Consider the following 50,330-nt stretch of genomic DNA (forward strand, 5'->3'; position numbering starts at 1 on the left):
CGAGGTCGAGTCCGGGCGGGCAGCCGATGAGCAGTCCGCGTGCGGCCAGGTCGTGCGCGTGGGCGTACGGCTGGTGCACCACGTGCTCCAGGGCGTCGAAGCAGGGCTGTTCGGGCTGCGAGGCGCCGAGGAAGCCGCGCGGTTCGACGGAGTGGGCGGCCAGGACGTCGGCGATCTCCGCCAGGTGCGGTCCCGGCGGCGCGAGCAGCGGGACCGCGAAAGGGGACGCGCCCGGTGCGGTGGGGTCGCCGAGGACCTGCCAGCGGGGGAAGTCGGCGACGACCGCGCACAGGGCCCGGGCCGCGGCCCGGCGCTCCTTCGCCATCTCCGGCTCGCGCGTCAGCTGGACGAGCCCGAACGCCGCCTGAAAGTCCGTCAGCTTGGCGTTGTAGCCGATCCGCAGGTGGATGTAGCGCTCCTCGCTGCCCACCCTGCGTCCGGCCACCGGATAGCGCATGCGTCCGCCGCTGTAGGAGAAGTCGCGGCCGAACGCGCGCAGGCTGCGCAGGAGTTCCGCGTCGTCGGGGTCGTCGCAGGCGACGACCCCGCCCTCGCCCATGGTGAGGTGGTGGCCCGCGTAGAAGCTGAAGGTGGCCATCGACCCGGCGCTGCCCACGCGGGCCTGTCCGGCGTCGAGGGCGCCCAGTGATTCGCAGCAGTCCTCGATGAGGGCGGTGCCGCCGTCCTGGACGAGGTCGCGCAGCCGTGCGGAGTCCAGTGCCTGTCCGAGGGCGTGGGGCAGCAGCGCCGCTTTCGCCCCGTGCCGCTCGATGGCCTCGGCCACCAGGGAGAGGTCGATGTTGACGCCGCCTGGCTCGGTGTCCACGAAGACCGGGACCAGGCCGAGTTGGACCACGGGGGTGATCGCGCTGACGAAGGTGGCGCCGGAGACCACCACCCGGTCGCCGGGGCGCAGCCCGTGGCGTTCGGCCACCGCGGCGAGGGCCAGCAGGTTGGCGGTGCTGCCCGAGGTGACCGCCACGGCGTGGCCGAAGCCGAAGCGCTCGGCGAAGGCGGCCTCGAACTCGGCGGTCGTGCGCCCTGTCGCCAGGTCTCCCGACCGCAGGGCCGCGGTCACGGCGGACACTTCGCGCTCGTCGTGCCGTGGCCGCCCGAAGGGCAGGTCCCAGGCACGGGTGTTGACCTCGACGGGACGTCTGTCGTTCCTCACGGATGAGTTCCTCACGGATGAGGCGTGCCGCTCCAGCGGCTCGCTCATGGTCAGGCTCCCTTCGGCTGACGGAGCAGGTGACTGGCGTGAAGCGGGTACGGGTACGGGTACGGGGGCACCCCTGTTACCGGTGGGGCGTGGCGGGGTGCCGAGAGAGGTCGGAGACCGGGGGAGAGCGCGAAGCCGCCCGCGTCCTTCACGGGATCAGACGCGGCCGTGCACGGGCCCATGGGGCGGCGGCGCGCATTCTTGAGGGCAGAGAGGCGAGTGAGCCCTGTTCACAAGGAGGCCGACTTTGACCAGAGGTGACAATGAAAGACTGACATGCTCACGAGAGACCGGTCAACGAAGTCGTTGGCTATGGAAGCTTTTTGAACCCGTGGAGAAGTCCGCCCATGGGACGTTTGACGCTGGTCGTTCCGGGTAGCTCTTGAGGTCCATCAAGCACTTCAGCCCCGTACGCCACTTCCGTCACACAGACCACAGGCGCGTGGCGTCCCGACGGGCGCAACCTCGTCCTGTTCTCACCCTTCTGTCTGCGGTTTCGCCACGATGAGCGCTCGCATGGCGAGGCGCACCGCCCGGGGCCGGGCGGATGGCCGCCGCCGGGTCTGGTGCGCCTCTCGGGTGCGCTTCTCGGGTGCGCTTCTCAGGTGCGCCTGTCAGCGGCCGAGGGCCCGCTTGAGTTCCTGCTTGTTCATGGACGAGCGGCCTTCGATGTTCTTCCTCCTGGCCTCCTCGTACAGCTGATCGCGCGTGGGCCCCTGAGCTCCGCTGTGCGACCGTTCGCCGCCGCGCTGGGACGCGGACTTCGGGTCACGCGTCGACGTCCGGCTGGCGGTCCTGGACTCGCCCGCACGCGCGCGTTCCTTGTTGACGGTCCGGGCGGCGATCTCCTTCGCGCGCTCGGGCGACTCTCCGCGGCTCAGCGCGCTTTCCTTGATGTGCTCGTACTGACGCTCGCGCTTCTTACTGGATCCGGCGGGCATGCGACGGCCCTCTCGTCCTCGTCGGGTTCGTTTCCTGCGGACGGGTCCCCCCGCGTCGCGCGGCTATCCCAGACCGCCGCCGCCGAAGCTGCTGCCGCGGCCTTTCCTGTGGTCGTCCGGGTTCTGGGAGGGGCTCAGGTGCGTGCTCGTCTGGCCGTACCCCTCTTTGAGCTCGTGCGGTGTGAGCCAGCCGCCGTCATGGGGGACTTCGTCCGGCTCCCGGTACTCCCTGATTTCCCGCACAGGGCCGCCGTCGGGGAGGTGCGGCTGCTCTTCGGGACGTGGCCGACTGGGTTCGCGCTCCTGAACGCGGCGGCCCCAGATGAACGCGCCGATGAGAACGCCGACCACGGCAAGACCGGCGATCCACATCAGCAGCGCGGCGCTGGACGAGACAGCGAGTTCCCACTCCATGGTCTTCATATGAATGTTGTACCCGCCCTTACCCGAAAAATAGCCGGACCCATAAACCTCCCGAATGGCCCGCCGCGGAATTCCTGTGCGTACTAAGCACCTTCGGAATAGATATTCAACCGGGTCCGGCCGGACGCCGTTTCCCGCCGCCTTCCGTGAAAAGCGATCCGGTGGTCGGCATCCTTCCCGGTTACCGGTCAGTTGGCCTCGTGCCACTGGAGCCGGGTGTAGAGCGTGGCGAGGGCCTCCACCTGGACGCGCAGGGCCCAGGGGCTGATCGGTTTGATCAGGAAGCCCGCCGCTCCCAGGCGGAAGGCGCGCTCGACCAGCTCGTCGCTGCGCCCGACCCCGGTGATCAGAATGACGGGAAGCCGCCGCGTCTGGTCGAGGCGGCGCAGGTAGTCGAGCACGTCCAGGCCGCCGAGGCCGGGCATCAGCAGGTCCAGGAGCACCACGGCGACGTTCTCGCGCAGCACGGTGCGCAGGGCCTGTTCCCCGCTGGTGACGCGCAGGACACGGCACCCCAAGGGCATGAGCACCTGCTCCATGGCGAAGAGGTTGTCCGCGTGGTCGTCGACGACCAGCACCCCGTACGGCTCGCGCGGGGTGCGGCCGGAGCCGTCGGGCGCGGGGCACGGGGCGGCGAAGGGGTCCGTGATCGGGGTGTGGCGCGTGGACGGCAGCCTCATGAGCGGCCTTCTCCAGGTGAGGGCGACGAGAGTGGAGCGACGCGGAAGCGGCCGCTGCCTGACCGCCTTCCAGGCCGTCACCCTAGCGTCACCGGCGGTCGCGCACGGTCCGTTCCACAGCTCGTCTCACGATCGGAGGATCGGCACGGGGTCTGACGTCGTCGTGCGGCGCGAGGGGAGGTGCTTCGCGTACGGGGGCCGAGCGCGCCCCGCCGTTGACACACCGCGCCGTCGACGTGCTGCCTCGCGGCGACCGCGGAAGCGTCCGCGAGGCCCGGCGGGGCGCCATCCCCCGTTCCAGTCCCACGTTCCAGGCGGTTTACGTCTCAGCTGGTCAGAAGGTGTTTTCGTGTTCCAGTGTCCCCAACTGCCCGGCATTCGTGGCGGCGGGGGCAGGTCACCGCGCATGCTCGGACCTGCTCGTCCGAGGGATCACCGCGTCCCGCGTCGAGGCCATCAGTGCGTGCGGAGCGGGCCGGGTCCCGGCGCCGCGGCACGGCAGAGCAGCAATGACATGAGGAGTTCTCCAGATGCTTCGCAAGCGTTCACGTCTGATCGCCGCGCCGGTCGCGGCCGTCGCCCTGACCCTGACGGTCGCCGGTTACCAGGCCAGTGCGGCCGGGTCGGCGGGCCCGGGCGGCGCGGAACGGTCCGGCGAGGCCGCGCGGGCGGCGGCCGCGTGTCTGTCCGGCACCACGACGCTGCTCGGCGACCTCGACGGCGACGGCCGCAAGGACAAGATCAGCAACCCCGGTCACACCGGGGCCAAGATGACCGTCCAGTGGGGCAAGGCGGACGGCACGTTCACCGCCAAGCAGACCGTCAGCAAGCTCGTCGGCGCGCGCACCGGAGAGGTCGCGACCGCCGCGGTCGCCGACTTCCAGAACGACGGCAAGCTGGACGTCGTCGTCAACATCGTCAAGCCGGCCGGGGGCGACGACCCCGCGACGCCGCGCGTCGCGGACTACCGTCCCGGCCCCCTCAAGCGCGCCAACCTGAGCTCCGCCCACACCCGCAAGCTGGACCTCGGCCGGTCCGGCGAGGCCAAGCAGATCCGGATCGCCAACTACGGCGACGACGCGTACCCGGACCTCGCGATCCTCAACAACGCCGGTGACGGGGTCCTCGAGCGCAACGTGCGCCTGACGAAGGCCAGCAGCGGCCCCGGGGCGTTCAACGCCGAGCACGAGCGGAAGTACGGCGACTGGGGCACCCCGGCCGAGCCGCCCACCATGCCGACCAGCGGCTGGAAGCACTTCTACAAGCCCTGCTCCTGACCCCCACCGGGCACGTTCAGCCGCGCGTCGCCGCAGTCGCAGAAGTGAGGAACCCCGCTTGTCCAGCCCGCCCCCGGCCCCCGGCGCCCCCGCGGCCCCCGCGACCCCCGCTCCGAAGACCAACCGGGTGCGGATCTCCGTCACCGCCCCCGATCCGATCAGCCGCGAAGGAGTCCTCAGCCAGCTGCGCCGGTACCCGGAGGTCGACCTGTGCGAGGACTCGGGGCCCGCCACGGTCGCCCTGCTCATCGAGGACACCCTCGACGAGGACGCCCTCGCCCGGCTCAGACGGAGCGTGCGCGGCGAGGGCGCGCGCGCCGTGCTGGTCGTGGGCACGGTCCGCGAGCACGAGCTCCTGGACGTCATCGAGTGCGGTGTCAGGGCGATCGTCTGGCGTCGTGAGGCCACCGCGCGCCGCCTGGTGCAGGCCGTCCTGACCACCGCCAAGGGCGGCGGCGATCTGCCCGCCGACCTGTTAGGCCGCCTCATCGGCCAAGTGGGGCGGCTGCAGCGGGGAGGCGCCGACCAGCCGGGGGCCTCCCTCGGTCTCACCCAGCGCGAGGTGGACGTCATGCGCCTTGTCGCCGAGGGCTTCGACACCTCGGCGATCGCCACGAAGCTGTCGTACTCCGAACGCACCGTCAAGAACGTGATGCACGGCCTCACCACACGGCTGCACCTGCGCAACCGGGCGCACGCCGTGGCCTACGCGCTCCGTGAGGGCTACATCTGACCGGACGGGCGGCGCGGGCCGCCCCTTGGGGCAGCGGCGCTGCCCCGCCGTCGTCCCCGCCGTGCCTGCGCGGCGCGGGGCGCGGGGAGCACGATCGGTGGCCGAGCCGAGAAGAGTCGGCGCGAGGTGAGCCGGTAGGGTCCGGCGGCGGGCGGGAGCGCGAGCGTGATTCATGAGGTGGACGAGGTCCTCAAGGGCCTCATCGGCGGCGGGACGCTGGCCGGTTCCGGCATCGACGTCTCCTTCGACGTGCCCACCCGCGACTGGGCGGCCCGCCGCAACGCGCCCGTGGTCAACGTCTACTTGTACGACGTCCGGGAGGACGCCGCCCGGCGCCAGCGCGGCCGGGCGCCGCTGCGGGACGACCGGGACGTCGTCGTGCGCCACCGCAGGCCCCCGCGCTGGTTCCGCCTCTCCTACCTGGTGACGGCGTGGACGAAGACGCCGCAGGACGAGCACCGGCTGCTGTCCGCGGTCCTGGCGACGCTGCTCCCCCACGAGCTGGTCCCCGCCGGGGAGCTGCCGGGAGCGCTCGGCCGCCTCGGGCTCGCGGTGCCGGTGACGGTGGGGGTGCTCCCGGCGGAGGACCGCTCCCTCGCCGACCTGTGGTCCGCCCTGGGCGGCGAGCTCAAGCCGTCGCTTGACGTCACGGTGACGGTGCCGTTCCCGGCGTACCCCGACTACGACGCGGGGCCCCCGGTCACGGCGGGCGCGGTGGTGCGGGTGCGCGGCGTGGACGGCGGCCCGCCCCGGTCCGGGGAGCGCGCCCACCGGCCCCACCACCTGGAGGCGGCCCGCGCCGCGCACGAGCGGGAGGCGGCCCGCCGCACGGAGCGGCCGTGAACGCCTCGTCCCTGGACGCCGTCGCATCGCCCGCCCACGCGCGGCCCGCCGGCTCCCCCGCCCGCACGCGGCCCGTCGCCTCCGGTGCCCCGGACCCGGCCCGCTTCCTGCTCGAACGCCTCGACGGGCTGCGGCAGTCGGTCACGGCCCTCGTCGAGCACCGCTCCGCCGAGGACGCCACCGCGCGCGACCCGCTGCGCGGCCTGTACGTGTCCGAGGAGGCGGTCAGCCGGCTCCTGGGCGCCTGGCGGACGGCGGCACCCAACGGGGACGTCCCCCTGGACGGGCCGACAGTGCGGCCCGGCGACCCCGACGACTCCAGTGACCCTGGCGACCCCGACGACCTCCTGGCCCGCGCGGCCGTCCGCCTCGGCCTTACCGAGCTGGACGCCGCCGTGCTGCTCATCGCCCTCGCGCCCGACCTCGACCGCGCCTTCGAGCCGCTCTACGGCTACCTCAACGACGACGTGAGCCGCCGCCGCGCCACCGTGGGTCTCGCCCTCGACCTGTGCGGGGTGCCCGCGCGTCTGCCTGGGGCCCGCGCGCGCTTCCATCCGTCGGCGCCGCTGCGCGCCCGGGGCCTGCTGGCCGTGGAGGACGCCGAACGGCCGCTCCTGACGCGCTCGTTGAGCGTTCCCGACCGGGTCACCGCCCATCTGCTGGGCGACGACACGCCGGACGCCGTGCTCCTCGGGCGGCTGCGCCCGCTGCCGGACGCCCTGGCCTCGGCGGAGCGCGACGAGGTGTTCGTCCGTCGGCTCGCCGACCGGCTCGGCGCCGGGCCGCTCGCCGTGTATCTGCGGGAGCACCGCGAGGGCGACGCCCTGGCCACGCTCGCGGCCGCCCTCGGCGCGGCGGACATCGACGCGCTGTGCTACTCCGGCTCCGTGGACCACGTCCCCGAGTTGCTGCGGGAGGCGCGGCTGTGCGGGCGGGCGGTCGTGGTGTGCGGACTGCCGGAGCGGCCGGGGCCGATGGTGGCCGCGCTCGCCTCGGCCACGGATGTGACCGTGCTCCTTGCCGACCCCCGCCCGTACGACCCGCAGTGGTCCGCGCGGGACCCGCTGGTGCTCCAGGCGCCCCGGGGCGCGGCGGGGGGCACGGCCGCGTGGCGGGCCGCGCTCGGCCCGGACGCCGACGCGTTCGACCTGGCGGGCACCGTGGCCCCGTACCACCTCGGTGGTGAGCGCATCGCCCGTGCCGCGCGCGCGGCGGCGGCGCTCGCCGCCTTCGACGGGGCCCCGCTCACGGCCGCCCACGTCCGGCTCGCCGCGCGGCAGCAGTCGGCGTCGGGCCTCGAACGGCACGCCCGGCGGATCCGCCCCGCGGTGGACTGGGGCGATCTGGTCCTGCCCGAGGGGCCCCTGACCCAGCTGCGGGAGCTCGCCTTGCGCGCCCGCCACCGCGACCGGGTGCTCGGCGACTGGCGGCTCAGCGCGGGCGGCGGGCGCGGCCGGGGGGTCCTCGGGCTCTTCGCGGGCGAGTCGGGCACCGGCAAGACGCTGTCCGCGGAGGTGATCGCCGCCGACCTCGGCGTCGATCTGTACGTGGTCCAGCTGTCCTCGATCGTGGACAAGTACGTCGGTGAGACCGAGAAGAACCTCGAACGGATCTTCTCGGAGGCCGACCGCACGGACGCCGTGCTGCTCTTCGACGAGGCCGACGCGGTCTTCGGCAAGCGCTCGGAGGTCAAGGACTCCCACGACCGGTACGCCAACATGGAGAGCGCCTACCTGTTGCAGCGCCTGGAGTCCTTCGACGGCATCGCCCTGCTCACCACGAACCTGCGGGCCAACATCGACGACGCGTTCACGCGCCGTCTCGACCTGGTGGTCGACTTCCCCTTCCCCGACGCCGGGCAGCGCACGGCGCTGTGGCGGCACGGCCTGGCCCACGTGCCGCGCGCCGACGGCATCGACGTCGCCTCCCTGGCCCGGGAGTTCGACCTCGCGGGCGGTTCGATCCGCAGCGCGGTGGTCACCGCCGCCTACCTCGCCGCCGGGCGGGACGAGCCGCTCGCGGCGGGCGACCTGTGGGAGGGCGCCCGCCGCGAGTACCGCAAGGCGGGCCGCCTCGTGCCGGGCGAGGCGGCCTGGTGACCGCCCCGCCCCGCGGCGGCCTCAGACGGTGAGGCGGATGGCCTCCAGCTGGAGGTCGTCCTCCATCCGGGCGCCGGCGTAACGCCACTGGCCGGGCTCGGTGCACAGCTGCTCGATCCACCCCACGTCCTTCACGTAGGGGCGGAAGCACGTGGAGCCGTCGAAGACCTGGAGGGTGAGGCCCTGCATGGGGTGGTTCGACTCCTTGTCGCCGAGGTACAGGTCCCGCTCGTCCTCGGCCTTCTTCCACGCGTCGCCCTCGCGCCAGTGCTCGACGACGTAGGCGGCGGCCCCGTTGACGCCGCCGGTGCCGGACACCGCGATGTTGAGGGACCGGATCGGCTTGCCCTGGCCGACCGTTCCGGCCTCGGCCCCGTCGCAGACCGGCTTCTGCCAGCCCTCGTCCTGGACGTAGGCGCGGTAGCAGATGTGGCGGCCCTCGCTGCGCTCGGCGAGCTTGCGCACGGCGGTGGCCGCGGTCTGCGGGCACGGCTTCTTCTTGGGCTCCTCGTCCCCGCCGCCACCGCCACTGCCGCCACCGCCGCCGCCCGTGCCCTCGCCGTCCCGCGGCTCGTCCTCGTCGGGCTTGTCGGGGCCGTCTGAGCTGTCATCGGGCTTGTCGTCGGGTGCGGCGGACGGGCTGCTGATCGGGGCGGACGGGCTGGGCGGGGCGATGTTGCCCGCCGCCACGGGCTTCTCGCGGGCCGCGCTCTGCACCTGCGGCCGGTACGAGATCCAGATCATCACGAACGCGATGGCCACCGCGAGGAGCAGCCCGAAGCTGGTGGCCAGCCAGCCCGGCAGGATGCCGCGCTGCACGAAGGTCCCCGGCACCTCCATCGGCTCGGTGCCCGAGCGCCGCAGTGCCAGCGCGTACGGCTGCTCCTGCTTGGACCCGAACCAGGTGAGCTGCCGGGGCCGCAGCGTCACCTTCACGAACGCGGCCCGGCCAGGATCGATCTGCACGTTGCCCGGCTGGAGGTCGTACGAGAGGCGCTCCCCGGTGTCGGCGCCGCTGAGCGAGGCGGTGACCTTGGTGTTGCCGAGGTTGTCCACGGCGAGCCGCGGCCGCCCCCGGAACCGCCCCTTGACCGTGGGCGGCACGACTTCGGCGCGCACCTCGGTGAAGGGGGTGAGGGTGAGGTTGCCCTCGGGGACGACGACGGCGTCCGGGTGTTCGGTCGGCGTGACCCGCACCGCGTACGGGTGCGGGCCCGCGGTCGCGTCCGGGGTGCGCGGCGGGGCGAACGTCAGGTCCACCGTGCCGGTCGTGCCCGGGTAGAGCCGCAGGGTGCGCGGCTCCACCGTGGTCCAGGGGGCGAGGTCGCCGACCGGTTCGACGTGGTACTCGTCGACGATGTCACCGGTGTTGCGCACCCGCAGCCGCACCGTGGTGCTGTCTCCGGGGTCGACGGTCGCGGAAGCGGGTTCCAAAGAGGTCCATAGGCTCACGCCCCGACGCTAGGAAGAGTCATGAGCCTCCGTCAGCAAGCCGCGGGGCAGACCTGGTTGCCCTCGGGGACGCCGCCCGCTGCCCCGTGACCGGCACTCGTGGCCGTTTCGGCGGCGGGGGCGTGCCCGCCAGGGTGAGGGGGTCCCGTCTCGTACCCGAGGAGAGCAGAGCATGCCGTCCTATCTGTCGCCCGGCGTCTACGTCGAGGAGGTGGCCAGCGGTTCGCGCCCGATCGAGGGGGTGGGCACCTCCGTGGCGGCCTTCGTCGGGCTCGCGCCGACCGGGCCGCTGAACGAGCCGACGCTGGTGACGAACTGGACCCAGTACGTCGCCTCCTTCGGCGACTTCACCGACGGGCACTACCTCGCCCACTCGGTGTACGGCTTCTTCAACAACGGCGGTTCCGCCGCGTACGTCGTACGGGTCGGCGGCTCGGCCGGGGCCGTCGACGGCGACGGCGGGGCCCGCGCCGAGGTGACCGGCGCTCCGGCCCCGGCGGCCCTGCCCGCGGCCGAGCCGCGGCAGCTCGGCGCGTTCTGGGTGGCGGCCCTGGCGCGGGGCGCGCACGGCCCGCTGGCCGTCGAGGTCGCCGACCCCGAGGGCGAGGGCCCCGCGGAGCGCTTCAGGCTGATCGTGAGGGACGGCGACAAGCCCGTCGAGACGTTCGACGTCAGCGCCAAGAAGGGCAACCGCTCCTATGTCGTCACCCAGGTCAAGGAGCGCTCCAAGCTCATCACCGTGACGGAGGCGGCGGCCGCCGCGCAGCTCGTCCGCCCGGAGAACCAGACCGTCACCCTGGCGGCGCCGCCCGCCCCGGCCCCGGCGCCCGCCCCCGTGGAGCGGGACGCGACGGCGCACCCCGGGCCCGCCCAGTACCTCGGCGACTCCGCGGACCGTACCGGCTTCGGCGGTCTGGAGGCCATCGACGAGATCTCCATGGTCGCCGTGCCCGACCTCATGGCGGCCTACCAGCGCGGGACGATCGACCTGGAGGCCGTGAAGGCCGTGCAGCTCGGGCTCATCGCCCACTGCGAGCTGATGGGCGACCGGGTCGCGGTCATCGACCCGCCGCCCAGCCTGAATGCCCGTCAGATACGGGTGTGGCGGCAGGAGACGGCGGGCTACGACTCCAAGTACGCGGCCCTGTACTACCCCTGGCTGAAGTCCTTCGACCCGGCCACGGGCCAGACCCGGATGATGCCGCCGAGCGGCCACGTGGCGGGCGTCTGGGCCCGCAACGACTCCGAGCGCGGGGTGCACAAGGCGCCCGCCAACGAGGTCGTGCGCGGCGCCGTCGACCTGGAGCTGCAGATCACCCGGGGCGAGCAGGACCTGCTCAACCCCATCGGCGTCAACTGCATCCGCTCCTTCCCCGGCCGCGGCATCCGCGTCTGGGGCGCGCGCACCCTGTCCTCCGACCCCGAGTGGCGCTATCTGAACATCCGCCGCTACTTCAACTACCTGGAGGAGTCGATCCTCATCGGCACCCAGTGGGTGGTGTTCGAGCCGAACGACCACGCGCTGTGGGCCCGCATCCGCCGCAATATCTCGGCGTTCCTGGTCAACGAGTGGCGCGCGGGCGCGCTGTTCGGCCAGCGGCCCGAGGAGGCGTACTACGTCAAGTGCGACGAGGAGACCAACCCGCCGGAGTCGGTCGACGTCGGCCGGGTGGTGTGCGAGATCGGTGTCGCCCCGGTCAAGCCCGCCGAGTTCGTGATCTTCCGCTTGTCCCAGTTCTCCAGCGGCAGCGGGGAGTTGGAGGAGTAGACCGCCCGTCGGCACCCCTGGCACCCCCCCGGCACCCGCGTCCCACCGTCACGAAGCCTAGAAGGACAGCGAACCCATGAGTCTCATGCAGGGCGACTCCCTCACCTCGCACAATTTCGGTCTGCAGATCGACGGTGTGATGGTCGAGTACCTCTCGGAGGTCAGCGGCCTCAGCATCGAGCAGGACGTCATCGTCAGTCAGCAGAACACCGCGCAAGGCAAGATAGACATCAATCTGCTGCCCGGCGTGCAGAAGAACGGGCAGTGCACCGTGGTGCGCGGCATGACCCAGTCCGCCTCGTTCACCCAGTGGATCAACGATTCCATCAACGGGCGCATGAGCACGGCCCGCAAGAACGCCTCCATCATCATGATGGACTACGAGGACAACCCGGTGAAGCGCTACAACCTGCGCAACGCCTGGTGCAGCAAGATCGACGCCAGCACGCTGAAGGCGGGCGAGGCGTCCGCGCTCAGCGAGACCGTGACGATCGTCTTCGAAGAACTGGTCATCGAGTAATGCGGCGCACGGCTGCCGGTGCGCAGGGCCGGGGCTCGGCCGCCGCGCCACCCGACTCCCAGACGGCGGCGGCGGAAGCGGCGTCCTCCCGTGCGCCCTCCGCCGCCGCCCCGGCCGACGCGACGCCCCGCGACCTGCGCACCGAGTTCCCCTTCCAACTGCCGCGCGGCTACGTCGACGAGGCGGGGACCGTGCACCGCGACGGCGTGATGCGCCTGTCGACGGCGCGGGACGAGCTGGTTCCGCTGCGCGACGTCCGGGTCCAGGAGAACCCCGCCTATCTGTCGGTGGTGCTCCTCGGCCGGGTCATCACCCGCCTGGGCACGCTTGCGATGGTGCACGACGGGACGGTGGAGAGCATGTTCGCCTCCGACCTCGCGTTCCTCCAGGACTTCTACCGTCAGATCAACGCCGAGGGCCACACCCGCGCCGCGGTGGAGTGCCCGCACTGCTCCGAGCCGTTCGAGGTCGAACTCGGCGGGAGCCGCCTGGGGGAATCGTGACGTACGCGACCGACCGACTGCACGAGGAGATCGCGTACGTCGCCTACCACTTCCACTGGGACCTGGAGTCGATCCTGGACCTCGAACACCACGACCGCCGACGCTACGCGGACCAGATCGCGTCCTTCGTGACGCGCGCCGGTACGGAGGGCTGAGCGGTGGGGTTCTGGGACCGGCTGCGGGGCGGGCGCGGGCGCGAGCGCGGCGGCGTTGACGGGGGCAGGGCGGCGGGGCCGCCGAGCGGTGGGGCATCTGGTGCCGAGGGGGCCGGGGCCGGGAGGCGGCGGACCGGGGGCGCCGCCTGGTCGGCGCTGGCGCCGGTTCAGCGCTCCGTGGCCGACGGCGGGACCGGGGTCGCGGACGCCGCGTTCGGCGGGCGCCTGCCGACCTGGCAGGACCCCTCCTTCGCGCGGGCCGCGTCCCGCACCAGGGTCCTGGACGGCGCCACCGGCGGCCTGCTCTCCGCGACGGCACTCACCGGCCCGGGCCGCCCGGTCACCGGCCTCGAACGGTCTTCCGCGTACGTGGCGTTCTGGACGCCTGTGTCGCCGGAACCGGCGGGGTCGGAGGTGCCGGGGGTGCCGGTGGCGTCGTTGCGGGAGGTGGCGGGGGTAGGGGGGACGTCGTTCGTGGCGCCTGGGATGTCGTCGTCTGGGATGCCGTCGCCTGGGATGCCGTCGCCTGGGATGCCGTCGCCTGGGATGCCGTCGCCTGGGATGCCGTCGCCTGGGATGCCGTCGCCTGGGATGTCTGGGGTGCGTGCTTCCTCTAGGGAGAGTGCCGCTTCTGGGGTGGTGGGGACTGTGGAGGGGGCGGGTTCCTTTGGGGGGCCTGCGCTTGACAAGTCGTCTGTGTCGTCCGTGCCTTCTGCGGCGTCCGTGCCGGTCGCGGCGCCCACGTCGGCTGTGTCTTCCCGGTCTTCCCAGTCGTCCCGGCCGTCCCGGCCGTCCCGGCCGTCGTTGACCGCCGCTGCGGGCGCGTTGGGACCCGGTGCTCCGGGTGGTTCTGGCGGCCCAGGTGAGACCCATCGGTTCATGGGGGCCGACGGAGCCTCGGGGCCGGGCGGAACCGCCGGGCGTACCGCGGCCGTGGGTCCCGGCACCCGGCCGGGGCCCACGGTTTCCGCGACGCCGCTCACGGGAGCGGCTGCGCCAGCCGTGCGGGGTCGTGTCGCGCGGAGCCCTGTCGTGGGCGGCGCGGCCGTGCCCGGTGCTGCGGGTCCCGGCCCTGTCGTGCCCGGTGTTGCCACGCCCGGTGTTGCCTCGCCCAGCGCCGTCGCACCGAGTGCCGTCGCATCGAGTCCTGTCGCGCCGACCACCCGGAAGGCGCGCCCCTCGTCCGACGGGCAGCGCGCGGCATCCGCAGCCGCGCCGACCCGTGCGGTCGCGGGCCCGGCCTCCCCGGTCGAGTCGTCCGGCGGATCTCCCGTCGGGCCAGCGTCCGCGCTCCCTGGAGACGTGACGAATACCAACGGCACGGCCCCGTCGTCGTCTTCGGCGCCCGCCGTGGTCCCGGCCCCGGCTCGCGGTGTCCGTGTGGTCTCCGCGCCCGCTGCCGCCACCCGGCCCCGGCCTCTGACCAAGGCGCCGGTCGTGTCGACGGCGGTGCAGCGACGCGTCCTGCCCGTCGCGCGCCGGGAGTCGACGCCCCCGCAGGCAGTGAGCGACGGTCCGCGTGAGGAGGCCGTGTCGGCCGACGGTGACCGAGGGCGACGCGAAGGCTCACCGGTGCGGCCCGACAGCGATACGGCCACCGAGCCGCGTACGGGAGCGTCGTCCGGACCGCAGGGCGCGTCCGCGGCCGTCGGCGACGGGGCGCGTAGCGCGAGCGACCGGACGCGTCCGGCCCGTCACTCCTCGTCCGTCGACAGTCAGCGGCCGGTGCAGCGGGCCGTGCGTCCCGCACAGGGCGACGCCGCCAGGACCCCGTCTCCCGGGCCGGTCGGCGAGCTCGGCGGCCAGGCGGGAGCGTCGGGCGTACGCAAGGGAGGGGGCCCCGGAGCGCCTAGCCCCACCGCAGGTACCCCCGTACCGCCCGTACGAACGGAGGGACTTGCCCCGCTGCCCCCTCACACGAACCCAGCCCCAATCCCGACACCGGCACCGACCCAAACCCCGGCCAGCTCCCACGCGCCCAAGGCATCAGACGCACCACGCACCCCCACGACCGGGCCGAGGACCCCGCGAACCACACCGGCAGCACCGGCAGCACCCGCCGCTCCCGTAGGTCCCGGCCCCCACAAACCTCCCGTCCAGCGGCAGCCCGCCGCACCCCCCTCTGGAGGCACACCGCCCACCCAGCCGCAAGGCACCGGCCCCCGCGCCCCGTCCGCATCGAATCCACCCACCGCCCCGACAGCCCCAGCAGCACCAACAGCCCCACACACACCCGTACGCCCGCCCGCCAGCGAGCCCTCAACCGAAGGAACAGCAACGCCCCCCGCACCGCCGGTCACACGCCCCATTGGCCCGGCGAACACACCAACTCCCTTACAGGGCGCGGCGAAGGACACACGCGACCCCGCCCCCACGGAAGCGCCTGTGCTCGCCGCCCCCACCAACACGGCCCCTGCCGCATCCCCCCGGCCCCCGGTCCAGCGCAGCGTTACGCACCAGGCACCCCGTAAGGCACCCCGTTCCGGCCTCGGCGCCCCCGTCGCGTCCGTTCCCGTGTCACCGGCGCCCGGGCGCACGAACGCTCCCGGCGCTTCCGCTGCCCCGGTGTCACCGCAGCCCTCAAGTCGGCCACCCGCGCCCGCGCCGGGCGGCCGTCAGGTTCAGCGTGCCGTGGCGCCCGCTGCCGCTCCCGAGCGCGAACGACGTACCCCGCTCGGAGCGCCGGTCACCGCCGCGCCGCACGCCAGCGCGCCGCCGGTCGTGGCGCCCCAGGTGGCCGCGCCGCTCACCGGCGCCCCCGCGCCGCCCACCAGCGGGGGCACCGTCGCGCCGACGCCCCCGCGCCGCGCCCCGGTCCCGCCCGGCGCCAGCGTCTCCCGGACGCCCCTGCCCGTGGCGAACCTCGTCTCGCCGCTGGCCCCGGCTCGGCCCGCGACCACCGGTGTCGGTGAGCCCGCGGTGCGGCGGAACCCGGTCCCGGCCGCCGCCGTCACCGGCCCGGAGCAGCGCGCGGAGGGCACCCGGAGTGACGCCGTCGAGGCCGGGGGCGGCGCTTCGGCCTCGGCGGGCGCGGCGGACGACCCGCTCCCCGCCTACACCCCGGTGCCCCCAGGCGCGTTCGACCCGAAGCAGCTCAGCGACTTCCAGGTCGACGCGCTGGTGCACCGGATGGTCGGCCGCATCACCCGGCTGATCCGCACCGAACTCCGTATGGACCGCGAACGGATCGGCAGGCTCCGCGACGACCGCCGCTGATCCGCCCCCGATCCCTTCGCCTCCCTTGGCCGCGCACCTCCTGGTGCGCCCCGGCAGCAACGACAGAAAGGCGCACGCGCGATGCCCCGCCAGGACCCGGGCTCCACTCTTTGGTTCAGCCTCTCCATCGACGGCGAGAGCCTCGGCTACTTCAACGGCTGCGAAGGCCTTTCGTCGCAGGTCGAGGTCGAGCGCCGGCACGAGGGCGGCAACAACGGCTTCGTGTGGCAACTGCCGTCCCGCGTCACGTTCTCCACTATCCGGCTGACCCGTCCGCTCACCCCGGACACCTCGAAGGTCGCCAAGTGGATCTCCTCCGTGCAGACCGGGATCAAGCGGCCCACCGCCGAGATCACGGCGCTGCGCGCGGACGGTTCGGAGGTGGCCCGCTGGGGCCTCATCGACGTGCTGCCGGTCAGCTGGCAGGGCCCCCGGCTCGACCCCGGCAGCCCGGCCGTCGCCACGGAGGTCCTGGAGATCACTCACCACGGGTTCACGGACTGAGGGCCGGAGAAAGGAGCGGGACATGCCCAAGAGCAAGGGCGCGGGCAAGAGCCTCGTACGGGCCAGCCTCGCCGTCCACGAGCCCCCCATCGGCATCAGCACCACGCCCGGGGGCCTGATCAGAACGTTCGAGTTCGACTTCAACCCGGCGCAGCTCACCATCGGCCGCCGCGCGACCTGGACGGTGACCCCGACCGCGAGCAACCGGGACGGCGCGCAGCCGGAGTTCATGGGGTCGCAGGCGCGTGAGATGAGCGTGGAGATCTTCCTGGACTCCTCCGACCAGCCGACGAGCAACTCGGTCATGAAGAAGGTCAAGACGCTGCTCGACTGCTGCGCGGTGACGGCCAGGAGCAAGGACGCCGACCAGCCGTCGCCGCCCTGGGTGGTCTTCCAGTGGGGGTCGTTCGGGACGGCCCGGTTCACCGCCTACGTCGGCTCCGTCGACGCCTCGTACACCCTCTTCGGCACGTCGGGCGTGCCCATCCGGGCCACCTGTCAGCTGCGCCTGTACGAGATCCCGAGCGAAGCGGACGGGCAGAACCCGACCTCCGGGGCGCTCACCGCGCGGCGCGTGCACCGGGTGGTCGCCGGTGACTCGCTGCAGTCGCTCGCCTGGCGCGAGTACGGCGACGCCACGGTGTGGCGGGTCATCGCCGAGGCCAACGGCATCGACGACCCGTCGACCGTCACGTCCGGGACCGAACTCGTGCTGCCCGCGGCTCAGGAGGTGGGCCGCTGATGGCCGACACGGCGTTCTCCAGCATCATGCGGGTGCGGTTCGGCGCGAAGGAACTCCCCGACGCATACGCCCAGATGCTCGTCGACGGCTGGGTCGACCAGGGCGCCGGGGTCCCGGCCGCGTTCCGGCTCACCTTCCGCGACCCGTACCGGCTGCTCCTCAAGGAGCTCAACGTCACGTTCGGCACCCCGGTGGTCCTCACGCCGGTGGCCGACGGGCAGGGCGCCGGTGACCCGCTCCTCACCGGTGAGGTCACGGCCCTGGAGGCCGACTACGACGGCACCGGGTCCTTCACCGTCATCCGCGGCTACGACCTCGGGCACCGCTTCCTGCGCCGGCGCCGCGTGGTCGCGTACACCAACGAGACCGCGTCCTCGATCGTGCGCACGCTGGCCGGGCTCGCGGGCGTGCCCGTCGGCACCATCGAGTCCTCCGGCGCGAGCTATGAGTTCATCAGCCAGGCCAACGTCACCGACTGGGACTTCATCGCCCGCCTCGCGGACGAGAACAAGATGGTGATGTCCCTCGACGCGAAGGGCGAGTTCAACTTCGTCTCGCCCAAGCCGTCCTCGGGCGCGCCCTCGCCGAAGAGCGAGCGCAATCCCCTGGTCCTCAAGTCCGGGAAGGACATCCTGCGCCTGCGCACGTCCGTGACCGCCGCCGACCAGGTGGCGGAGGTGGAGGTGCGCGGCTACGACGTGGCCACCGCGCGCGAGATCGTGGAGACGTCGAGCCGCGCCAACAACCCCGTCTTCTCCCTCGGCACGTCGCCGAGGAAGGCCGCGGGCGCGTTCAAGAAGACCAAGCTCGTCCAGACGTCCCAGCCCTACGACAAACGGCCGGAGGTCAAGCACGCCGCCGACGCCCTCTTCGACGACGTGTCCTCCTCGTTCTCCGAACTGGAGGTGATGGTCCACGGCAACCCCAAGCTGCGTCCCGGCGTGCCGGTGGCGCTCGCCGGGGTCGGCTGGCCCTTCCAGGGCAAGTACACGACGACCTCCGTGCGGCACGTGTTCGGCAACGGGCAGCGCTACGAGTCCTGGGTGACCGTCAGCGGACGCCAGTGGCGTTCCCTGTACGGGCTCACCTCGGGCGGCACCGAGAGCGCGGCGCGGCTGCCGGGCGTGGCCAACGCCGTCGTCACGGACGTCGACGTGAAGGGCGACCAGGCCCGCGTGAAGCTGAAGTTCCCCTGGCTCGACGACACCTACGTCAGCGACTGGACGCGCTGTGTGCAGCTCGGCGGGAAGCGCGGCGGCGGGATCTTCCCGCTGGACGTGGGCGACGAGGTCCTCGTCGGCTTCGACCGGGGCGCGCTCGACCACCCGTTCGTGATCGGCGGGCTCTACAACGGCAGGGACAGGCCGACCCGGAACAGCGCCCCGCTGTACTCCGGGGCCCGCAACCAGGCCAGCCGCCACACCCTCGCCGACCGCGCCGGCAACCGCGTCGACCTGCTCAGCCAGCGCGTGGGCAGCCACCGGGGCGTGCGGATCGCCACGGGCGACGACAGGCTGACCGTCAGCCTGGACCGCGCCAAGACCGAGATCACCGTGGACAGCAAGGGCTCGGTCACCATCAAGGGAAGCCGTGCGGTGTCCGTCCAGGCGGGCACGGACCTCACCCTGAGCGCCAAGCGCAACGTGACCATCCGGGGCGGCGGCATGGTCAGGATCCGGGCCGCGGGCGCCGTCAACGTGAACGCGCCCGCGGGGGCGTTCAGCGTCACCTCGGCCCTCTTCAACGTGAAGTCGGCGGGCGCGGTGAGCGTCAGCGCGGTGGGCGCGGCGAGTATCAACTCCGTCGGCCCCGCCTCGCTCACCTCGGCGGCCATGGCGAGCCTGACCGGCGCCAACCTCGCGTTGACCGGCGTCCTCAGGATCAACGGGAAGCCGGTGCCGTTCTGATGACCCGCCCGAACCCGTGCCGCGCGCGCGGCACAAGAGAGGGGTGACCCGTCGATGGCCGAACAATTCGTCGGCTCCGGCTGGGCGTTCCCGCTGCGCATCGGACCCACCGGCGGCATCGCCCTGGTCAGCGGGGAACGCGAGATCGAGGAGGCCATCCGGCTCGTCCTCGCGACCTCGCCCGGGGAGCGGCCGATGCGCCCGGAGTTCGGCTGCGCCATCCACGACCTGGTGTTCGCCCCGGTCAACGAGCAGACCGCGGGCCGCATCCAGCACGAGGTGCACCTGAGCCTGGACCGCTGGGAGCCGCGCGTGGAGGTCCAGGACGTGGAGGTCAGCGCGGGCACCGACCCGAGCGTGCTCTACATCGACGTCCGCTACGCGATCCGCGGCACCAACAACCCGCGCAGCCTCGTCTTCCCCTTCTACGTCATTCCCTCCCACGAGGAGCCGGGGGCCCCGGAGACGTCCGACGGCCCCGGCGGCTCCCCCGAAAGCGACCGCTGATGCCCCTGCACTCCCCCAACCTCGACGACCGCCGCTTCCAGCAGTTCGTCGACGACGCCAAGCGCTACATACAGCAGCGCGCCCCGGAGTGGACCGACCACAACGTCTCCGACCCCGGCGTCACGCTCGTGGAGACGGTCGCCCACATGGCCGACCAGATCGTCTACCGCCTCAACCGCGTGCCGGAGAAGAACCACCTGGCGTTCCTCGACCTGGTGGGCATCACGCTGTTCCCGCCGACGGCGGCGCGCACCGACGTCACGTTCTGGCTGTCCGCGCCCCGGGAGGAGACCGTGACGGTGCCGGTGGGCACCGAGGTGACCACCTTGCGCTCGGAGGCCGAGGACGCGGTGGTCTTCGCCGCCGAGCGGGAGCTGCGCGTCGTGCCCTGCGCGCTGTCGCACCTGGTGACGCAGCGCCGCGCCGAGCCCGTCGCCGACCGGACCGCCGACCTCGCCGAGGGCGAGGACGTGCTGGCCTTCACCGAGGCGCCGCGGCCCGGTGACTGCCTGCTGTTCGGCCTGACGTCGGCCGTGCCGCACTGCGCGGTCGCCCTCGAACTCGACAGCCGTGTCGACGGCGTGGGCGTCGACCCCCGGCAGCCGCCGCTCGTGTGGGAGGCGTGGACCGCGGACGGCTGGCAGCCGTGCGAGGTCCACCGCGACGGCACCGGCGGCCTCAACCGGCCCGGCGACGTCGTCCTGCACGTGCCCGGCGGCCACGTCCTGTCCCGCACCGCGGGCCACGAGGGCGGCTGGCTGCGCTGCCGCGTCACCGAGGCGCTTCCCGGCCAGCCCTTCTACACCACATCGCCGACGGTGCGCGCCGCGGAGGCCTGCACCATCGGCGGCACCACGCCCGTCGTGCACGCCGAGGCGGTGTACGACGAGGCCCTCGGCGAGGCCACCGGGCTGCCCGGACAGCGGCTGCGCCTCGCCCACGCGCCGGTCGTCGGCGACGACCCGCCGGTGCTCCTTCAGACCGCCGAGCACGACGGCTGGCGGGACTGGCGGGTGGTGCCGCACTTCGCCGAGTCCCGCCCGGACGACCGGCACATCACCCTCGACGCGGCCACCGGCGACATCGCCTTCGGCCCCGCGGTCCGCGAACCCGACGGCTCCCTGCGCCAGTACGGGCACGTCGCCCCCAAGGGCGCGGTCATCCGCGCCCGCCGCTACCGCACCGGCGGCGGCCGCTCCGGCAACGTGGCCCGCGGCGCGATCCGCGTCCTTCGCACCTCCATCCCGTACGTCACCGAGGTCGTGAACCCGGAGGCCGCGCGGGGCGGTGTCGACGGGGAGACCGTCGAGGAGGCCAAGCTGCGGGCGCCGATCACGCTCCGCGCCCAGGAGCGCGCCGTGACGCTGCGCGACTACGAGGAACTCGCCCGCCGCGCCGCCCCGGAGACCGCCCGCATCACCTGCCTGGTGGGCGCCCCGGACGAGCACGGGGCGTACGCGGTGCGCGTCCTGGTGGTGCCCCAGGCGGTGCCCGATCCGGGCGGGCGGCTGCGGTTCGAGCAGCTGGTACCCGGCGACGCACTGCTCGACCGCGTCACCCGCCACCTCGACGAGCGGCGCCTGATCGGCACCCGGCTCGCCGTGGGCCCGCCCCACTACCAGGGCGTCACCGTGGTGGCGACGGTCCACGCGTTCCGCGGCGTGGAGACCGACCGGGTGCGGCGCGCGGCGCACGACGCCCTGTACCGCCACCTCGATCCGCTCACCGGCGGCGCGGACGGCCGGGGCTGGCCCTTCGGCCGCCCGGTGCAGGCGGGCGAGGTCTTCGCCGTCCTGCAGCGGGTGCCCGGTGTGGAGCTGGTCGACGAGGTCGTCCTGCACCCGGCCGACCCGCTGACCGGCAAGCGCGGCGACCCCACCGACCGCATCGACCTGGGGCGGTCCGCCCTGGTGTTCTCCTTCGACCACCGCGTACGCGTGATCGGGGACGCCCCGTGACGCCCCCGGCGCACCGGCCGCGGCCCGCGCGTCCGACGCTCTCAGGAGGCCGCCGATGAGGGGTTCCGTCGACGGCCTCGGCTCCTCCTCACCCATCGGGGCGATGCTCCCGGCCGTCTTCGCCGACGACGATCTCGCCCAGCGCTTCGTCGGGGGTCTCGACGAGGTCCTGGCGCCGATCCTGAACGTCCTCGACTGCCTGGACTCCTACTTCGACCCGGCGCTTACCCCCGTCGACTTCGCCCAGTGGCTCGGCACCTGGGTCGGGGCGGAGCTCGACGGCACCGAGCCCGAGGCGCGGCTGCGCGCCGCCGTGGCGGCCGCCGCGCTGCTGCACCGCGTACGCGGCACCCGGCGCGGCCTCGCGGCGGCGGTCCGCCTTGCGTTCGGTGCCGAACCGGAAATCACGGAGAGCGGTGGCGCCGCGTGGAGCGCTCGCCCTCGCGGCCCCGTCCCCGGTGCCCCTCGCCCCCATCTCCACGTCGCCCTGCGGCTGCCGGAGCCGACCCCGGCGGACACCCACCGCCTGGACGTCCTCGTGGCCGCCGCCCGCCCCGCTCACATGCCCTACACCGTCACCGTGACGGCTGCCGAAAGGACCCTGGAGAGATGACCACGCAGAACTGCGCCGAGTGCGACTCCCGCGTGGAACCCGGTCAGTCGTTCTGCGACGCGTGCGGTGCGGTCCTCGGCTGGGACCGGGCGGGTGCGCGGGGGGCGGGGCCGATGGGGTCTGGTGGGGGTGGGGGTGCGGCTGCCGGTGGCGGTGCGGCTGCCGGTGCCGGTGCCGGTGCGGGTATGGCCTCCGGTGCGGCTGGCGGTGCCGGTGCGGGTACGGCCTCCGGTGCGGCTGGCGGTGCCGGTGCGGGTACGGCCTCCGGTGCCAGTGCCGATGTGGCCCCTGCCGGTACTGGCTCTGGCAGTGGCAGTGGGGCCGGTCCTAGTTTCGGGGCGGGGTCCGGAGCCGGGCCCTGGGCTGTGTCCGGTGCCGCGGCCGGTTCAGGTTCCGGCTCGGGCTCGGGCTCCGGCTCCGGCTCCGGCTCCGGCTGGGACGCCTTCTCCCGGCCCGGTGGCACGGCGGGCGCGGACCCGGCCCGCGCGGCCGTCCCGCACGCGGCCGTCCCGGACGCCAGGGGTGCGGCCCGCGCCACCGGTCCGGCGGCATCGCCCGCCTCCGGCCCGCCCGCCGCTCCCTCCGGCCTGCCTCAGCGCGGCCCGGTGACCGCGGCCCCGGGACACGCGCCGGGCCCCGGCGCCCCGGGCGCCCACGGCACGACCGCGGCAACCGGCACGCCCCAGCCCCCGCCCGGGGCCCCGCCCGGGTTCCCGGACCCGGCGGACACCGCCCCCACCGTCCCGACGCCCGCCGCCCCGCACGGCCCGGCCCCCGCCGACGACCTGTCCGACCGCGCCCGTTCGCTGGTCGTGCCCGTCTCCGATCCCGAGGCGAGGCCCTCCGCGCCCGTGCCGTCCGTGGCCCCGGTGCTGCCGGGGAGGCCCGACACCGAGCGGCCCCGGGTCCGCGTCCCCGGCCCGCCGCAGGGTCTTGGGCACGGTACGGCCTGCGCGTGGTGCGCCACGCCGAACCCTCCCGGCCGTCACTTCTGCGGCCGCTGCGCGATGCCGCTCGCCGGGAGCGGCGACACCGCGCCGGCGGCTCCCCTCCCCTGGTGGCGCCGCCTCTTCGGGCCCGGCCGCCACGAGACGCCCTGGGCGGGCGACCGGCCCCGCCTGCGCCGTGTCTTCGACCCCGGCACCTGGATCACCCTGGCCGTCGCCCTGACCCTGCTGGTCCTCGGCGTGGTGTACATCCCCGACGGGTACCAGGCCACGCGCGACCACTTCGCCAAGCGCGCCCCGGTCGAGCCGGACGAGATCCGTGCCTCGCGTTCCTACGCGGGCCACGGCCCGAAGCTGGCCTTCGACAAGCTGAACAACACCTGGTGGGGGCCGGGTGTCGCGGAGTCGGGCCAGGGCGAGTGGATCGAGGTGCGCTTCGCCAGGCCGACCCGGCTGCTCGACGTCATCGTGACGCCCGGCACGTCGACCCGCGCCGACAAGCTCGGCAAGTCGGCCCTGCCCCACCGCGTCAGGGCGACGGTCACCAAGAAGGACGGCACCACCGCGACCCGCGAACTCACCCTGGACCCGAGCGCGGGCGGCCAGCGCCGCGCCTTCCGCGTCGGCGAGGTCACCCGGGTCCGCTTCACCATCGAGTCGGCCCACGCCGCCTCGGCGAAGAAGCAGGTGGCCATCGCCGAACTCGAACTCTTCGGCCGCTCCGGCGGCGGCCGCACCTGACCGGCCCCGGGAGAGCCGGAGGCCCCGGACGATCCGACGGGCGGGGCGCGGAGCGCGCCCCGCCCCCACCGCGCCGCGCGGCCGTGGCACGGCCGCCACCCGAGCGGTGGGTGTCACCGCTCCCGCAGCAGCGCCAGTTCGGCCTCGATGGCTCCGCGCACCAGGTCGCGCGCGTGGTCGAGCCGCAGTCCGCCGCTCAGCCACCGCATGCTGAGTCCTTCGAGCAGGGCGGTGAGCCGTTCGCCCGCCGCGGCCAGGGCGGGCGCCGGGGCCGTCGGCCGCACCCGCCCGAGGAGGGCCGCCACCTCCTGCACCCACACGAGCGTGGCCCGGGCGAGGTCCTCCCGCAGCACCTCGTCGAAGACGGCGCTCGCCCGCAGCTCCCCCCAGGCGGAGCTGTTCTCCCTGACCTCCGGGGTGTCCTGGAACTCCAGGAGGAGCGTCTCCTCCAGTTCCGCGCGCGGCGTGAGCGGCTCGGCGTCCGCCGCGTGGTCGGTGGTGTAGCGCTCGGCCCGGTCGCTGATGAACTCCAGCGTGTGGCGCAGGATTCCGGTGCGGTCCTTGAAGTGGTAGTAGATCAGCCCGGTGGAGACGCCCGCTTCGGCCGCGAGCTCTTCGACGCGCAGGCCGCGGACGCCGCGACGAGCGATGAGCCGTGCGGCCGCTTCGAGGATCTGAGTAGTGCGAGGCGCCATGAGTCCGAACCCTACCCGGCCTCTTACGGCCCGATGATCTCAGCCGACCGCCCACGAAACACACCGGCACACTCCGTCCGGCCTTCGTGACGAGCCCTCGTGATCCTGACTAATTTTTCAGCACCACAGCGCAGCCCGCATGTGCGCGCAACAAGCGACATCTCCCCGCCAACCCCGCCACCACCCACGACAACGCCGCCCGTACCCCCACTCCCACCCTCACCTCTTTGACTGAATTTTCAGTTCGTGGGAGAGTCGAGGAAGCGAGCGGCTCCCTCCGCGTCGCCCCCCACTGGTGTCACGCCCGGTGTCACGCCCGTCCGGGCCGTGCTCGTCGCGCGCCCCGCCACGGCGGCGGATAGCTTGGCTCCACCACGATGATCGGAGTTCACCGTGTCCCCCTTCCTCCCTTCCCGCCGCTCGGCACTCCGCGTGATCACCGGAGTCGGAGCAGCCGTCCTCGGCGCTTCGGCCTGCGGATCCGGCGGCTCCGGCAGCGAGCGGACGCGGGCCGCGGGAACCGCCGGTGACACGGACACGGCGGCGGCCAAGGGGCTGCGCATGGGGGCCGAGTGGGAGAGCCACGCGCGCACGTTCATGTCGTGGCCCGCCCTGGACTCGGTGTGGGCGGAGGACCTCCCCTACGTACGCGAGGACATCGCACGCATCGCCCGCGCCATCGCGGAGTACGAGTACGTCGTGATGATGGCCAGGCCCGACCAGCGGGCCGCCGCCCAGAAGGCCTGCGGCCGCGACGTCGAGGTCATCCCGCTGGCCGTCGACGACCTGTGGGCCCGTGACACCGTGCCGGTCTTCGTGGAGCAGGACGGCGACGTCGTCGGCGTCGACTTCAACTTCAACGGGTGGGGCGACAAGCAGGAGCACACCAACGACGCCCGGGTGGGCGCCACTCTCCTGTCGAAGTACGACATCCCCCGCAGGAAGGCGCCCCTGGTCGCCGAGGGCGGCTCCTTCGAGACCGACGGCGAGGGCACCCTCCTCATCACCGAGAGCTCGATCGTCAACGACAACCGCAACCGCGGGAAGAGCCGGGACCAGATCGAGGCCGAGCTCAAGCGGACCCTCGGCATCGAGAAGGTCATCTGGCTGGCCGGAGTGCGCGGCGAGGACATCACCGACGCCCACGTCGACAGCCTCGTGCGCTTCACCGAGCCCGGCGTGGTGCTCCTGGACAGGGCGCACCCCGACACCCCCGCGGACTCCTGGTCGCGCGCGGCCGACCAGGCCAAGTCCGTGCTCAGCAAGGCGACCGACGCCAAGGGGCGCCCCTTCGAGATCGTCGACCTGCCGCAGCCCGACCTGTACGAGATCACCGGCGAGGGCGACGACTTCGTGTCGACGTACGCCAACTTCTACGTCGCCAACGACTCGGTGTTCCTGCCCGAGTTCGGGGACCGCAAGGCCGACAAGCGGGCCCGGAGCATCCTGCGGGAGCACTTCCCCCAGCGCGATGTCGTGCAGGTGCGGATCGACACCATCGCCTCGGGTGGCGGTGGCATCCACTGTTCCACGCACGACGAGCCCGGCAAGCCGGTCGACTGAGACCCGCCCGCCCCGAACGGCCGTGGCCATGACGCGACGACTCCCGGTGCCCCGTGGCAGCGCACTGCTCGCGGGTCTCGTCCTGCTGGCGGTGGCGGCGGCCGCGGCCGTCGGGGTCTGGATCCAGTTCGGCGAACGCCAGGACCTGGACACCCGTTACCGCGCGGGCGGTTCGGCGCCCGACCGGGTGGACATCGACGCCTCGGTGCAGCGGGTCGACGCCGCGGGCCGCGAGCTGGTCCTGCGCCTCCTCGTCACCCCGCGCGGAAGCCTGGCCGAGGCGGGCGGCGTCTCCCCCGCGGGGACACTGACGCTGCAGACCTCGTCCTCGGTCCGCGGCGACCTCACCTTCGCCGCCCACAGCCGGATCGCGACCGTGGACGTGCCCGTGTCGCTGACGGCGGGCTCGGTCACGGACTATCCGTTCGACGCCTATGACGCGGCGCTGGAGTTCGGTGCCGTCGTGGACGACGAGCCGATGCCCGTCCGCATGACGCTGTCCAACAGGGACGCGCTGTTCGCCGCCACGGTCGACGCGTACGAGGTGGACGGCGCCGCGGGGTTCGACGTCGGCCTCGCCCGCTCCACCAGCGTCCTCATCTTCGCGGTGTTCATGATGGCCGCGATGTGGGCGCTCGCGCTCGCCGTCCTCATCGGCGCCTGGTTCCTGCTCAGCCGGCGCAAGGGGCTGACCTGGCCCGCCCTCGGCTGGATGGCCGCCACGCTCTTCGCCCTCGCGGCGTTCCGCAACGCCGCTCCCGGGGCGCCGCCCGTCGGCTCGCTCCTCGACTACACGGCGTTCTTCTGGGCGGAGGCGGTCATCGCGGTCTGCATCATCGCCGTGGCCGTGGCGGGGATGCGCGCGGAGGACCCTCCGGCGCGGCGGAGCGCCGAGCGGCCGTCTCAGCGGACGCGGTCGTAGACCAGGGCGCTCTCTCCTAGTTCGCCGGTCTCCTGGTGGGTGAGCCGCCCTCGCGAGCCCGGCAGGCCGTCGTCGAACAGCCGCCGCCAACGGCGGCCGCGGCGGGAGCGTTCAGGACGCGGGCGTGCTTCCACGGCGCCTCGGTCAAGGTGGTCGAGAGGACCACCTTCTCGGTGCCGGACAGCCAGTGGGCGTAGCCGCGATCGCGTGGGGCGGCGTTCTCGTCCGCGGCGACCCTCGGCCAGTAGCCGAGGAATCCCCCGGCGTTGATGCGGCCAAGCAGGGCCGTCGTCGCGCCCTGCCAGATGCGGGTGAGGTGCTCGCGGGCGACGTCGGTGGTGGCGTAGCGCACGCTCGCCGCCAGGTCGCCGGGGCCGCCCGGCCGCGCCTCCAGGACGAGCTCCGAGGCGCGCAGGTCGTCCGGGGTCCACCAGCGGGTGAGCGGGGACGGCTCCGTCAGGTGGCGCCAGACCAGGTCGGGGCTCCCGGCCAGCGACCGCAGGAACCGGAACGAGCGGCCGTCGGCCCAGCCTGCCTCTCGTGCGGCGAGCCATTCCACGCGCAGGCCGCGCCCATAACGCTCGTACGTCGCCTGCGGCCCTTCGGGGCGCTCCGCGGCGTCGGCGAGGCGGCCGTGTCGGAGCGCATCGGGTTCGTGGTGATCGTGCTCTCGATCACGGTCTTCAACCGCAGTAGCGCACCGCCGCGCGCCGAACGGGCGCGCGCCTACGCTCCCTGCCGACGGCTGCGGACGAGGAGGTAGAGGAAGTACGGCGTGCCGATCACGGCCGTCATCAGGCCGGCGCCGAGCTGGGCCGGGGCGATCACGGTGCGGCCCACCAGGTCGGCGGTGCACACCAGGAGCGCGCCGAGGAGCACCGCGACCGGCACCACCCGGACGTGCTGGCGCCCCACCAGGGCGCGGGCCGCGTGCGGTGCCACGAGCCCGACGAAGCCGATGGTGCCCGCGGCGGCCACCGCGGTGGCGCTGAGCAGGACGCTGAGGACGAGGAACCCGAGGCGGCCGCGGCCGAGGTTGAGGCCGAGCAGCCGCGGGGTGTCCTCGTCGAGGGACACCAGGTCGAGTTCGGTGCGCCGTACGACCGCGACGGCCAGGCCGACGGCGAGGACGGCGGCCAGCGGCACCACGTCGGGCAGCGTCCGCCCGTACGTCGAGCCCGACAGCCAGGTCAGCGCCTTCGTCGCGTTGAACGGGTCGGTGAGGATGATCAGCATGCTGATCACGGCGGACGAGCCGGTGGCGACGCCGAAGCCGACCAGGACGAGGCGGTTCTGCTGGAATCCGCCGCGCGCCGCGAGGCCGAAGACGAGGACCGCGCTCAGCGCGGCGCCCGCGAACGCCCCGGCGGCCAGCGACCACGACCCGGCCACGGGCACCGTCGTGACGAGCAGGACGGCGCCGACCGCCGCGCCGTTCGTGACGCCGAGCACACCGGGTTCGGCGAGGGGGTTGCGGGTCACGGCCTGGATGAGCGTTCCGGCCAAGGCGAGGGCCGCGCCCGCGAGCAGGGCGGCGAGGACGCGGGGAACCCGGGTCTCCAGGACGAAGGAGACGGACTGGCCGGCCCTGCCCTGCGTCCAGTTCACCACGTCGCCCAGGAGCAGCTTGCTGTCGCCGATGAGGACGGCGGCGATGGTGACGCCGACGAGGACGACCGCGAGGACGGCCGTCGTGGTCACGAAGACGGCCCGGCTGCGGATGCGCAGCCGGTCGACCGGGACGGTTCCCGCGGTGTCCCGGGTCCGCGCGGCCATGACGATCAGGAACACGCCGCCGACCAGGCTGGTGACGACGCCTGTGGGCACGGCGACCGCCGTGTCGGAGGGGACGAGGGCCCGCAGCAGCACGTCGGAGCCGAGTACCAGGGCGGCGCCGGTGAGGCCCGCGAGCGGCAGCCGCGCGCGGGAGCGGGTGAACGCCCGGAACCTGCGGGCCAGGGACCGCACGAGGGCGGGGGCGCACAGGCCGACGAAGCCGATGGGTCCGGCCAGGGTGACGGCGGCCGTGGACAGCAGGGCGGCGAGGACGACGGCGGTGACGCGCGTGGAGGCGACGGGCACGCCGACGCCGCGCGCGGCGTCGTCACCGAGGGCCAGCGCGTCGACCCTGCGGGCGAGGAGGATGAGGCCGACGAGGCCGACGACACCGATCGGCGCCAGCTGCAGCACCGCGTCGAAGCCGTTCTGCGCGATGCTGCCCTGGTTCCACTTGTAGAGGCCCTCCGTCTCCGTCGGGAACAGCAGGAGCAGGCCTTCGGTGACGGCGATGAGGCCGAGGGTGAGGGCGTTGCCCGCGAGGACGAGCCGGACGGTGCCCACGCCGAGGCCGGAGAGCCCGAGCACGACGGCCGCCGCGGCGAGGCCGCCGGCGAACGCGACGCCGGAGGAGGCGAGCATCGGCAGCGAGACGCCGGTGACGGCGGTCAGGCCGAGGGCGAGGTAGGAGCCCGCGTTGACGGCGAGCGTGTCGGGTGAGGCGAGGACGTTGCGGCTGACGGCCTGCAGGGCGGTGCCCGCCATGCCGAGCAGGGCGCCGACGAGGAGTCCGGCGGCCATCCGGGGCAGCCGGGAGGCGATGACGACGGACTCGTCGCCCGCCTCGGCCTTGCCGGTGAGCGCCTTCCACACCTCGTGGGCGCCGACCGAGGCCGTGCCCTGGGTGATGTCCACGACCGCGAGCACGGCGAGGAGGAGGACCAGTGCGGCCGTCACCGCGACCGCGCCCGTGCGGGACGCCGCTGTCGACGGACGGGTGACGGGGGTGGTCGCGGTGACGGTCATGGAGCTACTTCTTCAGGGAGGCGACGACAGCGTCGACGTACTGGTTCATCGACTCGGTGCCGCCGAACATCCAGATGCCGTCGGGCAGACGGTGCACGTTGCCCTTCTTCACGAACGGCAGGGTCGTCCACACCTTGTCCTTCTTCAGGACACCGGCGAAGGGGTTGCTGCCCTTGTCGCCGTCGTTGCCGATGTAGGCGAACTGGACGTCGTCGTCGAGCTTGGTGAGGCCCTCGACGTCGGTGGTGCCGAGGCCGTAGGCCTTGTCGCCCTTGACCTTCCAGTCGTTCTTCAGGCCGAGCTTCTCGTTGACGGCGCCGATGAGCGAGCCGCTGGTGTACGGCCGGATCGAGGTCTGGTTGCCGGTGACGTAGCCGTCGGCGAAGGCGTACTTCGCACCGGCGTGACCGGCGGCGGCGAGCTTCTTCTTGCCGTCGGCGAGCTTCGCCTCGAAGTCCTTCTTGAGCTTCTCGGACCGCTCGGTGGTGCCGGTGGCCTTGGCGAGCAGGTCGAGGTTGTCGGTCATCTGCCCGATGGGGTTCGCCGCGTCGGCGGGGCGCAGGTTCAGGACCGGCGCGATCTTCCGCATCTGCTTCACGGCGGCGGCGGGCAGGTCGGTGGTCGCGATGATGAGGTCGGGCTTCAGGGACGCGATGGTGTCCATGCTCGGCTCGCCGCGGGTGCCGACGTCCTTGGGGTCGTTCTTCAGCGGGACGGCGCTGCCCCAGGCCTTGTAGCCCTTGACGTCGGCGACGCCGGCCGGCTCCACGCCCAGCGATATCAGGCTCTCGACGGCGTTCCACTCGGTGCCGACGACCTTCTTGGCGGGCCCGTCGAGCGTGACCTTCGTGCCGGTGCCGTCGGTGAGCGTGATGGGCTCGGCGCCCTTCTTCGCGTCGTCCTTGGCGGGCTCGGTGGTGCCGCAGGCGGACAGGGTGAGGGCCGCGGCGGTGGCGGCCGCCGCGGTGATCAGGAGGCGCTTCATGAGGTGGTGCTGAGCCTTTCGCTTCGCGAGTGGTGGCGGCCGATGGCGCGGGTGCGCAGCCTGCCGGTGAGGGGGTCGGTCTCGACCTCGATGCGGATGCCGTACGTGTCGGTGAGGCGGCGCGGGGTCAGGACGTCTTCGGGGGTGCCGTCGGCGACCACGCGTCCCGTGTCGAGCAGGACGATCCGGTCGGCCACGGCGGCGGCCTGGTCGAGGTCGTGCAGGACGGCTCCGACGGCGATCCCGTGGTCGTCGGCGAGGTCCCGCATCAGGTCGAGGAGCTCGACCTGGTAGCGCAGGTCGAGGTGGTTCGTCGGCTCGTCGAGCAGCAGCACGCCCGTCTCCTGGGCGAGGCAGCCGGCCAGCCATACGCGCTGGAGCTGCCCGCCGGACAGGTGCTCGGCGCCGCGCTCGGCGAGTTCCGCGACGCCGGTCAGGGCGAGGGCGCGGTCCACGGCGGCCCGGCCGCCCGGGTCGGATCCGCCCCAGCGGCCCCGGTAGGGGTAGCGGCCGAACTCGACGACGTCCCGGACGGTGAGGCCGCTGGGCGTGGGGCGTCCCTGGGTGAGCAGGGCGACGCGGCGGGAGAATTCGCGGGGGCCGAGGGCGAGGCCGTCGGTGTCGCCGTCGATGACGAGCGTGGCCGCTTTGGGCCGCTGCAGTCGGGCGAGCGTGCGCAGCAGGGTCGACTTGCCGCTGCCGTTGGGGCCCACGAGGACGGTCACTTCGCCCGGGCGCAGCGTCATCGAGGCGTCGTGGACGACGTCGACGCCTTCGTACGCCACGGTGACACCCGTGGCTGACAGTTCATGCCCCTGGGCGCGTATGGCCTCGGCGGTCTCTTCAGCTACCTGCACGCCGCAGAGGTTAGCCTAACCTTATCGGTGCGCGAAACGGGTCCCCCCTCGGCGGTCCACAAGGGGAAATCCAGCCACCTTCTTCCCGCGGCCTTCTCCCGGCCGACGGCGCCCCCCGAGGTGGCGTCAGCACCACCCCCACTCCGGGCTCCAGACCTCCTGACCCGCGCCTTCGCCCGCCGCAGGCTGTTACTCGTCACCAGCGAACAGCCCGGCGCTTCCCCGCCGGGCACCGACGGCGAACGGGAGACATGATGAGCGGTCACACGCGGCGCAGGGTCCTGAAGGGGGCGGCGCTCATGGCGGCGGGCAGTGTGGTCGGCGGTCCCGGGCTCGGGCCCGCCGCCGCGGCGGCGCAGGCAGCGCCCCGTGAGGGCACGGCGTCGCTCCCGTTCCTGGAGGGCGCCTTCGCGCCGGTCACCGAGGAGCTGACCGCCTTCGGTCTGGAGGTCACCGGACGGGTGCCGCGCGATCTGGACGGCCGCTATCTGCGCACCGGGCCGAACGCGCTCGGCCTGGAGGACCCGCGGGCCCACCACTGGATGCTAGGCGACGGCATGGTGCACGGGGTGCGGCTGCGCGGCGGACGCGCCGAGTGGTACCGCAACCGCTGGGTGCGCTCCTCGGGGGTGGCGCGGAAGCTGGGCGAGACGTACCCGGGTCAGGCGCCGCCGGACGACTTCGCCTGCAACACCCACGTCATCCCGTACAAGGGCCGGATCCTGGCCCTTCAGGAGGGCGGGCCGCTGCCGTACGAACTGGACGGCGAGCTCCGCACGGTGCGCCCCCACGACTTCCGCTCCACGCTGCGCGGGGCGTTCACCGCGCACACCAAGTACGACGCGGTCGCGGACGAGTTGCACGCGGTGGCGTACTACCCGGCCTGGGACCATGTGCGGCACATCATGATCGACCGGACCGGGCGGGTGGCCAGGACCACGCGCGTCCCGGTGGCGGACGCGCCGATGATGCACGACTTCGCCCTCACGCAGACGTACGTGGTGATCGTGGACGTCCCGCTCACCTTCGACGCGGCGGGCGCCGCGAACGGCGCGGTCGTGCCGTACGTCTGGAACGAGCGGCACCCCATGCGCGTGGGGCTCCTGCCGCGCGCCGGGGGCGCCGTGCGCTGGTTCGAGATCGACCCGGTGTACTACTCGCACACCCTGAACGCCTACGACCACGGCGACACGGTGGTCCTTGAGTACACCTCCATGCCCGCCCCGTTCCACGCCGCGGGACGCGGCTCCGGCGGCCCCTTCGCGACCGGCTCGCCGACGCTCGACCGCTGGACGATCGACCTGCGCGCGGGCCGCGTCCGCTCCACCCGCGTCGACGACCTGCCCCAGGAGTTCCCGCGCGTCAACGAGGCCCTGGTCTCCCGGCGGCACCGCTTCGGGTACACGGCCAGCGCGGCCGAGATGTGGCGCGCGTACGAGACGGCCGACGGGGTGCCGCCCGCCGACACGTTCACCAACTGCCTGGTGAAACACGACATGGCGCGCGGCAGCAGGCAGGTGCGCCGCTTCCCCAAGGGCGCGGCGGTCAGCGAGCCGGTGTTCGTGCCGCGCCGAGGCGCCCGGGACGAGGACGACGGCTACGTCCTGTCGTACGTCAACGACCCGGACCGCGGGGCCACCGATCTGGTGGTCCTCGCGGCCCAGGACTTCACCGGGCGCCCGCTGGCCCGCGTCCACCTGCCAGGCAGGGTGCCGCTCGGCTTCCACGGGAGCTGGGTGGACCAGTAGACGTACCAAGCGGACTTGGTGAGGTTCGCTGCGGTCCGGCCGCGCCCCGAAGGGGCGCGGGGCTGTGCACATGTGCGGCTCCGCCGCGTGGGCGCGACCAGCCACGACGAACCCGCAGTCGGCCAACAGCAAGGGCGCCGCAGAACCAGCGGAGCGCTTAGCGGCCTCGCGCCCGTGTCCGTGGCAGCCGGGTGGCCCCGGCGGCGGCCAGCAGGCAGAAGCCGAGGACCCACCAGAACGTGTCGGCGAACGCCCAGGAGACGTCCGCGCCGCGGGCGGACAGACGGCTCTCCAAGACCACGGCGAGGGCGGCGGTGCCGACCGAACCGCCCACGGTGTTCAGGAGGTTGAGCGCCCCGGAGGCACGGGGCAGGTGCTCGGGCTCGATGCGGCTGTAGACGATGTTCATCACCGGCGCGCCGATCATGGCCATCCCGACGCCGCGCACCGCGAGGGCGGCGGCGATCACGGCGTCCGACGGGTGGTGGCCGAGCTGGGTGAACGGCACCGTCCCCACCACGATCAGCGCGATGCCGGTGACCACCAGCGTCCGGGGCGCGACCTTGTCGATCGTGCGGTTGACCAGGACCGAACCGGCCGCGGCGCCCAGGCCCTGGGGGGCCAGGAGCAGTCCGGCCTCCCAGGCCGAAAGGCCGCGCCCGGTCTGGAAGTACAGCGGCAGCAGGAACATCGTGCCGAATACCGACGCGCCGAGGACGAGCAGCGCGAGCGCGGCGGCGCCGAACGGCGGCCGGGTGAAGAGCCGGGGGTCGACCAGCGGTGTGCCGGGGGTCCTCAGCCCGTGCACGGCGAAGCCGGCCAGCATGGCCAGGCCCGCGCCGACGCCGATCACGGCCGGGACCGTGCGGGAGTGGGCGAACTCGGTGAGCCCGTACACCAGCACGGCGAGGCCCGGCGAGAGCAGCGCGGCGCCCTTGAGGTCGAAGGCCGTACGGCGTGACGAGGGCGGCACCACCGGCACATGGCGGCGGGCGAGCAGGACCGCGACCGCCCCGATGGGCAGGTTGACCAGGAACAGCCACGGCCAGGACGCCACCTGGAGGATGGAGCCGCCGGCCAGCGGGCCGAGCACCGGCGACAGCAGCGGGACGACGGCGACGACGCTGATCACCCGCCCGGTGCGCTCCTTGCCCGCGACCCGGGCGAGGAGCGCCTGCCCGGTCGCGGGGAGCAGCCCGCCGCCGAGGCCCTGGACCACCCGGAACACGATCAGGCTGGTCGCCGACCAGGCGAGCGCGCACAGCAGGGAGCCGAGCAGGAACACGCCCACCGCGGCGAGCCACGTCCGGCGGCCGCCGAAGCGCTCGGCCAGCCAGCCGGACGCGGGCACGGCGGCCACGACCGCGAGGAGATAGGCGGTGGAGACCCACTGGATCTCGGCGACGGACGCGCCGAACTCCCCCGCCAGGCTATCGATGCCGACGCTGACGATCGTGGCGTCGATGGTGGCCATGAAGGTGCCGAGCACCAGGATGAACGCGATCCGCAGCAGGTCCTTGTCGATGCGCGCGGCCGGGCGCTCGGCCGGGGGCGTGCCCTCGCCACGCGTCGGCGCGCTCATCGCTCCTCCTTCGGTGTCACGAGGTCGAGCACGGGCTCGTCGAAGCGGTCGGCCAACGTGGCGAGGAGGTCGAGGAGTTCCTCGGCGAGCCCGTCGGCGTCCACCCCGGCCCGGTGGGCGAGCACACCCGTCCAGCCGTCGCCCTCGGGCATGACCGTCAGGGTGACGGGGTGGTGGGTGGCCTCGCGGAAGCGGGTGCCGACGACCGTGAGCCCGGGGGCGGGTTCGCGGATGCGGTCCGGGTCGACCGGGTAGTTCTCGAACACCACCAGGCTGTCGAAGAGCCGGTGGCGGCCGGTGATCCGCTCCAGGTCGGGCAGGGCCGCGTGGTGGTGCTCGGCCAGGGCGCGCTGGCGGGCCTGGAGGTCGGCGAGGACGTCACCGAGGGTGCCCTCAAGACGGGCGCGCACGGGCACGGTGTTGGCGAGCAGACCGATGATCTCCTCGACGCCCTCGAGCTCCGGGGGACGGCAGGCGACCATGGCGCCGAAGCAGACGTCCGCCCGGCCCGAGCGCCGCGCGAGCAGCACCGACCACGCGCCCTGCACCAGGGTGTTGCGGGTCAGGCCGCGCCGGGCGGCGAGGTGGGAGAGGCCGCGCACGAGCTCCGCGTCGAAGGTGAAGACGGTGGGCTCCTGCCAGGCCGGGCCCGGTGCGCCGCCGCCCAGGTAGTCGCCTTCGGGCAGGCCGTCGAGTTCGGCGGCCCAGGCGTCGAGGTCGGGCTCGTTGTCGGCGCGCCAGCGCAGGTAGTCGGCGAACGGGACGGGGGCGGGCAGGTCGGGTGCCTCACCGCGGACCCGCGCCGTGTACAGGTCGAACAGCTCGGTGAGGATGCGCGGCGCCGACCAGCCGTCGGACAGGACGTGATGGGTGGTCAGGACCAGGTCGGCGCGCCCGGGCCCGACGCGGATCACGGTCAGGCGCACCAGCGGGCCCGCGGCCAGGTCGAACGGCTCGGCCAGGTCGGCCGCGAGGACCGCCTCCGCGGGTCCTTCGGTGACGCGGCAGTCCGGCCGGGGTGACTTGGGGATCACCGCGAGGTCGGCGGGGAAGGCGGCCCCCAGGTTGGGGTGGCGGGCCAGCAGGTCGGCGCCCGCCGCGTGCAGGGCGTCGACGTCGAGCGGTCCGGCGAGGGAGAACGTCGACTGCACGGTGTACGGGTCGGGGCGCTCGGTGCGCGAGTGCCGCAGCATCACCTCCTGGAGCGGGGTGAGCGGCTGCACTTCGGCGACCGTGCGGTCGTGGTCGAAGCCCTTGATCTCCGGCGCGGCGGCGACGCGCAGCAGCGCCGCGCGCAGGTGCGCCGCGAACTCCTCGACCTCGGCGGCGGTGAACAGCGCGGACGGCCAGGTGATCCGGACGCCGAGCGCGTCGTCGCGCACCAGGGCGTTGACCATCAGGCTGTGCGGCAGCGGCAGTTCGTCGCCGCCGCCCGAGCCGAGCGGGTCGGCGTCCGGGGGCGCCTGCCACGGCGTCTCCTGGGCCGGGGCGCCGCGGTACTGGCCGAGGTAGTTCCAGGAGACCTCCGGCTCCACGGGGTCGAGCAGGCCCGCCGTGGTGAGGATGCCGTGGCCGAGGCCGTCGCCCTGGGCGCGCAGCCGCTCGCGTACGGCCCGTACGTCGTCGTCCGCGTGCAGCCGCACGGGGTGCACGGCGGTCAGCCAGCCGACGGTCTGGGACAGGTCGACGTGGGTCGGGCGGCCGTGGCTCTCCAGCGCGACGAGGAGCTCCGGCGTGCCGCGCCAGTCCCTGACCGCCTGGGCGAGCGCCGTGAGCAGCACGGCGTCCGGGGTGGTGCGGTGGGCCGCGGGCAGCGTCGTGATCAGCGCGCGGGTCGCGTCGGCGTCGAGCCGCAGCTCGTGGTGGGCCGCGGTGGCCACGGTGTCCCGGCGCGGGTCGAGCGGCCGGGTGAGCGCCGGGGTGGCGGTCATCCGCCGCCAGTGCGGCAGTTCGTCCCGCCGGTCGGCGTGGCGCAGCGAGCGCGCCCAGCCGAGGAACGACTGCCCGTGGCGGGCCAGTTCGCCGCCCGCGTGGGCGTGCTCCAGGTCGTCGAGCAGGACGCGCCAGGACACGCCGTCGACGACGAGGTGGTGGGCGACCAGGACGAGCCTGCCCGGCCGCTCGGGCCCGGCGTCCACCCACACCGCGCGCAGCGGCGGGCCTGTGCGCGGGTCCATGGCGGCGCGCGCGGCGGCGGTGGCGGTCTCGGTCAGGGCCCGCGGGTCGCCGTCCTCGGCCGGTACGCGGGTCAGGACGTCGGCGCCGGTGACGGCGCCGGCCGGCGGGATGCGCAGCGCGTCGTCGACCAGGTGGGCCCGGAGCACGTCGTGCCGGGCCAGGACCGCGTCCAGCACGGACCGCCAGGTCTCCTCGTCGCCGCCCGGCGGCACGCAGACCTCCACCCACTGGCAGAAGCCGTCCGCCGCGGTGCCCGCGCGGCGCAGCAGGTCCCGCATGACGGGGGTGAGCGGCGCGTCGCCGACGGCGGGCGCGGTGTCGCCGTCCAGGGCGCGGGCGCGGGCCGCGATCCCGGCGACGGTGCCGCCCTCGAACACGTCCCGCGCGGTCAGGCCGAGGCCCTGGCGCCGGGCGCGCGACACGGCCTGGAGCGAGACGATGCTGTCGCCGCCGATGGCGAAGAAGTCGTCGTCGAGGCCGATGGCGTCGGTGCCGAGGACGTCGCGGAACACGGCGAGGAGCACCGCTTCGGCGGGCGTGGCGGGCGCGCGGTGCGCGGTGGCCTCGGTCTCGGGCTCGGGCAGCGCGGCGGAGTCGAGCTTGCCGCTGGGGCTCAGCGGCAGCCGGTCGAGCTCCACGAGCGCCGTGGGCACCATGTGGTCGGGCAGTTCGGCGGCGAGGTACGCGCGCACCTGGCCGGTGTCGAGGTCGGCGCCGTCGGTGGGGATGACGTAGCCGAGGAGCCTGCCCTCGCGCACGATGACCGCGCAGGCGCGCACGTCGGGGTGGCGGGTCAGGGTGGATTCGATCTCGCCCAGCTCGACGCGGAAGCCGCGGACCTTGACCTGGTGGTCGGCGCGGCCGAGGAACACCAGTTGCCCGTCGGGCCGCCAGCGCACCAGGTCGCCCGTCTTGTACATCCGCTCGCCCGGCGCGCCGAAGGGGTCGGCGACGAACGCGGCGGCGGTCAGGCCGGGGCGGCCGAGGTAGCCGCGGGCCAGGCTCGGCCCGCCGAGGTACAGCTCGCCGGTCACGCCGACGCCCGCGGGCTGGAGCCCGCCGTCCAGGACGTAGGCGCGGACGTTCGGGTCGGGGCGGCCGATCGGCAGCGGCCCGGGGTCGTCCGGATCGTAGTGCCAGGTCACGGAGTTGATGGTGACTTCGGTGGGGCCGTAGGCGTTGAACAGCGCCCGGCGGCCCTGACCCCAGCGCCGCGCCAGTTCGGGGTCGAGGCGTTCGGCGCCGACGACGAAGAACACGTCCGGGTCGACGGTGCGGTCGTCGGGCATGGCGGCCAGGAACGACGGCAGCAGGTTCACTCCGGTGACGCGGTGTTCGACGATGTAGTCGAGCAGTTCGTCGCCGGGGACGCGGACCTCTTCGGGGGCGATGACGGACGTGCCGCCGGAGAGCAGCGGCACCATGGTCTGCCAGAAGGCGACGTCGAAGCTGGTCGACGCGAAGTGCAGGTACCGGTCGTGCTCGGTGATGCCGACGACCTCCTCCTGCAGGGCGATGAGGTCGGGGACGCCGCGGTGGGTGACGCCGACGCCCTTGGGCCGCCCGGTGGTGCCGGAGGTGTAGATGACGTAGGCGAGCGCGTCGTCGGTGAGTGTGGCGCGGGCCTCGGCCGGGTCGGTGCCGGGGGCGGCGGCGAGGGTGGCCGGGTCGTCGAGCCTGAGGACCGGGACGTCGCCCCGGGCGGGCAGTTCGGCGCCGGTCGTCAGGGCGGCGGCCGGGGCGATGTCGTCGAGCATGTACGCGAGGCGCTCGCGCGGGTAGCTCGGGTCCAGGGGGACGTAGACCGCGCCCGCCTTGGCCGCGGCGAACAGCGCCACCGTCATCTCGATGTCGCGCCCGAGCAGGACGGCGACCGGGTCCTGGGGCCGCACGCCGTGCGCGATCAGCGCGTGGGCGAGGCGGTTGGCCTCCCGGTCGAGCTCGGCGTAGGTGAGGCTGCGGTCGCGGCAGACCAGGGCCTCGGCGTCGGGCTTGCGGCGCACCCAGGCCGCGAACTCCTCGAGCCAGGGGCCGCGGACCTTGGCGGGCACGGTCTCGGTGCCGGTGCGCAGGACGCGCTCGCGCTCGTCGGCGGCGAGCAGGGGCAGGCCGAGCGCGGGCCGGGCCGGGTCGGCGACGATCTCCTTCAGGAGGTGGTGCAGCCAGCGGCCGTAGTCGCGGACGGTTGCCTCGGCGAAGGCGCCCGGCTGGTAGCCGAGGCCGATGGTGATCGCGTCGTCGGGGATGACGATCACGGTGAGCGCGTAGTGGGTGGCGTCGGTGATGTCCACGCCCGCCAGGTCGAGGCCGGGGGCGAGGGGGGTGCGCTTGCGGCTGGAGAGCGGGAAGTTCTCCATCACCAGCATCGTGTCGAAGAGTTCGCCGATGCCGACGGCGCGCTGGATGCCGGGCAGGCCGACGTGGTGGTGCTCGGCGAGGGCGACGCTCTCGGCGTGCACGCGGGCCATGAGGTCGGCCGCGGTCTGGTCCTGGGTGTGGGCGACGCGGACCGGGATCGTGGTGCCGAGCTGGCCGATCATCGACTCCACGCCGTCGACCTCGGGGGGCCGCCCGGACACCGGGCAGCCGAACACGACGTCGCGGCGCCCGGTGAGCCTGCCGAGCAGCAGGCCCCACGCGGTCTGCAGGACGGTGGTGAGGGTGACGCCCCGCTCGCGGGCGAAGGCGCGCAGGCGGTCGCTGAACTCGCCGCCGAGGTCGACGCTCACGCGGCCGGGCCGCTCGACTCCGGTGGCGGTGCGCGCGGGGGCCAGGCGGGTGGCGTCGTCGACTCCGGCGAGCGCGTCGCGCCACGCGGTCAGGGACGCCTCGTGGTCCCGGTCGGCCAGCCAGTGGAAGTACTCCGAGAGCGGCGGGGCCACGGGGGCGGCGGGCCCGCCGCCGAGTTCGGCGTAGAGGGCGAGCAGGGTGCGGCCGACCAGGGGCATGGACCAGCCGTCGAGCAGGGCGTGGTGGTTGGTGATCACCAGCTTGTGCTCGTCGGGGCCGACGCGGGACAGCAGGAAGCGGATCAGCGGCGGCCGAGCCGGGTCGAAGGGCCGCTCCAACTCGGCGCGGGCCGCCTCGGGGAAGCGGTCGTCCTGGCGCCAGTCCAGGGCGACATCGGCGGGGATCACCTGGACGACGTCGTCCCCGGCCGTGCCCAGGTACACGCGCAGGGCGGGGTGGCGGCGCAGGAGCTCCCGCGCGGCCGTCGCCATCCGGTCCGGGTCGAGCGCGCCGACCAGGGTCGTCACGGCCTGGACGACGTACACGTCGGTGTCCTGTTCCTCGCGGAGCAGGGTGTGGAAGGACAGGCCGACCTGGAGGGGCGTCGCGGGCAGGACGTCGGCGACGGGTCCGGTGCGTTCGAGGGCGTCGATGGTGTCCTGGTCGAGGGCGACCAGCGGCAGGTCGGCGGGGGTGAGTCCGCCGGGGGTGCGGTCGGCGTGCTCGGCGAGGGCTTCGAGGGTCTCGGCCCAGGCCCGCTGGAGGTCCGCCACGGCGTCGGCGCCGAGCACCTGGCTCGCGGCCGTCCACTCGACGGCGAGCCGGGGCGCGCCCTCCTCGTGGACGAAGCAGTTCAGGGCGAGGACCTGCTCCAGGGCCTTGCCCTCGGGCTCGGTCACCGCGAACGCGTCGCGCTCGGGCAGCCGCCAGCCGGTGGCGGGCGGCGCGGTGAACCGGCCGAGGTAGTTGAGGAGCACGTCCGGCGGCGGCGTCGCGGCGAGTTCGGCTCCGGCCTCCGGGTCGAGGCAGCGCAGGACGCCGTAGCCGATGCCGCCGTCGGGGACGGCGCGCCTGGCTTCCTTGGCCGCGCGCAGCACGTCCCTGACGTCGCCCGCGGTGGGGACGCGGACGGGGTACTCGCTGGTGAACCAGCCGACCGTGCGGGACAGTTCGAGGTGTTCGCGGCCGTGGCCCTCCAGGGTGACGGTCACCGCGTCGCCGCTCACATCCAGGGTGCGCAGGGTAAGGACGAGGGCGGCGAGGAGCACTTCGTCGACTCCGGCGCGGTAGGCGCCGGGCAGGGTGGTCAGGAGCGCCTCGGTGACCTCGGGCGAGGCCACGGTGACCGAGCGGTGGGCGGTGGCGACGGTGTCGCGGGTCTGGTCCAGGGGCCTGGCGCCGAGCCGGGGGGATGCGGCGAGCGCCTCGCGCCAGTGGTCGAGCTCGCCCCGGCGGGCGCCGGAGGCGCCTTGTTCGGCGAGGAGCGTGGCGTGCCGCCGCCAGGAGGTGCCGACGGGTTGGAGGGCGCCGCCCGCGCAGGCCGTGTGCAGGTCGGGCAGCAGCACCCGCCAGGACACGCCGTCCATGGCGAGGTGGTGGACGACGAGGACGAGCCGGTCGGGCGCCCCGTCGCTGGTGCGCAGCAGGACGGCGCGCAGCAGGTCGCCCGAGCGCGGGTCGAGTTCCCCGGCCAGGCGTTCGGCGAGTTCGGTCACGTCCTCGCCGTGGACCTCGTTCACGACGGCGGTGACGGCGCCGCGGGGCAGCACCTCGAGGCCGTCGTCGGCGCGCAGGCGCAGCGCGTCGTGGTGGTCGAGCACGGTCTGTACGCCCTTGGTCAGGGCGTCGTGGGTGAGGTCGTCGACGCGCAGGGCGGTCCACTGGGCGTATCCGGCGACGGCGTCGACGTCCGGGTGCGGGTCGAGCAGGCCGCGCACGATCGGGGGCGCGGGCACGGGCCCGGTGGGCTCGTCCGCGGGCCGCGCGGTGTCGGTGACGGCGTCGGCGGACGCGGCGAGGGCGGCGAAGCTGCGGCGGGCGAGCAGGTCGCGGGGCCGCAGTTCGACGCCGCGCGCCCGCAGCCGGCTGCTGACGGTGATGGCGGTGATGCTGTCGCCGCCGAGGGCGAAGAAGTCGTCGTCCACGCCGATCTGGTCGGCCTCGAAGACCTCGGCGAGGACGGCGCACAGCAGCCGCTCCCGCTCGGTGCTCGGGGCGCGGCCGCCGCCGGAGACGACGGGGGCGGGCAGCGCGGCGCGGTCGAGCTTGCCGTTGGGCGTGAGCGGCAGCGCGTCGAGGACGACGACGGCCGCGGGCACCAGGTGCTCGGGCAGCGCCTCGGCGAGGCGGGCGCGCACGGCGTCCCCGGTGAGCGAGGCGGACACGACGTAGCCGACGAGGCGCGAGGAGCGGACGGTGGCGGCGGCGGCCGTGACGCCGGGCACCGCGCCGAGCGCGGCCTCGACCTCGCCAATCTCCACGCGGTGGCCGCGGATCTTGATCTGGCCGTCGCCGCGGCCGAGGTAGTCGAGGCCGCGTCCGGGCACCCAGCGGGCGAGGTCGCCGGTGCGGTACATCCGCTCCCCAGGACCGCCGTAGGGGTCGGCGACGAAGCGGTCGGCGGTGGCGGCGGGGCGGCCGAGGTAGCCGCGCGCCAGGTGGGGTCCCGCCAGGTACAGCTCGCCGGTGCTGCCGTGCGGCACGGGCTTGAGCGCGCCGTCGAGGAGGTAGATCCGGGTGCCCGCGAGGGGGTGGCCGATCGTCGGCTCGGCGCCGTCGATGGGGGCGGCGGTGCTGGTGACGGTCGCCTCGGTGGGCCCGTACATATTGCGTCCGGTGACGCCGGAGGCGGCGATCCGCTGCCACAGCGCGGGCGGGGCGGCCTCGCCGCCGAGGACGAGCAGCGTCGGGCGGCGCTCCAGGAGGCCGCCGTCGATGAGGGGCGCGGCCATCGAGGGCGTGGTGTCCACGATGTCGATGCCGTCGCGGGTGTACGCGGCGAGGAGGGCGTCGGCGTCGCGGGTGGACTCGGCGTCGTACACGTGGAGTTCGTGGCCGCACAGGAGCCACACCAGGTGTTCGAAGGCGGAGTCGAAGGCGAAGGAATAGGTGTGGGCGGCGCGCAGGCGTCGGCCCGCGCGCTCCTCGGCCTGGGCGACGACCGTGGCGCGCTGGTGGTGCAGGAGGGCCGCGAGTCCGCCGACCCGGCCGAGGACGCCCTTGGGCCGTCCGGTGGATCCGGAGGTGTGGATGACGTAGGCGAGGTGTTCGGGGTGGCGGGGCGCGGCCAGTTCGCCGCTCTCCAGGGGGTCGCCGGAGTGTGCGGCGGCCTCGTCGAGGAGGGTGGCCCACGGCAGTCCGTCGAGCGTGCCGTCGGTGAGGACGAGGGCGGGGCGTGCGTCGTCGATGAGTTCGCGCAGGCGCTCGGCCGGGTGCGCGGCGTCCAGGGGCAGGAACGCGGCGCCCGCGTCCATGACCGCGAGCAGGGCGACGACGGAGTCGGCGGAGCGCGGCAGGGCGAGGGCCACCAGGTCGTCGGTGCCGATGCCGCGGGCGCGCAGGGCGCGGGCGACGCGGTGCACGCGCGCGGCCAGCTCCCCGGCGGAAAGGCGGTCGTCGCCGCAGACCAGAGCGGTGCGCGCGGGGTCGGCCGCCGCCATCGCGGTGAGGGCGGCCGGCACGTCGAGCGGGGTTCCGGGCACGGCGGGCGGCGTCCAGTCGGCGAGGACGCGGTCCACGTCGGCGGCGAGCGCGATCCGTCCGACGGGCGCGCCGTCGACGAGCCCGGACAGCAGGGCCCGCAGGCCGGACAGCCTGCCGTCGACCGCGGCCTGGTCGCTGCCGCGGGCGTCGACCTCGAAGCCGAGAAGGAGACCGCCGTCGCGGGTCGGCAGGACGCTCAGGCCCATGTCCTCGGGCGGGCCGCCCGCGACGTTGCGCATCACTCCGGCGGACCCGGCGAAGTCGAGGGTCAGGTCGAACGCCTTGAGGTTGATGCCGCGGCCGTGCAGGAGGGCGCCCGCGCCGGGCGCGCCGAGGTCGCGCGGCAGGTCCTCGCCGCGGTAGCGCTGGTGGTCACGCATGTCCTTCATGGCGGCGGCGACCCGGCGGCTCAGCTCGCCCAGGTTGTCGCCGCCGCGCACGCTGACGCGCAGCGGCAGGACGTTGACGGCCATCGCGGGGGTGCGCAGGGCGGCCGATCCGGTGCGGCACATCAGGGGCAGCGCGAACACCACGTCGGTGCGGCCGAGGACGCGGTGCAGGTACGCCGCGTATCCGGCGATCAGCGCCTCGCCCCAGGTGACGCCCTCGCGGTCGGCGAACTCCCGCAGCCGGGCGGTCTCTTCGGGGGTGATGACGGCGCGGGCGGTCAGGGTGCGCTCGGGCGGGCCCGCGGCGGTGTCCGCGTCACCGGCGGCGCCCACCTCGGGCAGCGGCGTGAACCGCTCGACCCAGTAGGCGCGGTCCTCGGCGAACCGGTCGCTGTCGCGGTAGGCGCGGTCGGCCTCGACGAGTGCGGCGAAGGAGCCGAAGGTCGACTTCGGCACCTCGGTGCCGCGCACAAGGGCGGTGTAGCGGGCGGCGGTGCGGCGGGCGAGCATCGCGGCGGTGTAGCCGTCGAAGACGAGGTGGTGGCCGAGCTGGGTGTACCAGACCTCGCGGTCGGACAGCTTGATGACCGTCCGTGAATAGAGCGTTCGTTCCACCATGCCCCGGCATGCCGCGCCCGCCCGCGCCCGCTCGGCGTCGACGAGCGCGGCCGCCGCGGCGGCGGGGTCGGCCGCCGCGCTGACGTCGACGACCTCGGGGTCTGGGACCGGCTCGTCGCTGACCGACTGCCGTGGTCCTTCGGGCGTCTCGTACACCCGCAGCCGCAGCGTCTCGGCCTCCTCGGTGGTGGCGCGGACCGCTTCGACGAGGGCGGCCACGTCGACCGGGGTGTCGCCGGATATCTCGACGACGTCGCCGACCACGTAGTACGGCGAGTCCGGTTCGAGGCGCTGGGCGTTCCAGATGCCCAGTTGGGCGCTCGTCAGGCCGAGCGGCCCTTCCGAGGACGAGGACACGCGTGCGGTGCTCAATTCACTCTCCTTGCAGTGTGGGGACGACCATCGGCGTGTCCGTCACGGGGTCGGGGACGATGATGCTCGGCAGGTCGAAGACGTCCTTGATCAGTGCGGCGTCCACGACGGCGGCGGGGTCGCCCTCGGCGACCACCCGGCCGTCCTTCATCGCGACCAGGTGGTCGGCGTACCGGCACGCCTGGTTGATGTCGTGCAGGACGGCGATGACGGTGCGGCCCTGGTCGCGCAGCCGGGCGAGCAGGCCGAGCAGTTGGTACTGGTGCGTGATGTCCAGGAACGACGTCGGTTCGTCGAGCAGCAGGTAGGGCGTCTCCTGGGCGAGGACCATGGCCATCCAGACGCGCTGGCGCTGGCCGCCGGACAGCTCCTGCACGGGCCGGTCGGCCAGGTCATCGACGCCGGCGGCGACCATGGCCTCGGCGACGGCTTCCTCGTCCTTGGGCGTCCACAGGGCGAGCAGCGACTGGTGCGGGAAGCGTCCGCGGCCGACCAGTTGGCGGACCTTGACGTCCTCGGGGGCCAGCGGGTCCTGCGGCAGGAAGCCGAGTTCCCGCGCCAGGGCCTTGGTGGCGTAGCGGCCGACGGCGCGGCCGTCGAGTTCGACCTGTCCGGTGTCGGGGCGCAGGAGCCGTACGAGGGCCCGCAGGAGGGTCGACTTCCCGCAGGCGTTGGGGCCCACGATGGCGGTGAACGCGCCGTCGGGGACGTCGAGGCTCAGCCGGGTGGAGACCACCCGGTCTCCGTAGCGCAGGGTGATCTCCCGCGCGGTCAGGCGTGCGGTCACGCGCGCCCCACCTCCTTGGTAAGGAGCCAGATCAGGTAGCAGCCGCCGATCGCGGTGCTCACCACGCCGACCGGCAGGGCGACGGGCGCGAGGAGCATCTGGGCGATGAGGTCGGCGCCTTGCAGCAGCACCGCCCCGGTCAGCGCGGCGGGCAGCAGGGGCACCCCGGCCGCGCCCGCGAGCCTGCGGCCGATCTGCGGGGCGGCGAGCGCGATGAACGCGATCGGCCCCGCCACCGCGGTGACCGTGGCCGTGCAGCCGACGCCGACGAGGACCATGAGCAGCCGCAGCCGGTCGAGGCCGACGCCGGTGGTGACCGCGACGGCGTCGCCGAGCGCGGCCTGGTGCATGGCGTGTGACCGGGCGGCCATCAGGGCCATGAGCACGCCGATCACGGTGAAGGGGATGCCGAGGTCGTCCCAGCCGACGCCGTTGAGGGAGCCCGCGCTCCAGCCGACCGCGGCGATCGCGACCTCCAGTTCGGCGCGCAGCACGATCCAGGAGTTGAGCGCGGTGATCATGGCGTTGACGGCGACGCCGATCACCACCAGGCGCAGTCCGGAGAAGCCCCGGTCGTAGGCGAGGAGGTAGATCGCGGCGGCGACGACGAGCCCGCCGAGCACCGAGCCGACGGCCAGTTGCGCGGAGGTGCCGGACAGGACGGTGAGGGCGACCAGGGCGCCGGTGTAGGCGCCCGCGTCGAGGCCGATGACGTCGGGGCTGCCCATGGGGTTGCGGGTGAGGTTCTGGAAGAGCGCTCCGGCGAGCCCGAGGGCGGCGCCGAAGACGAGTGCGGCGAGGACCCGCGGCAGCCGCCAGTCCTGGATCACCACGGAGGGCTCGGCGCCGCTGAGGGCGGCGAACACCTCTTCAGGGGTCGACCAGGACGCGCCGTAGCACAGGCCGAGCAGGCCGAGGCCGAGGATCAGGGCGGTGAGGACGGTGACGAGGACCAGGGTGCGGCGCTCGATCCGCAGTCCGCGCAGGGCCACGGCGCTGCCCCGCACCGCGCGCGCGGCGCTCGCCTCGCGGGCGCTCACAGCGCACCCGTCCCGTGGCGGCGGACGGCCCAGATCAGCATGGGGCCGCCGAGGAACGCGGTCACGATGGCGACCGGCACCTCGCCCGTGGGCAGCAGCACCCGCGAGCCCATGTCGGCGACGAGGAGCAGGATCGGGCCGACGACCATCGTGTAGATGATGGTCCAGGGCACCGAGCCGCCCGCGGGCTTGCGCACCAGGTGCGGCACGATCAGGCCGACGAACAGGATCGGCCCGGCCACCGCGGTCGCCGCCCCGCTGAGCACGGTGATGAGCACGAGCGCGGCGGCCCGCACCCGGGACACGCCCGCGCCGAGGGTCTGTGCCACGGTCTCGCCGAGGGCGAGCACGTTCAGGGCGCGGCTCAGCAGGAGCGCGCCGAGCAGGCACACCGCGATGGCGGTCAAGGGCAGGGCGAGCGGCGCCTGTTCACGGGCCGCGAGCGAGCCGACCGACCAGAAGCGGTAGGTGTCGAAGACGTCCGGGAGCATCAGCCGAAGGCCGAGGGCGAGGCCGCTGAGGACGGCGGTGAGGGCGACGCCGCTGAGCACGAGGCGCAGCGGCGAGCGCCGTCCGACCGCGGCGACGAGCAGCGCGGCGAGCACGGAGCCGAGGACGGCGAAGCCGAGCTCGCCCGCCTGACCGCCGGTCAGGCCGAGCGCCGAGCCGAGGGTGATGGCGAACCCGGCGCCCGCGGTGACCCCGAGGATGCCGGGCTCGGCCAGTGGGTTGCGGGCCAGCGTCTGGATCAGCGCGCCCGCCACCGCGAGGGCGGCGCCCACGGCGATGGCGAGGACCGCGCGGGGCGCCCGGACGTCGCGCACGACGACGTGGTCGTCGGTGCCCTGGAAGTCGAACAGCGCCCGCACCACCTCGGCTGGCGGCACCGAACGGGCACCGATGCCGATGCTGATCACGGCGACGGCGGCCAGGAGCGCGAGGCCCCCGGCGAGCAGGCCGATCCGGGACACGGAACGGCTCGTGGATGCCGCCTTGGACGCGCGGCCCGCGACGGTCACCGCTTCAGGAGCGGAGCGAACGACTTGTCGATCGCGTCCAGGGTCTGCATGGCCTGCCCGTAGGTCGCGGCCTCGGTGTAGCGGATCGGGAAGGTCTTCCCCGCCTTGACGGCGGGCAGGTTCTTCCAGAGCTTGGAGTCCATGACGTACTTCACCGACTTGGAGACGCTGCCGTCGGCCTGGACGGAGTACGTGATGGCGTCGGCGTCGCGGAGCGAGGCGGGCAGTTCCTCGATGGAGGGGTACTCGCTGACCGCGCGGGAGCCGGGGCCGGGCTTCTTGACCTTGCCGTAGTACTTCGCGCCCATGTCCTCGGCGATGTTGGTGCCCCAGGAGCGGCCGAACTCGCGCTGGAAGGTGCCCTTGGCGACCTCGCCGTAGGCGCCGACGTGGCCGAGCTTGAGCTTGGGCAGGACGTTCTTGTACTTCTTGCCGAGCGCGGCGGCCTTGGCCTCGTACCTGGACTGCACGGCGTCGAACTGCTTGAGCGCGCCCGCGGCGTCGGCCTGCTTGCGCGACAGATCGCGCCAGGCGGACGGCACGGTCGGGCCGATCGCGACCACGGGGGCGATGGACTCCAGGCGCTTGACGTCGATGTCGCCGAGCACCGGGGCGGGCACGCCGATGACGATCAGGTCGGGCTTGGCCTCGGCGATAGCCTCGTAGTTGGTCTCGGTGGCCTGCTCGCCCGCCACCTTGGTGAGCTTCTTGTACGTCGCCAGGTCCTTGCCGCTCATCATGGGCTCGCCGCGCTGCCAGGACGAGATGCCGACGAGCGGGGCGTGGGCCTCGATGAGGACGGGCACCGCGTAGCCGGTGGCGACGACGCGCTTGGGGGCGGCCGGGATCTTGATCTTGCCGTTGTCGGCGGCGAAGACGCGGGTCTTGCCCTTGCCGCCCGCGTCCGACTCATCCTTCTTGTCCGACCCGCATCCGGTCACGGCCAGGGCCAGCGCGACGGCGCCGATCAGGACCGACGATCTGCGTATCGACATGGGGTGCTCCTTGTTCTTGGTGTTCTCTCGGGGGGTGCCGCCGCGTGGGGCGGTGTGCGGGCGAAGGGGGCCGGGCGTGGTCGCGCCCGGTCCGTTCGGCCGGTCGTCAGTGGTCGTGCTCGTCGTCGAAGTCGGCGACGCCGCGCTTCCAGTAGCCGGTGATGTCGTGGTCGGCCTTGTCCAGGCGCAGTTCGTCGCGGACCCAGCGCCGCAGCGGTTTGATCTGCCCGGCCTCGCCCGCGACCCACACGTAGAGCCGCTCCCCTTCGGGGACGGTCACGGCGGTCACGGCCCGCGCGAGCGCGTCGCCGGTGCCGGGCGGTTTCTCGCCCCGGTGCAGCCAGCGCACCTCGACGCCGTCGGGCGCGAGCAGCTCGATCTCCTGGGTGGCGTCGGCGACTTCGACGAACGCCCAGCCGCGCGCGGTCCGCGGCAGCTCCTCCAGCCAGCGCGCGATGGCAGGCAGGGCGGTGATGTCGCCCGCGAGCAGATAGCGGTCGTAGGCGTGCGGGACGATCAGGCCGCCGGGCGGGCCCGCGATGTGCAAGGCCGCGCCCGGCTCGACCGCGTGGGCCCAGTCCGAGGCGAGGCCGCCGTCGTGCGGGGCGATGTCGATGTCGATCTCGCCCGCGACGGGGTCGTAGCGGCGCACGGTGTACTCGCGCGAGATGGGTCCGGGGCGCGGCCAGCGCAGCATGGTGCCGTTCGGCTCGGGCAGGCGCAGCGTTCCGTCCGGCTCCGGGAAGAGCAGCTTCACGTGCTCGTCCGGAGCGTGGGCCTCGAACCCGGCGGTGCCCGCCCCGCCAAGCGTCACCCGCAGCAGGCCGGTGCCGACCATGGCGGTGCGGATCACCTCGGTCTCGCGGACGCGGATGGGGTAGCCCACCTTCTCGGGCTCGCGGCCCGCGCGGACCTCCGCGATCCGCTCCAGGTGGCGGTGCCGGTGGTCGATCAGGCTCATGCCGCGCCGCCCGTCAACAGGGCGGTCCAGTGGCCCAGTTCGGGCCGCTCGGCCAGGTCGGGGAACTCCAGCGTGCTGGCGCCCGCGGTGCGCCAGCGCTCGACCAGGGTCATCATGCGCACCGAGTCGAGGCCGAGGTCGATCAGGTCCTCGTCGGGCGCGATGTCGGCGGGGTCGCAGTCGAGGAGTTCCGCGACATCGGCGCGGACGCGTTCTGGCGACAGGGTGGGGTTCATGCGGTGGCTCCTCCGGGATGCGCTCCGACGGCGCGGGGGGCAGCGCGCACCACGGGTGCGACACACCAGCATGAAGAAACCCCCCGCCGCTCAAACTCAGGTAAGGCTAACCTAATTAGAGATGCGGGTCGCATGCAAGCCGGGCCGCCTCGCGTGACCTGCGTCAACTCGACGAGGGCGGGTGGTTCTTGACCCCGCGTCACCCAGAGGCAAGGAGGCGCGGAGACACAGAGGCATGGAGGAGCGGCGGCACGGAGGAGCGGCGGACGCGGGCGCGGGGGGGGGAGGGGGGGGGGGGGGGGGGGGGGGGGAGGGGGGGGGGGGGGGGGGGCAGGGGGGGGGGGGGGGGGGGGAGGGGGGGAAAGAGGGGGGGGACCTAAAGGGGAGCCTCCACGAAGCGA

37 protein-coding genes (1 of these 37 only partly in view) are annotated in these 50,330 nt (G+C 74.0%); 19 read left to right on the plus strand and 18 right to left on the minus strand.

Translation table 11 applies throughout. From position 1 onward, the window contains the following. The 4 genes from AC07A4_RS21835 to AC07A4_RS21850 form a co-directional block, all read right to left on the minus strand. A protein-coding gene (locus AC07A4_RS21835; protein WP_478601167.1) for a DegT/DnrJ/EryC1/StrS family aminotransferase crosses the window boundary here: on the minus strand, positions 1 to 1,171 show its 5' portion. The gene continues 47 nt to the left of window position 1, outside the view; 1,171 of the gene's 1,218 nt are visible here — the first part of the coding sequence; it begins with the start codon at positions 1,169 to 1,171; its stop codon lies beyond the left edge, outside the window. Between the two features lie 662 nt (positions 1,172 to 1,833). Beyond that, positions 1,834 to 2,160, minus strand: coding sequence for a plasmid stabilization protein (locus AC07A4_RS21840; RefSeq protein ID WP_478601169.1), 327 nt, complete (start codon positions 2,158 to 2,160; stop codon positions 1,834 to 1,836). A gap of 63 nt (positions 2,161 to 2,223) precedes the next feature. After that, entirely contained in the window at positions 2,224 to 2,583 is a 360-nt protein-coding gene (locus tag AC07A4_RS21845) for a DUF6479 family protein (RefSeq protein ID WP_478601171.1), read from the minus strand. A 188-nt stretch (positions 2,584 to 2,771) separates the two neighbouring features. Then, on the minus strand, positions 2,772 to 3,263 hold the full coding sequence (locus tag AC07A4_RS21850) for a response regulator (protein ID WP_478601173.1): 492 nt from the start codon (positions 3,261 to 3,263) through the stop codon (positions 2,772 to 2,774). 530 nt (positions 3,264 to 3,793) lie between these two features. Between AC07A4_RS21850 and AC07A4_RS21855 the strand changes: the two genes are divergently transcribed. From AC07A4_RS21855 to AC07A4_RS21870, 4 genes are all read left to right on the plus strand, one after another. Next, the gene (locus AC07A4_RS21855) at positions 3,794 to 4,540 is read left to right on the plus strand and encodes an FG-GAP repeat domain-containing protein (protein ID WP_478601175.1); all 747 of its coding nucleotides are present in this window, start codon (positions 3,794 to 3,796) and stop codon (positions 4,538 to 4,540) included. A gap of 127 nt (positions 4,541 to 4,667) precedes the next feature. After that, positions 4,668 to 5,273: a helix-turn-helix transcriptional regulator gene (locus tag AC07A4_RS21860; RefSeq protein ID WP_478601681.1), complete on the plus strand. Its 606-nt coding sequence runs from the start codon at positions 4,668 to 4,670 to the stop codon at positions 5,271 to 5,273. Positions 5,274 to 5,438: 165 nt separating this feature from the next. After that, entirely contained in the window at positions 5,439 to 6,116 is a 678-nt protein-coding gene (locus AC07A4_RS21865; protein WP_478601177.1) for a Pvc16 family protein, read from the plus strand. Next, positions 6,113 to 8,215, plus strand: coding sequence for an ATP-binding protein (locus AC07A4_RS21870; RefSeq protein WP_478601179.1), 2,103 nt, complete (start codon positions 6,113 to 6,115; stop codon positions 8,213 to 8,215). Before AC07A4_RS21865 ends, AC07A4_RS21870 begins: the two co-directional genes overlap by 4 nt. Positions 8,216 to 8,236: 21 nt before the next feature. Here the strand turns inward: AC07A4_RS21870 and AC07A4_RS21875 are convergent, their stop codons facing one another. Beyond that, on the minus strand, positions 8,237 to 9,667 hold the full coding sequence (locus AC07A4_RS21875) for a hydrolase (protein ID WP_478601181.1): 1,431 nt from the start codon (positions 9,665 to 9,667) through the stop codon (positions 8,237 to 8,239). 172 nt (positions 9,668 to 9,839) lie between these two features. Between AC07A4_RS21875 and AC07A4_RS21880 the strand changes: the two genes are divergently transcribed. From AC07A4_RS21880 to AC07A4_RS21935, 12 genes are all read left to right on the plus strand, one after another. Continuing rightward, positions 9,840 to 11,435, plus strand: coding sequence for a phage tail sheath subtilisin-like domain-containing protein (locus tag AC07A4_RS21880; protein ID WP_478601183.1), 1,596 nt, complete (start codon positions 9,840 to 9,842; stop codon positions 11,433 to 11,435). A gap of 76 nt (positions 11,436 to 11,511) precedes the next feature. Beyond that, positions 11,512 to 11,955, plus strand: a complete 444-nt coding sequence (locus AC07A4_RS21885) for a phage tail protein (RefSeq protein WP_478601185.1) — start codon at positions 11,512 to 11,514, stop codon at positions 11,953 to 11,955. Further along, positions 11,955 to 12,458, plus strand: a complete 504-nt coding sequence (locus tag AC07A4_RS21890; RefSeq protein WP_478601187.1) for a hypothetical protein — start codon at positions 11,955 to 11,957, stop codon at positions 12,456 to 12,458. Before AC07A4_RS21885 ends, AC07A4_RS21890 begins: the two co-directional genes overlap by 1 nt. Next, positions 12,455 to 12,613: a DUF6760 family protein gene (locus AC07A4_RS21895; protein WP_478601189.1), complete on the plus strand. Its 159-nt coding sequence runs from the start codon at positions 12,455 to 12,457 to the stop codon at positions 12,611 to 12,613. Before AC07A4_RS21890 ends, AC07A4_RS21895 begins: the two co-directional genes overlap by 4 nt. A gap of 2,631 nt (positions 12,614 to 15,244) precedes the next feature. Continuing rightward, a complete protein-coding gene (locus tag AC07A4_RS21900) occupies positions 15,245 to 15,829 on the plus strand; it encodes a hypothetical protein (protein WP_478601191.1) in 585 nt (194 codons plus the stop codon). A gap of 81 nt (positions 15,830 to 15,910) precedes the next feature. Further along, positions 15,911 to 16,333 carry a phage tail protein gene (locus AC07A4_RS21905; protein ID WP_478601193.1) on the plus strand — a complete coding sequence of 141 codons (423 nt, stop codon included), beginning with the start codon at positions 15,911 to 15,913 and terminating at the stop codon, positions 16,331 to 16,333. Positions 16,334 to 16,355: 22 nt separating this feature from the next. Next, a complete protein-coding gene (locus AC07A4_RS21910) occupies positions 16,356 to 17,075 on the plus strand; it encodes a CIS tube protein (protein WP_478601195.1) in 720 nt (239 codons plus the stop codon). Continuing rightward, positions 17,075 to 18,982 (plus strand): VgrG-related protein, encoded by a 1,908-nt coding sequence (locus AC07A4_RS21915; RefSeq protein WP_478601197.1) that lies wholly within the window; start codon positions 17,075 to 17,077, stop codon positions 18,980 to 18,982. The genes AC07A4_RS21910 and AC07A4_RS21915 overlap by 1 nt, the downstream gene beginning before the upstream one ends. Before the next feature lie 54 nt (positions 18,983 to 19,036). After that, positions 19,037 to 19,489: a GPW/gp25 family protein gene (locus AC07A4_RS21920; RefSeq protein ID WP_478601199.1), complete on the plus strand. Its 453-nt coding sequence runs from the start codon at positions 19,037 to 19,039 to the stop codon at positions 19,487 to 19,489. Further along, positions 19,489 to 21,447 (plus strand): putative baseplate assembly protein, encoded by a 1,959-nt coding sequence (locus tag AC07A4_RS21925; protein ID WP_478601201.1) that lies wholly within the window; start codon positions 19,489 to 19,491, stop codon positions 21,445 to 21,447. The genes AC07A4_RS21920 and AC07A4_RS21925 overlap by 1 nt, the downstream gene beginning before the upstream one ends. 55 nt (positions 21,448 to 21,502) lie before the next feature. Then, positions 21,503 to 22,060, plus strand: a complete 558-nt coding sequence (locus AC07A4_RS21930) for a phage tail protein (RefSeq protein WP_478601203.1) — start codon at positions 21,503 to 21,505, stop codon at positions 22,058 to 22,060. Between the two features lie 365 nt (positions 22,061 to 22,425). Next, positions 22,426 to 23,748: an NADase-type glycan-binding domain-containing protein gene (locus AC07A4_RS21935; protein WP_478601205.1), complete on the plus strand. Its 1,323-nt coding sequence runs from the start codon at positions 22,426 to 22,428 to the stop codon at positions 23,746 to 23,748. 113 nt (positions 23,749 to 23,861) lie between these two features. Here the strand turns inward: AC07A4_RS21935 and AC07A4_RS21940 are convergent, their stop codons facing one another. Continuing rightward, positions 23,862 to 24,443 carry a TetR/AcrR family transcriptional regulator gene (locus tag AC07A4_RS21940; RefSeq protein WP_478601207.1) on the minus strand — a complete coding sequence of 194 codons (582 nt, stop codon included), beginning with the start codon at positions 24,441 to 24,443 and terminating at the stop codon, positions 23,862 to 23,864. A gap of 393 nt (positions 24,444 to 24,836) precedes the next feature. On the opposite strand from AC07A4_RS21940, the gene AC07A4_RS21945 reads away from it, so the two are divergent. Together AC07A4_RS21945 and AC07A4_RS21950 are read left to right on the plus strand one after the other, a co-directional pair. After that, positions 24,837 to 26,006 carry an agmatine deiminase family protein gene (locus AC07A4_RS21945; RefSeq protein WP_478601209.1) on the plus strand — a complete coding sequence of 390 codons (1,170 nt, stop codon included), beginning with the start codon at positions 24,837 to 24,839 and terminating at the stop codon, positions 26,004 to 26,006. A 28-nt stretch (positions 26,007 to 26,034) separates the two neighbouring features. Continuing rightward, positions 26,035 to 26,928, plus strand: a complete 894-nt coding sequence (locus AC07A4_RS21950; RefSeq protein ID WP_478601211.1) for a DUF4436 family protein — start codon at positions 26,035 to 26,037, stop codon at positions 26,926 to 26,928. A 16-nt stretch (positions 26,929 to 26,944) separates the two neighbouring features. Here the strand turns inward: AC07A4_RS21950 and AC07A4_RS21955 are convergent, their stop codons facing one another. The 4 genes from AC07A4_RS21955 to AC07A4_RS21970 form a co-directional block, all read right to left on the minus strand. Beyond that, on the minus strand, positions 26,945 to 27,487 hold the full coding sequence (locus AC07A4_RS21955; RefSeq protein WP_478601213.1) for an SRPBCC family protein: 543 nt from the start codon (positions 27,485 to 27,487) through the stop codon (positions 26,945 to 26,947). A 167-nt stretch (positions 27,488 to 27,654) separates the two neighbouring features. Then, positions 27,655 to 29,730, minus strand: a complete 2,076-nt coding sequence (locus tag AC07A4_RS21960) for an iron ABC transporter permease (protein ID WP_478601215.1) — start codon at positions 29,728 to 29,730, stop codon at positions 27,655 to 27,657. Between the two features lie 4 nt (positions 29,731 to 29,734). Beyond that, positions 29,735 to 30,715 (minus strand): ABC transporter substrate-binding protein, encoded by a 981-nt coding sequence (locus AC07A4_RS21965; protein ID WP_478601217.1) that lies wholly within the window; start codon positions 30,713 to 30,715, stop codon positions 29,735 to 29,737. Continuing rightward, positions 30,712 to 31,572, minus strand: a complete 861-nt coding sequence (locus AC07A4_RS21970) for an ABC transporter ATP-binding protein (RefSeq protein ID WP_478601218.1) — start codon at positions 31,570 to 31,572, stop codon at positions 30,712 to 30,714. Before AC07A4_RS21970 ends, AC07A4_RS21965 begins: the two co-directional genes overlap by 4 nt. A 254-nt stretch (positions 31,573 to 31,826) precedes the next feature. On the opposite strand from AC07A4_RS21970, the gene AC07A4_RS21975 reads away from it, so the two are divergent. Next, positions 31,827 to 33,320, plus strand: a complete 1,494-nt coding sequence (locus AC07A4_RS21975; RefSeq protein ID WP_478601220.1) for a carotenoid oxygenase family protein — start codon at positions 31,827 to 31,829, stop codon at positions 33,318 to 33,320. 157 nt (positions 33,321 to 33,477) lie between these two features. On the opposite strand, the gene AC07A4_RS21980 is transcribed toward AC07A4_RS21975, so the two are convergent. The 8 genes from AC07A4_RS21980 to AC07A4_RS22015 all read right to left on the minus strand — a co-directional run bounded on the left by AC07A4_RS21980 (position 33,478) and on the right by AC07A4_RS22015 (position 49,929). After that, positions 33,478 to 34,902, minus strand: a complete 1,425-nt coding sequence (locus AC07A4_RS21980) for an MDR family MFS transporter (RefSeq protein WP_478601222.1) — start codon at positions 34,900 to 34,902, stop codon at positions 33,478 to 33,480. Next, the gene (locus AC07A4_RS21985) at positions 34,899 to 44,891 is read right to left on the minus strand and encodes an amino acid adenylation domain-containing protein (RefSeq protein WP_478601224.1); all 9,993 of its coding nucleotides are present in this window, start codon (positions 44,889 to 44,891) and stop codon (positions 34,899 to 34,901) included. Before AC07A4_RS21985 ends, AC07A4_RS21980 begins: the two co-directional genes overlap by 4 nt. A 1-nt stretch (position 44,892) precedes the next feature. Further along, on the minus strand, positions 44,893 to 45,678 hold the full coding sequence (locus tag AC07A4_RS21990) for an ABC transporter ATP-binding protein (protein ID WP_478601226.1): 786 nt from the start codon (positions 45,676 to 45,678) through the stop codon (positions 44,893 to 44,895). Next, positions 45,675 to 46,685 carry a FecCD family ABC transporter permease gene (locus AC07A4_RS21995; protein ID WP_478601683.1) on the minus strand — a complete coding sequence of 337 codons (1,011 nt, stop codon included), beginning with the start codon at positions 46,683 to 46,685 and terminating at the stop codon, positions 45,675 to 45,677. The genes AC07A4_RS21990 and AC07A4_RS21995 overlap by 4 nt, the downstream gene beginning before the upstream one ends. Positions 46,686 to 46,714: 29 nt before the next feature. Then, entirely contained in the window at positions 46,715 to 47,737 is a 1,023-nt protein-coding gene (locus AC07A4_RS22000) for a FecCD family ABC transporter permease (RefSeq protein WP_478601228.1), read from the minus strand. Next, positions 47,734 to 48,732 carry an ABC transporter substrate-binding protein gene (locus tag AC07A4_RS22005; protein WP_478601230.1) on the minus strand — a complete coding sequence of 333 codons (999 nt, stop codon included), beginning with the start codon at positions 48,730 to 48,732 and terminating at the stop codon, positions 47,734 to 47,736. Before AC07A4_RS22005 ends, AC07A4_RS22000 begins: the two co-directional genes overlap by 4 nt. Before the next feature lie 106 nt (positions 48,733 to 48,838). Next, positions 48,839 to 49,693 carry a siderophore-interacting protein gene (locus AC07A4_RS22010; protein ID WP_478601232.1) on the minus strand — a complete coding sequence of 285 codons (855 nt, stop codon included), beginning with the start codon at positions 49,691 to 49,693 and terminating at the stop codon, positions 48,839 to 48,841. Further along, entirely contained in the window at positions 49,690 to 49,929 is a 240-nt protein-coding gene (locus AC07A4_RS22015) for a phosphopantetheine-binding protein (RefSeq protein ID WP_478601234.1), read from the minus strand. Before AC07A4_RS22015 ends, AC07A4_RS22010 begins: the two co-directional genes overlap by 4 nt. Positions 49,930 to 50,330 lie beyond the last annotated feature (401 nt).

Source organism: Streptomyces sp. NPDC043996, from assembly GCF_056435225.1.

What these genes read in the sequence shown, in the direction of transcription:
- AC07A4_RS21840 (WP_478601169.1), bottom strand. Translation starts at nt 2,160, where the DNA reads ATGCCCGCCGGATCCAGTAAGAAGCGCGAGCGTCAGTACGAGCACATC.
- AC07A4_RS21845 (WP_478601171.1), bottom strand. Translation starts at nt 2,583, where the DNA reads ATGAAGACCATGGAGTGGGAACTCGCTGTCTCGTCCAGCGCCGCGCTG.
- AC07A4_RS21850 (WP_478601173.1), bottom strand. Translation starts at nt 3,263, where the DNA reads ATGAGGCTGCCGTCCACGCGCCACACCCCGATCACGGACCCCTTCGCC.
- AC07A4_RS21855 (WP_478601175.1), top strand. Translation starts at nt 3,794, where the DNA reads ATGCTTCGCAAGCGTTCACGTCTGATCGCCGCGCCGGTCGCGGCCGTC.
- AC07A4_RS21880 (WP_478601183.1), top strand. Translation starts at nt 9,840, where the DNA reads ATGCCGTCCTATCTGTCGCCCGGCGTCTACGTCGAGGAGGTGGCCAGC.
- AC07A4_RS21885 (WP_478601185.1), top strand. Translation starts at nt 11,512, where the DNA reads ATGAGTCTCATGCAGGGCGACTCCCTCACCTCGCACAATTTCGGTCTG.
- AC07A4_RS21890 (WP_478601187.1), top strand. Translation starts at nt 11,955, where the DNA reads ATGCGGCGCACGGCTGCCGGTGCGCAGGGCCGGGGCTCGGCCGCCGCG.
- AC07A4_RS21905 (WP_478601193.1), top strand. Translation starts at nt 15,911, where the DNA reads ATGCCCCGCCAGGACCCGGGCTCCACTCTTTGGTTCAGCCTCTCCATC.
- AC07A4_RS21910 (WP_478601195.1), top strand. Translation starts at nt 16,356, where the DNA reads ATGCCCAAGAGCAAGGGCGCGGGCAAGAGCCTCGTACGGGCCAGCCTC.
- AC07A4_RS21915 (WP_478601197.1), top strand. Translation starts at nt 17,075, where the DNA reads ATGGCCGACACGGCGTTCTCCAGCATCATGCGGGTGCGGTTCGGCGCG.
- AC07A4_RS21920 (WP_478601199.1), top strand. Translation starts at nt 19,037, where the DNA reads ATGGCCGAACAATTCGTCGGCTCCGGCTGGGCGTTCCCGCTGCGCATC.
- AC07A4_RS21925 (WP_478601201.1), top strand. Translation starts at nt 19,489, where the DNA reads ATGCCCCTGCACTCCCCCAACCTCGACGACCGCCGCTTCCAGCAGTTC.
- AC07A4_RS21930 (WP_478601203.1), top strand. Translation starts at nt 21,503, where the DNA reads ATGAGGGGTTCCGTCGACGGCCTCGGCTCCTCCTCACCCATCGGGGCG.
- AC07A4_RS21940 (WP_478601207.1), bottom strand. Translation starts at nt 24,443, where the DNA reads ATGGCGCCTCGCACTACTCAGATCCTCGAAGCGGCCGCACGGCTCATC.
- AC07A4_RS21950 (WP_478601211.1), top strand. Translation starts at nt 26,035, where the DNA reads ATGACGCGACGACTCCCGGTGCCCCGTGGCAGCGCACTGCTCGCGGGT.
- AC07A4_RS21960 (WP_478601215.1), bottom strand. Translation starts at nt 29,730, where the DNA reads ATGACCGTCACCGCGACCACCCCCGTCACCCGTCCGTCGACAGCGGCG.
- AC07A4_RS21965 (WP_478601217.1), bottom strand. Translation starts at nt 30,715, where the DNA reads ATGAAGCGCCTCCTGATCACCGCGGCGGCCGCCACCGCCGCGGCCCTC.
- AC07A4_RS21975 (WP_478601220.1), top strand. Translation starts at nt 31,827, where the DNA reads ATGAGCGGTCACACGCGGCGCAGGGTCCTGAAGGGGGCGGCGCTCATG.
- AC07A4_RS21980 (WP_478601222.1), bottom strand. Translation starts at nt 34,902, where the DNA reads ATGAGCGCGCCGACGCGTGGCGAGGGCACGCCCCCGGCCGAGCGCCCG.
- AC07A4_RS22005 (WP_478601230.1), bottom strand. Translation starts at nt 48,732, where the DNA reads ATGTCGATACGCAGATCGTCGGTCCTGATCGGCGCCGTCGCGCTGGCC.
- AC07A4_RS22010 (WP_478601232.1), bottom strand. Translation starts at nt 49,693, where the DNA reads ATGAGCCTGATCGACCACCGGCACCGCCACCTGGAGCGGATCGCGGAG.
- AC07A4_RS22015 (WP_478601234.1), bottom strand. Translation starts at nt 49,929, where the DNA reads ATGAACCCCACCCTGTCGCCAGAACGCGTCCGCGCCGATGTCGCGGAA.